We start from the raw sequence: 54,034 nt of genomic DNA, 5'->3' as shown, positions 1-54,034 counted from the left end.
GAGAAGATCCAGCATCTGCGCGCCTTGGGCGCCGAGGTGCGCATGACCCGCTCCGACGTCGGCAAGGGCCACCCGGAATATTACCAGGACATGGCCGAGAAGATCGCCGCCGAATTGCCCGGCGCCTTCTATGCCAACCAGTTCGCCAACCCGGCCAACCCGCTGGCGCATGAGACCACGACCGGTCCGGAGATCCTTGCCCAGCTCGACGGCGATGTCGACGCGGTGGTGGTCGGCGTCGGCTCCGGCGGCACCCTCACCGGTGTCGGCCGCTTTTTCGCAAGACATTCGCCGAAGACCGAGATGGTGCTTGCCGATCCGGTCGGCTCGGTGCTGGCGCCGCTGATCAAGACCGGCAAGATGATAGAGGCCGGTAGCTGGACGGTCGAAGGCATCGGCGAGGATTTCGTGCCGCCCAATGCCGACCTCTCGCTGGTGAAGAAAGCCTATTCCATCACCGACAAGCAGAGCATGCTGGCGGTGCGCGACCTTCTGTCGAAGGAAGGCATCCTGGCCGGCTCCTCCTCCGGCACGCTTTTGTCGGCGGCGCTCCGCTATTGCCGCGAGCAGACATCGCCGAAACGTGTCGTCACGCTGGTCTGCGACAGCGGCAACAAATATCTGTCGAAGGTGTTCGACGACATCTGGCTGGCCGAGCAGGGCCTCGACGAGCATGAGCAGCATGGCGACCTGCGCGACCTTGTCATGCGCTCGCCGCGCACCGGTGACATCGTGACCGTCGGCCCCGGGGAAACCCTGCTCAACGCCTATGGCCGCATGCGCCGCTCCGATGTCTCGCAGCTGCCGGTTCTCGATGACGGCAAGCTGGTCGGCATCGTCGACGAGAGCGACATCCTGGCCAAGGTCGACGGTCCCTATGACGGCCGCTGGGACCGTTTCAACGCGCCGGTGCGCACGGCCATGACGTCCAGCCTGCACACGCTGCAGGCCAGCCAGACGCTCGACGCGCTGCTGCCGGTCTTCGACCGCAACGAGGTTGCCATCGTCTTCGATGGCGAGGAGTTCATCGGCCTGATAACCCGTATCGACCTGATCAACCATCTGAGGCGCCGCGCAAGATGACGACGACTGGCAAGAACCGCCTGGCCTTTTCCACCCGCACCATCCATGGCGGCCAGAGCCACGACCCGACCACCGGCGCGGTGATGGTGCCGATCTACGCCACCTCCACCTACGGCCAGCAGTCGCCCGGCGTGCACAAGGGCTTTGAATACGCCCGTAGCCAGAACCCGACGCGCTTTGCCTTCGAGCGCGCCGTCGCCGATCTCGAAAGCGGCACGAAGGCCTTTGCCTTCGCCTCCGGCCTGGCGGCGATCGGAACGGTGCTGGAGCTGCTCGATGCCGGCGCCCACATCGTCGCCACCGACGACATCTATGGCGGCTCGTTCCGGTTGATGGAGCGGGTGCGCAAGCGCTCGGCGGGCTTGCAGGTCAGCTTCGCCGACTTCACCGACCTCGCCGCCGTCGAAGCCGCGATCCGCCCCGAGACGAAACTGCTCTGGGTCGAGACGCCGACCAACCCGCTGCTGCGCATCGTCGATCTCCAAGGCCTCGCTTCGCTCGCCAAAAGCAAGGGTCTGCTCACCGTCGCCGACAATACCTTCGCCAGCCCCTATAACCAGCGTCCGCTGGAGCTCGGCATCGACATCGTCGTCCATTCGACGACCAAATACTTGAACGGCCATTCCGACATGGTCGGCGGCGTCGCGGTCGTCGGCGACAACAACGACCTCGCCGACCGGCTGAAATTCCTGCAGAACGCCATCGGCGCCATCTCCGGCCCGTTCGACAGCTTTCTGGCGCTGCGCGGCATCAAGACGCTGGCGCTTCGGATGGAGCGGCATTCGGCGAACGGCCTGAAGATCGCGCAGTGGCTGGAAGGCAGGAAGGATGTCCGCCGCGTCATCTATCCGGGGCTTGCCAGCCACCCGCAGCACGAGATCGCCAAACGCCAGATGCATGCCTTCGGCGGCATGATCTCGGTCGATCTCGACCGCGACCTTGCCGGCACAAAGCGCTTCCTCGAACGTACGCAGCTCTTCACGCTGGCCGAAAGCCTCGGCGGCGTCGAAAGCCTGATCGAGCACCCGGCGCTGATGACGCACGGCTCGATCCCGGCGGAGAAGCGCGGTGAGATAGGCATCTCCGATTCGCTGGTTCGCCTGTCGGCGGGCATCGAGGATGGCGATGATTTGATCGCGGATTTGGAGCAGGCGCTGGCGACCTAGCCACCCGCCAATCACCGAGCGTGGTGATCCTTCGCGCCCCCCTCGTTCTGCCAGAGGGGGGCGCTGTCCTGCCGACATCTCGCTATGTGTGCCATTGCAGACCGCAATCCACACTCTAGACTGTGCCGGCTTGCGATCTCCGGAGGCGTCATGCGCGTGATCGTGTTGGGCGGCGGCGTGGTTGGCGTCACCACCGCCTATCAGCTGCAGAAGGATGGGCACGAGGTCGTCGTCCTCGAGCGCCGGCCTCAGGTCGCCGCCGAGACCAGCTGGGGCAATGCCGGCATGATCGCGCCCGGACATTCCTTTGTCTGGTCGTCGCCCGGGGCGCCGATGATCCTGTTGAAATCGCTGGTGCTGAAGGATCAGGCGCTGCGCTTCAGGCTCTCGGCCGATCCCAGGCTCTACAGCTGGTCGTGGCTGTTCCTGATGGAATGCACGGCCGCGAAGGCCAGGCGCAACACGCTGCTCAAGCATCGGCTCGCCGCCTATTCGCAATCGGTGCTGCACGAGGTCATCGCCGACGAGCAGATCGACTATGACCGCAACGATCGCGGCATCGTCTATTTCCACCGCAGCCAGCAGGCGCTCGACAAAGGCGTCGAGCATATGCGGCTGCTCGAATCCGACGGCCAGCTGATCAAGGTGCTCGACCGCGAGGGCGTCGTGGCACTCGATCCGTCGCTGGCCTCGGCGCGGGAAAAGATCGCCGGCGGCATCTATTGCCCGACCGACGAGACCGGCGACCCGGCGAAGTTCACCCGGGCGCTGGCGGAGAAGGTGGTCGAGCGCGGCGGCGAGATCCGCACCCAAACCACCATCACCGGCATCGAGGCATCCAGCGACGGCGTGACCCAGGTGCTGACCGACAAGGGCGCGGTCAAGGGCGACGCCTATGTGCTGGCGCTCGGCTCCTACAGCCCGTTGATTGCAGAAAAGATCGGCATCGGCCTGCCGATCTATCCGATCAAGGGCTATTCGCTGACCATTCCGATCGGCAACCGGCCGCATCCGCCGACCATCGCCTCGGTCGACGAGCACAATCTGGTGGCCATCTCGCGCTTCGGCGACCGCATCCGCGTCACCGCCACGGCGGAATTTGCCGGCTACGACACCAGCCACAAGCCTGCCGATTTCGCCTTCATGAAGGGCGTGACGCAGGAGCTTTATCCCGAGGGCGCCGACTACGACCGCGCCGAGATGTGGGCGGGTCTCAGGCCGATGACGCCGAACAACCTGCCCGAATTCGGCCGGCGGCGCCTCGGCAACCTCTATCTCAACACCGGGCACGGCCATATCGGCTGGACCATGTCGCATGGCTCGGCCCGCATCACCGCCGATCTGATCGCCGGCCGCCGGCCGGCCATATCCATGGATGGACTTTTGAACTGAGAACATGATCCCAAAAAGTGGAACCCGATTTTTGGAAAAGATCATGTTCAACTGAGAGGGAATGCCATGTCTGTCGGCGCAGCTGCTACCCGCCTTGAAACTTCGGGACCGGTCGACCTCGGCGTCCTGCCGTCCGAGCTCGATGGCGGCCTCGCCTCGCGCGCGGCGATCGGGCTTGCGATCCTCGCCACCGACCAGACGCTGGAGCATGAATTCCGCGCGCTGGTGCGCATTCCGGGCGTCGCCTTCTACGAGGCGCGTCTCTTCAACGACAACGACATCACGCCGGACACGCTGCGCGCCATCGGCCCGCGGATCGCGCCGACCGTCGACCTGATCCTGCCCAGCATTCCACTCGACGTCGTCGGCTTCGGCTGCACCTCGGCGACCATGACGCTCGGCGAGGAGGCCGTCTTCGCCGAGATCAGGAAGGCGCGGCCGGGTGTCGCCTGCACCACGCCGGTCACCGGCGCGCTTGCCGCCTTCAGGGCGCTCGGCGCCAGGGGCATCGGGCTGTTGACACCCTATGCCCCCGAGATCAACCAGGGCCTTGTCCGCTATTTCACCGGGCGCGGCCTCGGCATCGCCGCCGTCGCCACCTTCGACCGGCGCGACGACCGCGAGGCGGCGCGCATCTCGCTGGATTCGATCGAAGCCGCGGCCGAGCGCATGGCGGCGGCGCCGGGTGTGGACGCGATCTTCATCTCCTGCACCAGCCTGCGCGTCGCCGAGGCGGTGGCCGGGCTGGAACGCAGGATCGGCATTCCCGTCACCTCCTCCAACCACGCCATGGCCTGGCACTGCCTGCGGCTCGCCGGCATCGACGACGTCGTGCCGGCCGGCGGCAGATTGTTTGCGGTGCCGGCCGCCGGTTAACGGTTCTGGAAAAGGTTGCTTAACGCTTGGCTACTATCTCCCGTCCCGGGAGGCAGGACAGAGTGAGCGCGATGAACGACAGCCCCGAAAAGCGCAATGAATGGCGCGCCATCTTTTACGTGCAGGCGCGTGTCGCCATTCTGTTCGTCCCGATCATCGTCAGCCTGCTGATCATCGGCGCGCTTGCCGGCAACGATCGCGATCCCGCCGCCATCGACCGGACCGTTACCAGCTCGGTGCGATGACCGCCAGGCGGCCGCCAGTTGGCCACTTCCCAAGATGCCTGTCGCCGGGATCGCAGAGCGCGTCGACGTCCAGAAAACTATTCGGCTGCCTCCGGCACAGGCCTACGGGCCTGTTCCAGCAAGTCAATACCGTCGCGCAGGGACACGTATTGGTGGACCGCATTAGTCTCATTGACTAGGACAGGAAGCGCGTCGGCCAAAATAGGCAGCGCCTGCAGTCCCCGGTCAGCCAAAAGCTTCTCTAGCGAGGTTTTCAAAACGGGGGAGTGCCAAGGCGTTCGCACATCTTCCCAGAGATGAGTCTCCCCATGGACTTTGATCCAGAGCCAAGGCTCTAGGCGCTCAACATCGCCATCGGTGCGAATGCGCCACATAGGCTTATAGTCTCGAGAGAAGAACACCTCGGCGCCGTCTTGTTCGGTCCAATAGCCGTAGGGAAGATAGAGGCGCATTGGCAGGAACAAGGGTAATGCAGCGCGGGGAGTCACGTATTCAAAATCTGCAATTGTCGTAACTTCTTGATGTGTGACGACCTGCGTGGGCCGTCCGTAGTTAAGCAGGATAACAGGTTCGCCATTGCGGCCTCGGGTCTTCAACTTACCCATCGCCCCACGCGTGCGTGCATCAGCTAGTGGCAGAACTGACATTTGCCAACATTTCAGGCGTATAGCGATTTGATCACCCAAAAGTGGCTGCCTGTCACCGGTTAGTCGTGCAACCGAGAGAGCATATTGGGCGTCTCCGTCCGGCACGGCCAACTCGTGCGCGAGTGCTAAGCTAAGATAGCTTTGCCGTTCGATAAACTCGGAGTGACTTAGTTCTTGGTCCAGTGGGCTCGGCGCGCTGGCACTCAAGTTACGGTTGAATTCGTACCAGTCCGTATATCCACATGCACGGGCGATACCGTGGTGTACGGAAGAGAGGCGCAGGCCAAGTTTGTCCGCAATTAGCTTGGCTGCTTTCTTGGGTCGCGTGGGATTCGGAAAAAAAAGTCTCATGCTCATCTCTCTCAATAGCGCCTGATGCGAGTTGGTCCACTCAACTCCGCGGCGCACTTCGAAAGAGTGCCGAGGTTCTCGAAATGTACTTGCCCCGAAGGCTTCACCATTGTGGACGGTGCGGGAGACTCCTCCGCTCTCACAAGCATGGCCACGCTAACTGACTTTGTCAACGGAGCATCGAGCCTGGTGTAGCGACCAACAGGCCCCAAAACTCCTTCTTTGCAGAGCATTTTCTCGGGCTGACGTAACTTTGTTCACGCCATTCCGCAGCACACCGCCTTCAAACAAAGCGCGGGATCGGGCCGTTCTGCGGCGTCGTGCGCTCGCCGAGGTCGATGAACACCTCGTCGATAAAGCACCAGCCCCAGCCCTCCGGCGGATCGTAGCCCTCGATGACCGGGTGGCTTGTGGCGTGGAAATGCTTGGTGGCGTGGCGGTTGGGCGAGTCGTCGCAGCAGCCGACATGGCCGCAGGTGCGGCAGAGCCTGAGATGCACCCACCACGATCCGCTCTTCAGGCATTCCTCGCAGCCGAGCGCGCTCGGCGTCACGTCCTTGATGCCGTCCGTATGCCTGCATTCGTCCATCACGATCTCCTCGCCGGTTCGGCACGGTCAGTCGATTCAAGCCGCGCGGCCGTTCCGCGCAAGATAGGCATGCAATGCCGCCACCACCTGGGCGCCTTCGCCGACGGCGGCGGCGACGCGCTTGGTCGAGCCGCAGCGCACGTCGCCGATGGCGAACACGCCGGCGCGGCTCGTTTCCATCAGGCCGTGTCCCGGCGCCACGTCCGGTCCGGTGCGGATGAAACCCTTGGCGTCGAGCGCCACATTGCATTTCGCCAGCCAGTCGGTGTTCGGATCGGCGCCGATGAACAGGAAGAGGTGGCGGATGGGGCGCGTCGTCTCGACGCCGGCTGCCCGGTTGCGCCAGCGTACATGGTCGAGATTGCCGTCGTGGCCGTCGAGCGCCACGATCTCGGTCTCGGGCTGCACCTCGATGTTCGGCTGCGCCTCGATGCGCTCGACCAGGTAGCGCGACATGGTGGCATTGAGGCTGTCGCGGCGCGCCAGAAGCGTCACCTTGCGCACCTGGCTCGCCAGATAGACCGCCGCCTGGCCGGCCGAATTGCCGGCGCCGACAAGCGCCACTTCCTGGTCCCGGCAAAGCCGCGCTTCGATGGGCGAGGCCCAATAATGCACGGACGTGCCCTCGAACTCTGCAAGGTTGGCGACATCGAGGCGGCGGTAGCGCGCCCCGCTGGCGATCACCACCGTGCGCGTGCGCACCGTCTCGCCGTCGCCGACATAGAGCCTGTAGCCGGACATGTCGTCGGCGGCGCCGAGCAGCTTCACCTCGTCGGGGATCACCATCTCGACACCGAACTTCTGCGCCTGGTTGTAGGCGCGCGCCATCAGCGCCATGCCCGTGATGCCGGTCGGGAAGCCGAGATAGTTCTCGATACGTGCGGAAGCGCCCGCCTGCCCGCCGAAGGCGCGGCAGTCGAGCACGATCGTCGACAGCCCTTCGGAGGCGGCATAGACCGCGGCCGCAAGCCCCGCGGGGCCGGCGCCGACAATCGCCACGTCGTAGATCTTGCTGGCATCGACCGGCCTCAGCAGCCCGACGCAGCGGGCGAGATCGCTTTCGCCCGGATTGTGCAGCAGCTTGCCGTTCGGGCAGAGCACGATCGGCAGATGGTGCGGATCGACACGGAAACGCTCGATCAGCGTCTTGGCGCAGGGGTCGGTGTCGGAATCGAGCGCCCGGTGCGGTAATCCGCTGCGCCGCAGAAAACCCTCAAGCCGCAGCACGTCGCCATTGCCGGGCGGGCCGATGATCACCGGCCCGCTGACGCCGCTTTCAAGCAGGCCGACGCGGCGCAGGATCAGCGCGCGCATGACGCGCTCGCCGAGGTTCGCCTCCTGCACCATCAGGTCGCGCAGCCGCTGCGAGGGGATGACGATGGCCTCGACCGGCGAGGCTGCTTCGGCATTGACCAGCGACGGGCGGCTCGAAAGCTGCGCCAGCTCGCCGATGAAGTTGCCCGGTCCGTGGGTGACGATCGCTTCGCGCGGGCCGAGCCCGGCCTGTGTGATCTCGACCTTGCCCGACAGGATGACGATCAGCCCGGGCGACACCGTGCCGGCGGTGACGATATGCTCGCCGGCGGCATAGGTTCGCGCTTCGCCGAAGCGGCGCATGTGTTCGATATCCGCGTCGGCGAGGGCGGGAAACATCTGGTCGCGACGGGCGGCGATGGTCGGGCTGACGGCAGGGGCCATGCGGCGACCGTAGCGTCATGGTCGCCGGGATTGAAGCGGTTTGTTCGGAGACTGGCCGGAAGGGGAGGTTGGTCGCTATGCTTTCGCTATCCGAGCGACGTCGCCAGCTTGCGCAGCGCCCCTTGCGGATCATCGGCGATGACGGAGCCATGCGAGACAAGGATGCGCTTGAGCGCCGGTTGTTCCGCCCATCGTCTGAACTGCGCTGCGAGTGCCGCCTTGTCGGTGACCATCGTCAGCTTGACCGGCCAGGGTATATGCGGCTCATCACCGGCAAATCCCATCATGCGCAACGCCCAGCCTGCAAAGCCAGATGCGTCGCGGATGTTGCCGACGATATCGTTGAGAACGAGCGTCGTGCCGTTTGGTCCGTCAACTTGCAGCGCCGCCTCGCGATCGCCGGTTCCGGGGACGGCGATGAGCTTGACGTCGGGATCGCCAAAGTCGCCGCGTGTCGCATCGACATGTACCGCCTTCCCGACGCTGTTGAGCGCGCCCGGCGATGCAATCACCTCAAGGGCGGGATAACGATTCTTCCATGGCTTTGCATCGAGCCGGTGATGATCATTAGGGACGATCAGGAAGGCCGGCTGGCCAAAGGCCTCGATCGCGCGCATCTGCTGGTCGTCGAGCGCGATGGCGCTGAAGATGACGAGCCGTTGGTCGCGCAATCGCACCACGGTCATGCGCCGTGTCATGTTGCCGACTGGCATCGGTATGTCGCCGGTCACCGTCAGAATATTGTCGTCGACAGGAGTGAGCCTGCCATGCGGCAGAACCTTCCACTCCTTGAACGGCTTGGGCATCACCTAGCCTCGGTTGACCGACAAGTTAGGAACGGTTCAACTCGAGACGAGTTGCAAGGCACAAAAAAGCCCGGAAAATCCGGGCTTTTTGCTCATCGCGTCAGATCGTCTGAAGCGGGAATTTGGTGCCCAGAAGAGGACTCGAACCTCCACTCCTTGCGGAACACGGACCTGAACCGTGCGCGTCTACCAATTCCGCCATCTGGGCTGGTGGGCGCTCATGTAAGCGGGCAAACGATATGTGTCAACGCGCTTTTTTCGAGACCCGACAATGCTTGCCGGGCGGGCTTGGCGTTACAACTCGCTCCCCGCTTCGGCGGAGCGAGTTGCGAATAGCCCTCACCCTTCCAGCACTTCCTTCTTGGCCACGGTCGAATCGGCGTTGAGCTTGTAGATGACCGGCACGCCGGTGCCGAGCTCGAGCTTGACGATCTCCTCGCCCGACTTGCCGTCCAGCGCCATGATCAGCGCGCGCAGCGAATTGCCGTGCGCGGCCACCAGCACCGTCTCGCCGCGCAGCACATGCGGCTGCACGTCGTGCAGGTAATAGGGCCACACGCGCGCGCCGGTGTCCTTCAGGCTCTCGCCGCCGGGCGGCGCGACGTCATAGGAGCGGCGCCAGATATGCACCTGCTCTTCGCCCCACTTCTTGCGCGCGTCGTCCTTGTTGAGGCCGGAGAGGTCGCCATAGTCACGCTCGTTGAGCGCCTGGTCGCGGATCGTCTCGAGGTCGCTCTGGCCGACCACGTCGAGGATGTGCTGGCAGGTCGTCTGCGCCCGCTTCAGCGCCGAGGTGAAGGCGACATCGAACTTCAGGCCGCGCGCCTTGAGTTTTTCGCCTGCGGCAAGCGCTTCCGCGGTGCCCTGCTCGGTCAGCCCGACATCGCGCCAGCCGGTGAACAGGTTCTTCAGGTTCCATTCGCTCTGGCCGTGGCGCACGAGCACGAGAGTTCCCGACATGTTTGCTCCTTCGTTGAAGCAATTCCGGGAAAAGCGTGTTGCGGTTTTCCGTCCGGAATTGCGTAAAGACAGATTTTGGGGTGCTCAGCTCAGGCCGAGCACGTCCCGCATGGAATAAAGTCCGGGTTTCCTGCCGCGCGCCCAAAGCGCCGCCTTCACGGCGCCGCGGGCAAAGATCGCCCGGTCCTCGGCCTGGTGCGAGAGCGTGATGCGCTCGCCGGTGCCGGCGATGATGACGCTGTGCTCGCCGACCACCGAACCGCCGCGCAGCGTGGCGAAGCCGATTGTGCCGGGCTTGCGCACGCCGGTGTGGCCGTCGCGCACCCGCACGCTGTTATCCTTCAGCGCGATCTCCCTGCCCTTCGCCGCCGCTTCGCCGAGCAGCAGTGCCGTGCCGGAGGGGGCGTCGACCTTGTGCTTGTGATGCATCTCCAGGATCTCGATGTCGAAATCTTGCGGCTCGAGCGCGCGTGCCGCCTGTTCCACCAGCACCGCCAGAAGATTGACGCCGAGGCTCATATTGCCGGATTTGACGATTGTCGCATGGCGGGCCGCCGCCGCGATCTTCGCGTCGTCGTCGGCCGAGCAGCCGGTCGTGCCGATGACATGGACGATGCGCGCCTGCGCGGCGTAGCCGGCGAATTCAACGCTCGCCCTGGGCGCGGTGAAGTCGAGCACGCCGTCCGCCTTGGCGAAGGCCGGCAGCGGGTCGTCGACGATCGGCACGTTGATGATGCCGATGCCGGCAAGCTCGCCTGCATCCTTGCCGAGATACGGCGAACCCGGCCGCTCGACAGCACCGGCGACGCGCGCGCCGGGGATCGTGTGGATGGCGCGGATCAGCGTCTGGCCCATCCGGCCGGCAGCGCCGACCACCACCAGGCCCATATCGCCCGTTTCGCTCATGCGTTTCTCCCGACGGCCTTTTTCGCGCGGCTGCGCGGCAACGGAGTTTGGCCCGAAGTCTGGCTCGCCTTGGCGTCATCGACAAGCCCCAGCCCCTTCTTGCCCTGCACCCGGTGGAAGCGGGCATAGACGCTGTGCGGATCGGCCATTAGCGAGGCATGCGTGCCTTCCTCGACCAGCCTGCCTTCTTCCAGCACGATGATGTGGTCGGCATTGACCACCGTCGACAGCCGGTGCGCGATCACGATGGTGGTGCGCCCTTGCATGACATGGGTCAGCGCTTCCTGGACGCGCGCTTCCGCCTCGTTGTCGAGCGCCGAGGTCGCCTCGTCGAGCAGAAGGATCGGCGCCTGGCGCACGATGGCCCGGGCGATCGAGACGCGCTGGCGCTGGCCGCCGGACAGCGTCACGCCGTTCTCGCCGACCGGCGTGTCGTAGCCTTGCGGCTGCTGGCGGATGAATTCGTCGGCGGCGGCCTGGCTGGCCGCTTGCTCGATCTCGGCGTCGCTGGCCGACAGCCGGCCATAGCGGATGTTGTCGCGGATCGTGCCTTCGAACAGATAGGGCGCCTGCGAGACATAGGCGATCGAGCCGCGCAGCGACTGCTTGGTCACCTTGGCAATGTCCTGGCCGTCGACTTCGATGCTGCCGCTATCGACATCATAGAAGCGCTGCAGCAGCGCCACCAGTGTCGACTTGCCGGCGCCGGAGGCGCCGACGATCGCCGTCACCTTGCCGGCGGCGGCGGTGAAGCTCAGGCTCCTGAGCACCGGCATGTCCTCGGCGTAGCCGAAGGTGACATTGTCGAAGCGCACTTCGCCGCTGGTGATTCTGGCTTCGACCGCGCCGGGCGCGTCGCCCTGCTGCGGCTCGAGGTCGAGCAGTTCGTAGATCATGCGCGCGTTGACCAGCGACCGCTCCATGCCGACCTGCGTGCGCGCCAGGCGCCTTGCCGGATCGTAGGCAAGGATCAGCGCGGTGATGAAGGAAAAGACCGCTCCCGGCGGCTGCCCGAGCACCAGCGCCCGGTAGCCGGAATAGGCGATCACGCCAGTAACGGCGAGGCCGGCCAGCAGATCGGAAATCGGCGTCAGCCGCTCCGACACGCGCGCGATCTTGTTGCCCCGCTGCTCGGCGCTTTCGGAAAGCTTGCCGATGCGGCGCGACAGCTCCTCCTCCATCGTGAAGGCCTTCACGATGGCGATGCCCTGCGTCGCTTCCTGCATGGCGCCGATCAGCCGCGAGTTGATCTGCACGGATTCGCGCGAGATGCGGCGCACGCGGCGCTGCAGATAGACGACGGCCCAGATCAGCGGCGGTCCGATCAGCAGCGAGGAAAGCGACAGCAGCGGATCCTGATAGATCATGACGCCGATCAGGCCGACCAGCGACACCGCATCGCGCGCGATCGAGGTCAGCGTCATCGACAGCAGGTCACGGATGCCGTTGATGTTCTCGTTGACCCGCGCCGCGAGCTGCCCGGAACGCGTGTCGGTGAAGAAGCCGACGCCGAGCCTCATCAGATGGTCGAAGATGCGGCGCTGGTAGCGGGCCACCAGATTGTTGCCGATCTTGGACAGCGTCACCGCCTGGCCATAGGTGGCAAGCCCGCGCAGCACGAAGGACGCCATGATGCCGGCGCAGATCGCAAAGATCAGATCGCCGCGCCGATCGTAGAAGATCTGGTTGACCACCGGGCTCATGATCCAGGCGGCGAAGGCCGTCGTGGCCGAAACGACCAGCGAGCAGGAGATGGCGACGACATAGGACCAGCGGTATTCGCGGCCGTTCTCGGCGATGATGCGGCGCAGGATCGCCCAGGTTTCGCCCGGCGAGGGCTTCGCTTGATGTTGAAGCGACTGGTTCAAATCGGGATTTGTTCCGTGATTTTCGTTCGGCTTCGCAGCATGGCTGCAACTCGGCACCCCTCTTAGCGTCCTCGTCGCAGCTTGCCTATGGCGAAACTTCGTCGCGGTTCACGACGTGTCCCCCGGTTGCGGTCCGAAAGACGTGAAAGATCACGCCCGCCAGTGCCGTCCCGCGGTCTGGACGCCGAACAGCGACGGGGTCCTGGCATAGGCGGCCAGCCCGAGAAGCGCGGCCAGCGGGTGGGTGATCACATAGACCGGCATCGCCCGCATCAGCGCGCTGTGCGGCGCCTTGTCCTCGAAGGCGGCGCGGAAATTGCCGGCTTTCAGCGCCGGCACGATCTTCTGCGCGATGCCGCCGGTCAAGAATACGCCGCCGCGGCTCATGAACACCAGCGCCAGGTCGCCGGCGGTGCGGCCAAGGCAGGTGACGAACAGTTCCAGGGCTTCCTCAGCCACCGGATCGGATTTGGCGAGCGCGGTCGCGGTGATATCGGCCGGCGTGGTGAAGGGTGCCGCCTTGGCGTCGGCCTTGGCGACGGCGCGATAGAGGTTGACCAGCCCGCGGCCGCACAGGATCTGCTCGCCGGAGATGCGGCCTTCGAGCTTCTCGATATGCGGGAACACCTCGAAGTCGCGCGGCGTGCGCGGGCCGATGTCCATATGCCCGCCCTCGCCCGGCACCGGTATCCAGTGGCGAAGCGCGTAGATCAGCCCGGCGACACCGAGCCCGGTTCCGGGGCCGAGCACGACCCGCCCCGCGCTCGGTTCGGGCGTGCCGCCGCCGATCTTTTCCATATGCTCCTCGCCGAGCGCCACGACGGCGAGCGCCTGCGCCTCGAAATCGTTGAGCACGACGATCTCGCTCAAGCCCAGATTGGCAAACATCTGGTGCGGCTTGACCACCCAGGGGCAGTTGGTGAGCCGGATCTCGTCGCCGTCGACCGGCCCGGCCACCGCCAGCACCGCCGAATGCGGCTGGACCGACGAGCGGTCGAGCACCGCCGCCTGGATCGCCTCATCGATGGTCCTGAAATTGGCCGTCTGGACGATCTGCGGCTCGGTCGCTTCCGAATTGGCGTCGAGCACGATCGAGAAGCGTGCATTGGTGCCGCCGATGTCGCCGATCAGGACCGGAAACCGCAGCGCTGTGTCGTCTTCGCCTGCCATGCTATTTGCTCGTCCCGTTCCGGCCGCCTGTCTGTTGGTTGAACTAGCGCATGGGCTTGCAAAGGGAAAGCCGGTTGGCGCCAGTTCCAGGGCAATCGCATATGTCGGCGCCAGCCCCCTCTCCGGCCGCTTCGCGGCATCTCTCCCCCGTTTCACGGGGGCGAGGAAAGCCAATCGCCGAGGGCGCGGCCTTGAAACGCTTGGGTTCCTCGCCGCCACGAAGTGGGGGAGAGATGGCTCGGCGAAGCCGAGACGGAGAGGGGTGCGCCATATGCAATTGCCCTGCCGTTGGCGGAGAGAAATGCCGGCATGGCAATGAGGGGCGGCGCCAACTTCGACAATTGGCCGGGCCGAAGAATGCCCTGGCCTCAGTTCCCCGGTCTCGGCCGCGGCAGCGGAATGCCGATTTTCGGTGTCGGTGCGAAGGCGCTTGCCGCCGCGGGAAGCGCGGCGTCGGAAATCGTCTCGGCCGGTTCGGCCGCGGGCGGTTCGGCCACCGCGACCGCCGCCGCGCTGCCGCCATGATAGGTCACGGCCTCCAGCGAAGGCGCGTCCGCCGCGGCGAGCACCGCCTGGCATTCCCTCGGCAAATTGGCCATCGTCATCAGGTCGCGGGCCTTCGGCGCATCCGGGTTCTTGTTCGGGCGCCACGGCTCCTCGGTGAACCACCAGGCCAGCGGCTTGCCGCAGCCGTCGTCGTCCGGCGTCGCCTCCTGCGCCTTGCAGCCGGGCGAGCCCGGCTGGCAGCCGATGCGCATGTGGAAATGATAGTCGTGGCCCCAGAACGGGCGGATCTTGCGCAGCCAGGAGCGGTCGCCGGTGACGGTGTCGCAAAGCCTCTTCTTGATGCCCGGATTGACCAGGATGCGCTCGACCTCCGGATAGCTTGCCGCGCGCTTCAGCAGCCGCGTATGCGCCGGCGTCCACAGCGCCTCCTTCACCAGATGCGTCTTCTCGTCGACCATCAGCGTCGCGCTCATGGTCTCGCGCTCGGCAAACGTCAGCGGCCGCCGCGGCATCGGCGTCAGCCAGATGTCGGCGTCGAGGCCGATCTGGTGCGATGCGTGGCCGGTCATCATCGGCCCGCCGCGCGGCTGCGAGACGTCGCCGACCAGAAGCCCCGGCCAGCCGTCCGCCTGGGCATCTCTTGCGAGCTTCTCGATCAGCGCGACCATAGCCGGATGGCCCCAGCGGCGGTTGCGCGACGGGCGCATCACCTCCCAGGCCGGGCCGTCCATCGGCAGGGCGACGCCGCCGGTGAAGCAGCCCTTGGAGTAGAAGCCGAAGGATTGCGCCGGCGCCACCGCCGGCAGCTTCGTGGCGCCGAACAGGTCTTTTGCGCGCGGTTCGGCCGAGATCGCGGCCGCGGCCAGCGCGGCCAACGTCACCAGCGCAAGCGCGGCGGTCAGGAACGGCTTCCTGTCGGGCAGCGATCGCAACATCATCAGGTCGGGTCCCCTCTCCAGCGGCGCGACGCAATATCGGCGATATGCTTCAGGCGCGAATCATACCATGTCGCGCGCCTCGCTTCGATCACGAGCGTTTCATCGGGCTGCGCGGCTCCCCGTCCCGCCAGTTGCCGTCGGCCCACATCCGCTCCAGCGCCACCCGATAGGTCGGGAAGCGGAAGCTGTAGCCGGCCGTCTTGATCGCTTTGTTGGCGACGCGCTTGTTCTCGCCATAGAAGGAACGCGCCATGGGCGAAAGTTGGGCGGTCTCGAAAGGAATTTCCGGCGGCGGCTCGACGCCCATCAGTCCGGCGGCATAGGCGACGACATCCTGCGGCGGCGCCGGCTCGTCGTCGGTGATGTTGAAAATGCCGCCGAGATTTTTCCCGGCCAGCTGCCAGAGCGCGCCCGCGATGTCGTCGCAATGGATGCGGTTGAAGACCTGATCCTTCTTGACCAGCCGCCGCGCGGTGCCGTCTTCGAGATTGACCAGGGCGTTGCGGCCCGGGCCGTAAATACCGGAAAGCCGCAGGATCGCCACCGGTTTTCCGATTTCCCGGCCAAGAGCCAGCCATTCCTGTTCGGCCGCCACCCGCATCACCGAACGCTTCGACGCCGGTTTGCAGTCGGCGCCCTCGTCCACCCAGGCGCCGCCATGATCGCCATAGACGCCGACGGTGGAAAGGTAGCCGATCCATTCCAGCGCCGGCATGTTTGCCCGGATCGTCCCGCCCGCGGCGGCGAGCACCGGATCGCCCGCTTCGTCCGGCGCGACCGAGACGATGAGATGCGTGGTCTGCCGGAGCGCGTCGCTGATCTCGGGCGTCAGCGAACCGTCGAAGCGCAGCGGCTCGATGCCCGCCTGCCGCAGCGCCTCGAACTTGTCCGGCGAGCGCGTCGTGCCGAAGATCGGCGCGCCGAGCTCGTTGGCGCGCGCAAAGGCCTTGCCGGAATAGCCGGCGCCGAAGATGAAGAAGCGTCTTTCGCCCATCGATGAACTCTTTCAATGATCCTTTGTGGGATCAGACAGCACCAAGAACCATTCGTCGCGCACCGTTGCGTCGCCTTCGGTCTGCAAGGCCGATGCGGCGCGCGCCGCAAAATCGCGCGCGGGCATCAGTCGCGATAGCGCCCATACTGCCGCACCCCGCACCAGCGGCGAGCTATCGTCGAGCAGGCCGCGCACGATCCGGGTCAGCGAAGCATCGCCGGAGTTGCCGGCGGCGATGAGCACGTTGCGGACAAAGCGGTCGCGGCCGATGCGCTTGATCGGCGAGCCGGAGAAGAAGGCGCGGAACGCCGCGCCGTCGAGGAGCAAAAGCTTCGACAGCGGCGGCTCGCGCAGGTCGTCGCGCGCGGCGAGCTTGGCTTCCGCGGCAACGCTGGCGAACTTGTTCCAGGGACAGACGGCGAGGCAATCGTCGCAGCCATAGATGCGATTGCCGATCTTCTCGCGGAATTCGACTGGGATCGGTCCCTTGTTCTCGATGGTCAGGTAGGAAATGCAGCGCCGCGCATCGAGCCGGTAAGGCGCCGGGAAGGCATCGGTCGGGCAGACGTCGAGGCAGGCGCGGCAGGAGCCGCAATGGTCGATTTCCGCCTTGTCCGGCTCGAGCTCGGCCGTCGTGAAGATGGTGCCGAGGAACAGCCACGAGCCATGCACGCGGCTCACCAGATTGGTGTGCTTGCCCTGCCAGCCGAGCCCGGCGGCTTCGGCAAGCGGCTTTTCCATCACCGGCGCCGTATCGACGAAGACTTTGACGTCGCCTCCCGCCCGCGCCACGATCTTGCCGGCGATCTCCTTCAGCCGGCCCTTCATCACGTCGTGATAGTCGCGGTTTTGCGCATAGACGGAGATCGCGCCGCGATCGCGTTTTTCGAGGACATCGCGCGGCTCGCGGTCGGGACCGTAGTTCATGGCCAGGACGATGATCGAGCGCACCTCAGGCCACAGCGTCGAGGGCTGGGCGCGGCGCAGAACCGTCTCGGCGATCCAGTCCATCGAGCCATGAAAACCGTCGGCGACGAACTCCGCCAGGCGCGCCGGCGCCAGCGGGATCGCGTCCGGCCTGGTCACCGCGATCGCCTCGAAGCCGGCGCGGCGCGCCTCCGCGTCGATCAGCGCGCGCAGTCGGGTTCTATCAGAAGTCGAGGTCCGCATAGTGCGATACCGGCGACAGGCCGCGCACCCGATCGGTGAGCAGCGGCCGGAAGGACGGCCGTGATTTGACGCGCGTGTACCATTCGCGCGCGGCGGCATGCTCGCGCCAGTCGATCTCGCCGAGATAGTCGAGCACCGAAAGCGTCGCCGCCGCGGCGAGGTCGGCATAGGTCACCTTGTTGCCGGCCAGCCAATGGCGCGTGCCGGCCAGCCAGTTGGTGTATTTCATGTGCTGGCGGATGTTGGCGCGCGCGGCGCGGATCGCCGCCGAATCGGGCGAGCCGCCGCCCGCCGTCTCCGGCATGACCGGCTTCAGCACCCGCTCGCGCACCAGGTGGCGGGTGACCTCGCTTTCGGCCTTGCTGAGATACCAGTCGGTCAGCCGGCGGATCTCGGCGCGCTGCATCGGGTCTTCGGCGAACAGCCGCTTGTCGCGCTTGAGCACCCCGCGCGTCTCGTCGAGATATTCGGCGATCACCATGGCGCCGACGATCGGCACGTCGCCTTCGGCCAGCAGGATCGGCAGCGTGCCGGCCGGGTTCAGCGCCAGGAACTCCTTGCGCCGCGTCCAGGGCTTTTCTTCGATCAGCGCCAGTTCCTCGCCATACTCGCCGAAGGCGAGGCGCACGAACCGGCAGGTGGCGAACATCGGATGGTGGAAAAGCGTCAGCATGGTTCCGCGATGATAGGGCGCACTGGCGAATCGTTTCCGGCGCCGGTAAGTCTTGGCCGCCCGATTCCAGGGGATGTCATGTGTTGCGACCTATAGGGGCACTTCCGCGCCATGACAAGCAAGCCCTTCCCGTAGCCGTCACATGAAAGCAGAGGTTGCCAATGGAAAGCCAGACCATCGTCGAAGCACTGCTGCTTGGGCTGCTGGAGGGCCTGACCGAATTCATCCCGGTCTCCTCGACCGGCCATATCCTGCTCGCCGGCCACTTCCTCGGCTTCCATTCCACCGGCAAGGCTTTCGAGATCCTGATCCAGCTCGGCGCGATCCTGGCGATCCTCAGCGTCTATTTCCGCCGCCTCTGGAAAATGCTGCTCGAGCTGCCGCATGACCGGCTGACCCGGCATTTCGTCATCGGCATCCTGATCGCCTTCCTGCCGGCGGCGGTCATCGGCGCGCTGGCGCATGATTTCATCAAGACCTTCCTGTTCGAATCGCCGCGGCTGATCTGCATCATGCTGATCATCGGCGGCGTCGTGCTGCTCGCCGTCGACCGCATGAATTTGAAGCCGGTCTATCGCGACGTCGAGCGTTTCCCGACCAGGCTCTACCTGCAGATCGGGCTGTTCCAGTGCCTGTCGCTGATCCCCGGCACTTCGCGCTCCGGCTCGACCATCGTAGGCGCGCTGCTTTTGGGCGTCGACAAGCGCGCGGCGGCGGAGTTCTCCTTCTTCCTCGCCATGCCGACCATGGTCGGCGCCTTCGCCTACGACCTGTTCAAGAACCGCAACGTGCTGACCTCGGCCGACCTGCCGATCATCGCCGTCGGCTTCGTCGCCGCCTTCGTCAGCGCCCTGATCGTGGTGCGCTTCCTGCTCGATTACGTCTCGCGCAAGGGCTACTCGCTGTTTGGCTGGTGGCGGCTTGTGGTCGGCGGGCTCGGACTGGTGGCGCTGATGATCTGGGGCTGAGCCTTACCCTCCCCCTTGCGGGGAGGGTCGATCCGCAGAGCGGATCGGGGTGGGGCGGCGCCATACCCCCGCCCCGGTTCGCACCGACGCTTCGCGTCGGCTGCTCGCCGACCCTCCCCGCAAGGGGGAGGGTAAAACCCCTCAATTCCTTCCATAAAACGCATTCTCGACATGCACCGGCCAGCGCCAGGGCAGCACCGCCACCATGTCGAAACGTATTGAAAGCCGGCCGTAATCCGGCTGGCGCGACAGCCAGAGGTCGGCCGCGCCTTCGATACGTCGTTCAGAGGCGTGGGCGATCGCCTCCATCGCCTCGATCAGCGTGCGGCGCGCCTTGACCTCGACGAACAGCACCAGATCGCCGCGCCTTGCGATCAGGTCGATCTCGCCGAGCTTGGTGCGGTGACGGCGGGCAAGGATGCGGTAGCCCTTCAGCATCAGCGCCAGCGCCGCCAGCCATTCGCCGCGATGGCCGCGCCGATAGGCTTTTCGCCGGTGGCCGACAGTGCGTTCAGCCATCGCCGTCTTCTCTTTGTTTGACCATGATCTTTTCCGAACCGAAGGTCAGCGAATGCTAAAACCGGCTTCCACTTTTCGCTGACGCGGACCTGCGGTTCGGGATCATGGTCTGTCCCTGAGCTCGAGCAGCCGCCGGTAGAGCGCCTGCTTCTGGCCGCCGGTCATCTTCGCCGCTTCGGCCGCCGCCTTGGAGGCAGGCATTTCGGCGGCTAAAGACAACAGCAGCCGGTCGATATCGGCCGGCTGATCCTCCGCCGCTTCGGGCGGGCCGACGCAGATGACGATCTCGCCCTTCGGCGTGTCGGCGGCCGCGTAGTGACCGGCGAGCGTGGCGAGTGTGCCGGTCCGCATCTCCTCGAAGGCCTTGGTCAGCTCGCGCCCGATCGCGGCCTTGCGCGCGCCGCCGAGCGCCTCGACCATGGCGCCGAGCGTTTCGGCAAGGCGCCGCGGCGACTCGAAGAAGATCAGCGTCGCCGGTACCTGCTTGAAGCTTTCGAGCTTGGTCAGCCGCTGGCCAGCTTTCGCAGGTAAGAAACCGGCGAACAGGAAGGCGTCCGAAGGCAGGCCGGAGGCGGTCAGCGCCGCGAGCGCCGCCGACGGCCCCGGCACCGGCACGACGCGAATGCCGCGTTCCAGCGCCTCGCCGACCAGCCGGTAGCCGGGATCGGAAACCAGCGGCGTGCCGGCATCGGAGATCAACGCCACGCTCTGCCCGGCCGCCAACGCCTCGATCAGCTTCGGTCCGGCCTCGGCGGCATTGTGCTCGTGATAGGACGTGGTGCGCCGCCGGATGCCGTAGCGTTCGAGCAGCACGCGCGAGACGCGCGTGTCCTCGCAGGCGACGATGTCGGCGCTGGCCAGCGTCTCCAGCGCGCGCAGCGTGATATCGGCCAGATTGCCGATCGGCGTCGCCACCAGATAGAGCGCAGGCGCGAGAGGCCGGGCCGGAATCTCGGTCTGCCCGATCACGTAGCTGCGTTTGTCGCCGGTCAAGGATAACCCTCCGCCCAAGCAATTCCAGGAAAAGTGCGTAGCGGTTTTCCGGCCGGAATTGCGAAAAAACAAAATCTGTTTGGCATGGCTCACGGCCGGTTGCAAAACGTGAAGTCGAGGCAAGGAAATCGCCATGCCTTTGCCACAGTGAGGAACGAAACCGGCACCGGTCGATTTAATCCCTGATTCCCCGGAGGAGGCAGGACCGGACGATGCCCAATCGCTTCGATATTTTCATCAGCCGACTTGAAAGCAAAACCGCCCGCGAGGGCACTCCCCCACATCCGATCGCCGTCCAGGACGGCGCCCGCCGCGACAAGGCCGACAACAAGCCGGCGCGTGACGGCGAGGCGCACGGCGAAAAGACCCGCGGCAAGCACCGCCAGAAGCATGATGCGTGATTGGATAGCAGGACGCTCTCCCTCTGATGTAGCGTTCCTTCGCGCCCCCCTCTGTCCTGCCGGACATCTCCCCCACAAGGGGGGAGATTGGCAGCTCCGCCGCCCGGCTTGTCCTTCCGACGTTGGCGATTGGCGAAAGCCGGCATGACATCTGATCTCCCCCCTTGTGGGGGAGATGGCCGGTAGGCCAGAGGGGGGCGCTGTCCCGCCGACGCCATGGGTTTTGCACTCCGCAGTGGAATGCTACCGCGCCAGATCCGCCACCACTGCATCCAGCACGATCATGCCGGCCGTCGTGGCGCGCAGCCGTGCATTGCCGACCGGCGCCACCAATCCTTCCTCCTGCAGCACCGAAAGCCTTGCGCTCGAAAGGCCGCGTCCCGAAAGCGCCTCGTAGCGCGCGAGGTCGATGCCCTCTGCGAGCCTTAAGCCCATGAGCAGAAACTCGTCGGCCTCTTCCGCGCGGGTGAGAACTTCACCACCGGTGACGCCATGCCCTTTGGCCTCGACCAGGTTGAGCCAGGTTTCCGGCATCCTTTCCGCGATCGTCACCGTGCGGCGGCCGTTCTCGACGAAGCGGCCATGCGCGCCCGGCCCGACGCCGACATATTCGCCGTAGCGCCAATAGGTCAGATTGTGGCGGCTCTCCGCGCCCGGCCGCGCGTGGTTGGAGATCTCATAGGCCGGCAGCCCATGCGCCGCCGTCACTTCCTGCGTCAGCGCATAGAGATCGGCGGCCTGGTCATTGTCCGGGATGACGAACTTCCGCGCCGCGTGCAGCGCATGGAAGGGCGTGCCTTCCTCGATGGTGAGCTGGTAGAGCGACAGATGGTCGGCGGCGTGGCCGATCGCCTCTTCGAGCTCCGAAGCCCAGGCCTCGGGCGTCTGGCCCGGCCGCGCATAGATGAGATCAAAGGAGAGCCGCGGAAAGATTTCGCGCGCCAGGCCGATCGCGTGCAGCGCCTCCTCGACATTGTGCAGCCGGCCGAGGAAGCGCAGGTCCTTGTCGTTCAGCGCCTGGACGCCCAGCGACACGCGGTTGACGCCGGCGGCGCGATAGCCGCGGAAGCGCTCGGCCTCGACCGAGGAGGGGTTCGCCTCCAGCGTCACCTCGATGCCGGCCGGCACCGTCCAGTTCCTCGCCACGGCCTCCAGTACCGCGGCGACGGTTTCCGGCTTCATCAGCGACGGCGTGCCGCCGCCTAGAAAAATGCTGGTCACCTCGCGCGGCCCGGTGCGGGCGCGCATGGTCTTGAGCTCCGTCTCGAAGGCGCGCGCAAAACGCTCCTGGTCGACCGGCTGGTGGCGGACATGGCTGTTGAAGTCGCAATAAGGGCATTTGGCCGCGCAGAACGGCCAATGGATATAGACGCCGAAGCCGGGGCTGCGGTCGAGCGGCATGGTCTGGCCGGTGCCGATCATCTTGCGTCGAGCCGCGCCAGGTCCAGGCGAGCCAAATCCAATCGGGCTTGCGCGAACTTCTGGAAGGCGCGGGCGCGGTGCGAAAGCGCCGTCGCCTGGCCGGGCTTCCAGCCATGCTTCTGCTCCGCGCTCATCTCGCCGAACGTCTTGTCGAAGCCGTTGGGCAGGAACACCGGATCGTAGCCGAAGCCGAGCGTGCCGCGCGGCGGCCACACCAGCGTGCCTTCCGCCTCGCCGCGGTAATATTCGGCCTCGCCGTCAGGGAAGGCGAGGCAGATGACGGCGACGAAGCGGCCAGTGCGCTGCGCCGGCTCGGTCGCGCCGACTTCCTGAAGCGCCACCTCGGTGCGCTGCATGGCCATGCCGAAATCGCGTGCGCCGTCCGGCGTCTCGGCCCAGTTGGCGGTGTAGACGCCGGGCGCGCCATCGAGCGCGTCGACGCAGAGGCCGGAATCGTCCGACAGCGCCGGCAGGCCGGTCGCCTTGGCCGCTGCGTATGCCTTGATATAGGCGTTCTCCTCGAAGGTCGTGCCGGTCTCGTCCGGTTCCGCCAGGCCGTATTCCTTGGCCGATTTCGCTTCGAAGCCGAACGGCGCCATCAGGTCGGCGAACTCGCGCAGCTTGCCTTCATTGTGGCTGGCGACGACGATCTTTTGTCCGTTCAATGAATGCATCACAGGCCCCAGATCCTTGGCTCGGCGAACTCGATCGAATTGCCCGATGGGTCGCGGATATAGATCGAATGGCCGCCCTGCGGCCATTCGAAATCGCTTTCGATGGCGATGTTTCTTGCCGCCAGATGCTTGCGCCACCGGGCGATCTCCTCGGCGCTCGCCGTGAAGCAGAGATGGCCTTCACCGACCGTGCCGTGCGGCGGCACCTTTAGTCTGGCGTCGGGCGCTGGCGGAATTTTCGTCGCCTCGGCGTTGAAGATGAGCAGCACGCCGCTGCCGCAGCGGAAGAAGACGTGGCGGCCCTCGACCTTGCCCAACGCCTCGAGGCCGATGATGTCGCGATAAAATGCTTCCGCCGCGGTCAGATCGGTGACGTAGAGGGCCGATTCGAGGATGGCGGAAGGTTTCATGCGTCCCTATGCGACAGCCATCTGCTGCAGGCTCACCAGCCGCGAAATGCCCTTCTTGGCGAGCGCCATCAGCGCCGAAAACTGCTCTTCCGAGAAAGGCTCGCCCTCGGCGGTGCCCTGGATCTCGACGATGCCGCCCTTGCCGGTCATGACGAAATTGGCGTCGGTGCCGGCCGAGGAATCCTCCAGATAGTCGAGGTCGATGACCGGCTGGCCGTCATGGATGCCGCAGGAGATCGCGGCGACGTGGTCCCTCAGCACCTTGGAGACGCTGGCCATCTGGCGCGCTTCCATCCAGCGCAGGCAATCGTAGAGCGCCACCCACCCGCCGGTGATCGAGGCGGTGCGGGTGCCGCCGTCGGCCTGGATGACATCGCAGTCGACGGTGATCTGCTGCTCGCCCAGCGCTTGCAGGTCGACAACAGCGCGCAAGGAGCGGCCGATCAGCCGCTGGATCTCCAGCGTGCGGCCGCCCTGCTTGCCGGTCGAGGCCTCGCGCCGCATGCGCTCGCCGGTCGAGCGCGGCAGCATGCCATATTCGGCCGTCACCCAGCCCTTGCCGGAATTGCGCATCCAGGCCGGCACCTTTTCCTCCAGACTTGCCGTGCACAAGACATGCGTGTCGCCGAACTTCACCAGGCAGGAGCCTTCGGCGTGCTTGGAGACGCCGCGCTCGAAGGAGATGGCGCGCATTTCGTCGGGCTGGCGTTTGGAGGGGCGCATTCGGCCTTCTTTCCTATGGTTTTTGGAATCGTGGCCGGCTTGTAGACGCATGCGGCGCATGGCGCAAAGGAAAAGGGGGGCGCCGGGGAAAACCGGCCGGCTAACCGCAAACGGGACACCGGGTTGCGCCGGGTGGGCTTAAGTCTATATCTTTCAACAGGAGGTTCCTCGCCGGAATGAACAAGGCAGTCGATCCCGCTTCGCCCGTGCTGCAGTCGCTCGACATGCGCTCGCGCGACATTTTCCGGCGGATCGTCGATTCCTATCTGCGCGACGGCGAGCCGGTCGGCTCGCGCAGCCTGTCGCGCATCCTGCCCTCGTCGCTGTCGCCGGCCACTATCCGCAATGTGATGAGCGATCTCGAGCATCTCGGCCTGATCTACGCGCCGCACATCTCGGCCGGCCGCCTGCCGACCCAGACCGGGCTGCGCTTCTTCGTCGACGCCTTCATGGAGCTCGGCGATCTGTCCGACGACGAGCGCCGCGGCATCGAGGCGCAGGTGCGCGCCTCGGGCTCGGGCGCGACGCTGGAGCATGTGCTGACCGAGGCCAGCCAGATGCTGTCGGGCATGTCGCGCGGCGCCGGCCTGGTGCTCGCCGCCAAGAACGAGGTGGCGCTCAAGCACATCGAGTTCATCCAGCTCGAACCCACCAAGGCGCTCGCCGTCCTGGTGTCGCAAGGCGGCGATGTCGAGAACCGGGTGATCGACCTGCCGGCCGGCATCACCGTCTCGCAGCTGCACGAGGCCTCGAACTTCCTCAACGCCCATATCCGCGGCCGAACGCTCGCGGAGGCCCGCATCGAGATCGCCCGCATCAAGGACGAGACCAGGGCAGCCCTCGATACGCTGTCCCAGGATCTGGTCGAGAAGGGCCTCGCGGTCTGGGCCGGGGCCGAAAGCGGCCTGCCGGCGCGCCTCATCGTGCGCGGCCGCGCCAATCTCCTGGAGAACGTCACCGCCCAGGCCGACCTCGAATTGCTGCGCCATCTGTTCGAGGACCTGGAAACACAGGACGGGCTGCTGCAGCTTCTCGACCTTGCCGAGCAAGGGTCCGGCGTGCGCATCTTCATCGGCTCGGAGAACAAGCTGTTCTCGCTGTCCGGCTCGTCGCTCGTGGTCGCGCCCTATCGCGACAAGGACGCGCGCGTCGTCGGCGCGCTCGGCGTCATCGGCCCGACGCGGTTGAATTATGCCCGCATCGTGCCGATGGTCGACTATACTGCCCAATTGATTTCGCGCATGCTGAGCTGACGGAGCGGGCGGGATCGCCGCAAGGAGGGTGGAAATGGCGCTGGAATCGTTCAAGGCCCAGATCAGCCTGCTGCTCGAGGAGATGGTGAACCAGCCCAAGGACGAGCACGAGGTGCAGGAGCAGCTGCGCGAGAAGCTCAGGGAAATGCGCGCCATGGGCCTGCCGCTGCCGGCCGACCTGGTCGCGTTGGAAAAGCAGCTCGACGACGATCTCGACGTCGAAGACAGCTGAGCTGCGGTAATTTCCGTCAAATCTGCCTGCCTGCGCTTCTCTTTTGGGACGCCTGCCCGATATTTGCTGTCTGGTTGCGCCGATCGTGAGCTGATCGCGACTGGGCGCGTCGGCCGTTGACGGAGAACAGCATGATACGGATCGCAGGCCTGGCCGCCCTTGCCTTGCTCCTGGCCTCCGGCGCCTTGGCGCAGCAGGCCGGCCAGCCCTTGCTCACCGGCGAAAAGGCCTTCGGCGATTGGAAGGCCGACCGGCCAGGCGTCCGGCGTCTCATCAGGCCGGACGATCTCCAGCAGCCGAATGTCGCCGAATCCGCCTCGAACGGCGGCGGTGTCACCGATCGCCCCGAGGGCGCGAAGCCGGCTCTCCCGCCCGGCTTTACGGCCGGGCTCGTCGCGTCCGGCCTCGACAGTCCGCGTGTCGTGCGCGTGGCGCCGAACGGCGATCTCTTCGTCGCCGACAGCAGGGCGAACCAGATCCGCGTCTTCCGCCTGGCAGAGGGCAGCGCGAAGCCAGCCGAGAAATCGGTCTTCGCCAAGGGTCTGACGCGGCCCTATGGCATCGCCTTCTATCCGCCGGGCGACAAGCCGCAATGGGTCTATGTCGCCAACAGCAACAGCGTCGTTCGCTTTGCCTATCGCGACGGCGACCTCGAGGCTTCCGGCAGGCCCGAAACGATCGTCTCCAATATCCCGTCGAGCCACCACTGGACGCGCGACATCGCGTTCTCGCCCGACGGCAAGACGCTCTATCTGTCGGTCGGCTCCGGCTCCAACATCGCCGAGGATATGGGCGCCAGGCCGAAGGGCGGCCTTGAGGACTGGGCGAAAGCGCAGCCGCTCGGCGCCGCCTGGGGCGCGGAGGAAGGCCGCGCCGACGTGCTCGCCTTCGATCCCGACGGCAAGAACCGCAGGATGGTCGCCACCGGCCTGCGCAACTGCTCGGGCATGACCGTGCAGCCGGCGACGGGCGCGCTTTGGTGCGTCGTCAACGAGCGCGACGAGCTCGGCGACGACGTGCCGTTCGAATATGCCACCACCGTCAAGGACGGCGCCTTCTACGGCTGGCCCTGGTACTATATCGGCGGCAACGAGGATCCGCGCCACAAGGGCGCGCGGCCCGATCTCGCCCGCAAGGTCACGGTTCCGGACGTGCTGATCCAGGCCCATTCAGCGCCGCTCAACATCGCCTTCTACGAAGGCGGCAGCTTGCCGGCCGACTACAAGGGCGATGCCTTCGTCACCTTGCACGGCTCCTGGAACCGCAATATCCGCACCGGCTACAAGGTGGTGCGGCTGAAGTTCAAGGACGGCAGGCCGACCGGCGAATATGAGGATTTCGCCACCGGCTTCGTCATCGCGGACGACGCCGTCTGGGGCCGGCCGGTTGGCGTGGCGGTGGCTAAGGACGGCGCGCTGATCCTGACCGAGGACGGCAACGGCACCATCTGGCGCGTGACATACGGCGACGGCCGGTCCTGATCGGCCCGCTGGTGTAATCGAATCCTGCCGCAAGGGAATTAACCGGGCGCGAGGTTTGTGATATTGAGCCGCCGCTTCAGGATCGATCCCGGCGGAGGGATCGCGCGCTTAGGTCTCGAAACATGACGCTGACTGGATTTCTCGCTTACAGCGCCGCCCTCGGCGTCGCCGCCGCCATTCCGGGCCCCGGCGTGACGGCGCTTGTCGCCCGCGCGCTCGGCTCCGGCTTCCGCTCCTCGCTGGCGATGTCCTTCGGCCTCATGCTCGGCGATATCACCTACCTCACCGCCGTGGTGCTCGGGCTCGCCTTCGTCGCGCAGACCTTCGGCATGGTGTTCCTTGCGATCAAATGGGCGGGCGTCGCCTATCTCGCTTTCCTCGCCTGGCGCTTCTGGACCAGCGGCATCTCGCCCGAAACGATCGAGGCGCGGAACGGCAAGGGCGGCTTCGTGGCGAGCTTCATCGCCGGGCTGACGGTGACGCTCGGCAATCCGAAGACGATGATCTTCTATCTTGCGATCACGCCGACCATCGTCGACCTGAAGACGATCACCCCGGCCGATTACGGCATCCTGGTGGCGCTCACCGTCGTCGTGCTTTTCGTGGTGCTGGTGCCCTATCTGGCGCTGGCCGCCAAGGCGCGCTGGTTCCTGAAATCGCCGCGCGCGCTGAAGATTCTCAACCGCACCGCCGCCGGCTTCATGATGGGGGCCGCGGCGGCGATCGCTGCTCGTCAGTAAGCCGAGGCTTCGGCTATATCGCGACCTTCGGGACCCGGTGAGAGTTTTCCATCGTGGGGTGGTTTTCAGCAACCGCCCCACTCGGTTATTTTCGGCTGGCAGCCTATCTTGCGCGGCTGAAAGCCCTATTCTGTCTTGCCTATGCCACTGCCTTGGGAGCGAAACCAATGAACAAGCCCGTCACCTCCGCGCGCGTCCCCGGCCGCGGCCGCATCTTCAACTCGATCACCGAGACGATCGGAGACACGCCGCTGGTGCGGCTGGACAAGTTCGCCAGGGAGAAGGGCATCGTCGCCAATGTGCTGGCCAAGCTCGAATTCTTCAATCCGATCGCTTCGGTCAAGGACCGCATCGGCGTCGCCATGATCGAGGCGCTGGAGGAAGCCGGCAAGATCGCGCCCGGCAAGACCACGCTGATCGAGCCGACCTCGGGCAACACCGGCATCGCGCTGGCCTTCGCCGCCGCCGCCAAGGGCTACAAGCTGATCCTCACCATGCCGGAGACCATGTCGGTCGAGCGCCGCAAGATGCTGGCGCTGCTCGGCGCCGAATTGGTGCTGACCGAAGGGCCGAAGGGCATGAAGGGCGCCATCGCCAAGGCCGACGAGCTTGCCGCCACGCTCCCCAACGCCATCATCCCGCAGCAGTTCGAGAACCCGGCCAATCCGGAGATCCACCGCCGCACCACGGCGGAGGAGATCTGGAACGACACCAATGGCGAGGTCGACATCTTCGTCGCCGGCATCGGCACCGGTGGCACAATCACCGGCGTCGGCCAGGTGCTGAAGAAGCGCAAGCCCTCGCTGCATGTCGTGGCGGTCGAGCCGGAAGCCTCGCCGGTGCTTTCCGGCGGCCAGCCCGGTCCGCACAAGATTCAAGGAATCGGCGCCGGCTTCGCGCCCAAGATCCTCGACACCTCGATCTATGACGAGATCGTGCGAGTCTCGAACGAAGATTCGGTCGCCAATGCCCGCCTCGTCGCCCGCCTCGAAGGCGTGCCGGTCGGCATCTCGTCGGGCGCCGCGCTGCAGGCGGCGATCGTCGTCGGCTCGCGGCCGGAAAACAAGGGCAAGAACCTCGTCGTGGTGATCCCGTCCTTCGCCGAACGCTATCTCTCGACGATCCTGTTCGACGGGCTGGGCGCTTAGAGCAATTCCAGGAAAAGTGTGTAACGGTTTTCCGTCCGGAATTTCGTAAAAACAAATAGTTGGAACCGCTGTGGCCTGATTTCCCCCGAGGAACTCTCGAGGGGAGATTCGCCCTCAGTGCTGAACGAGCTTTCCCCGTTCGGCCTGCAGGAAACGCCGCAGCGCCGGGTCGCGCTCGAGGCCGATCGCCCGGTCGTAGGACTGGGCCGCGTGCTTCGTGTTGCCGAGCCTGGCCAGGAGTCCGGCGCGCGCGGCCCAATAGGGCTGGTAGTCCTGCAGCCGCTTGTCGTCGCCCAGCACATAAAGCGCCGCCAGTCCGGCCGCGGCGCCCTCGGTTTCGGCGATCGCCACCGCGCGGTTGATCGCCACCACCGGCGAGCCGGCGACGGAGAGCAGCGCGTCATAAAGCTGGCGGATCGCCGCCCAGTCGGTGCCGTGGCCGCGCCGGCGCGCCGTATGGGCGGACTGCACGGCGGCCTCCAGCTGGTAGCGGCCGATGATTGCCCTTTGCGCGGCGTGCCTGAGCAGGGCTTCCGCCTCGTCGATCAGCATGTCGTCCCAAAGCGCGATGTCCTGCTCGGCCAGCGGCACGAAATCGCCTTGCGGGCCGCGCCTCGCCGAGCGGCGCGCCTCGGCGAAAAGCATCAGCGCCAGCAGCCCGAGCGCTTCCGGTTCGTCCGGGATCAGCGAGGCGACCAGCCGGCCGAGCCAGATGCCTTCGCTGGCCAGGTTGCGCCGCCGGCTGTCGGTGCCGGTCGGATCCGACCAGCCCTCGGCGAAAGTGGCGTAGATCGCTTCGAGCACGGCATCCAGCCGATCGCTCAGCTCCGCCTGCTCCGGCACCCGAAACGGAATCCCGGTCTCGCGGATGCGCGCCTTGGCCCGCACCAGACGCTGGCCCATCGTCGCCGGCGAAACCAGGAAGGCCGAGGCGATTGTCGCGGCGTCGAAACCGAGAACCGTCTGCAGGATCAGCGGCGCGCGCACGCTCGATTCGATCGCCGGATGGGCGCAGGCAAACATCAGCCGCAACCTTTCGTCCGGCAGCTCCTCGCCGTTCATGCGCGCCTCCATTTCCTCGGCGATCAGCTTCAGATGATCGCGGGCGGCCTCGCCGGTCAGCCGACGTCGCACGGCGTCCACGTCGCGCCGGCGCGCCACCGCCAGCAGCCACGCTTCCGGCTGCGCCGGCACGCCGGTTCGCGGCCAGCGTTCGAGCGCGGCGGCGAAGGCGTCGGCCAACGCGTCCTCGGCGCCGGCGACGTCGCGCGTGCGGGCCGCCAGCCATGCGACCAGCTTGCCGTAGCTTTGCCGGGCGGCCGCTTCGGCCGCCGCCCGCGCGATCTCCGAGCGATCGTCCATCACCGGACCATTACGCGGCTATGTATTCGGCCATCTCCCAGATCGGCCGTACCTCGACCGTGCCGGTGCTGGCGGCGGGGCAGCGCGCCGCCCATTCGATGGCGGTATCGATGTCGGCCGCCTCGATCATGTAGAAGCCGGCCAGCTGCTCCTTGGTATCGGCGTAGGGCCCGTCGAGCACATTGGTCTTGCCGCTGGCCAGCCGCACCTGCGTGGCCGCCTGGGTCGGCCGCAGCCGCTCGCCGGCCAGCCACGCACCCGATTTGTGCAACGCTTCCGTATAGGCGCCATAGGCCGCAAGCACCTGCTGGGTCTGCTCCTTCGGCGCTTTCGCCATCGCGGCTTCGTCGTTGTAGATCAAAAGCATGTAACGCATGGGTCTACTCCCGTTTCGCTGAAGGCCGCATCGTCGCGGCCGACCTATGTCGCGTGGGCGCGGCCGATTTCGACAGCAGCCACAAAAATCTTTTCGCGGGCGCTGCCGCACGGCTGGGACCTGCGGCTCGCCTCGCGCACTCTCAACCATTGGTCTAACGCTTGCAATTGCGGGTTGGAATTTGGCGCCTCCTGTCTAAACTCCGAGCTTCGCGCTGGGAGGCGGTGCGGCGCGACTGTTTCAGGAGGAGGAAACCATATGCGCGATTTCAGGACGAAATTCGTTGCCGTCGGCGCTCTGGCGCTGTCGCTTGGCCTCGGCGCCATGTCGGCCGGGGCGCAGGAATTCATCAACGTGCTGACCGGCGGCACGTTGGGCGTCTACTATCCGCTCGGCGTCGCGCTGTCCGAGATCTACGGCAAGGGCATCGAAGGCGCCCGCACCCAGGTGCAGGCAACCAAGGCATCGGTCGAGAACCTCAACCTGCTGCAGCAGGGCAAGGGCGAGATCGCCCTCGCGCTCGGCGATTCCGTGAAGCGTGCCGCCGAAGGCAACACCGAGGCCGGCTTTCCCGGCAAGCTCGACAAATTGCGCGGCATCGCCGCCATCTATCCCAACTACATCCAGATCGTCGCCAGCAAGGAGTCCGGCATCAAGACGCTCGCCGATCTCAAGGGCAAGAGCCTGTCGGTCGGCGCGCCCGCTTCCGGCACCGAGCTCAACGCCCGCGCCATCTTCGCCGCCGCCGGGCTGAAATACGAGGATCTCGGACGCGTCGAATATCTGCCCTTCGCCGAATCGGTCGAGCTGATCAAGAACCGCCAGCTCGACGCCACGCTGCAATCGGCGGGTCTCGGCGTCGCCTCGATCCGCGACCTTGCCACCTCGGTGCCGATCAACGTCGTCGCCGTGCCGGCCGAGGACGTCGCCAAGATCGGCTCGCCCTATCTTTCGGTCGTCATTCCCAAGGGGACCTATGAGGGCCAGGCCGAGGATGTCGCGACCGCCGCGGTCGGCAATTTCCTCGTCACCAGGGCCGATGTCTCCGACGAGACCGCCTATCAGATGACCAAGCTGATGTTCGAGCATCTCGACCAGCTCGCCGCCGCCCACGCCGCCGCCAAGGCGATCGATCCGGCCAAGGCGCTCAACGGCATGCCGGTGCCGCCGCACCCCGGCGCGGAGAAATATTACAAGGAAAAAGGGCTCATCAAGTAACCCTCCCCCTTGAGCTGGCCGCAGGCCGGGAAGGGTCCTCGGCGACGCGCTCGATCGTCTGAGGCGAAGGTCGCGGCGGTTGCGGCGACCCTCCGGCTCGCTCCGCTCGGTACCCTCCCTCCAGGGACCCTCCAGGGAGAGGGACGTCAGGAACTCGTCAATGACCGAAACCCCGACCGTCATTTCTCCAACTGTCGAAGAGCCTCTTGAAGGCCTGCCGCCGGGTTTCGGCGAAGGCATCGCCGGCAAGGCGGCCTTCCTGATCGCCGTCGCCTTTTCCGTCTTCCAGATCTACATCGCCGCCTATGGCAGCCTGCCCAGCCAGGTGGTGCGCGCCATGCATGTCGGCTTCCTGCTGCTGCTCGGCTTCGGCCTGATCGCCAATCTGCGCGCCGCCGGCATGCCGGCGAAGGCCTTGTTCTGGACGCTTGGCGCGCTGGGCTTCGCCACCGGCCTCTACAACTGGATATTCTACGCCGACCTCATCCGCCGTTCCGGCTTCCTCACCACGCCGGACCTGATCGTCGGCGCCCTGCTGGTGGTGCTGGTCTTCGAGGCGGCTCGGCGGCTGATGGGGCTGCCGCTCGCGGTCATCGCCTTCCTCTTTCTCGCCTATTGCTTCGTCGGCAATCACCTGCCGCCGCCCTTCATCCATCGCGGCTATGATTTCGCGCAGCTCGTCGACACCTTCGCCTTTGGCACCGAGGGCATATACGGCACGCCGGTCTATGTCTCGGCGGCCTATATCTTCATCTTCGTCGTCTTCGCCGCCTTTCTCGAACGCGCCGGCATGATCGCGCTGTTCAACGATTTCGCGCTCGGCCTGGTCGGCTCCTGGCGCGGCGGCCCGGCGCAGGTCTGCGTGCTCTCCTCGGCGCTGATGGGCACCATCTCCGGTTCGGGCGTCGCCAATGTCGTGGCGAGCGGCCAGTTCACCATCCCGCTGATGAAACGCTTCGGCTTCCGCTCGGCCTTTGCCGGCGCCGTCGAGGCGACCTCGTCGATGGGCGGCCAGATCATGCCGCCGGTGATGGGCGCGGTGGCCTTCATCATGGCCGAGACGCTGAACATCCCTTACGCCGAGGTCGTGAAGGCGGCGATCATCCCGGCGATGCTCTATTTCGGCGCCTGTTTCTGGCAGGTGCATCTGGAAGCCGGCAAGGCCGGCCTGCACGGCATGGCCAAGGCGGAGCTCCCCAATCCCTGGGAGGCGGTGCGGCAACACTGGCCGCTGGTGCTGCCGCTTGCCGTGCTGGTCTACCTGCTCTTTGCCGGCTACACGCCGATCTTCGCCGGCACCATGGGCCTGGCGCTGACAATCGTGCTGATCCTCGGCACGCCGCTGGCGGCCTTGATCGGGCCGTTCGCCTTCCGCGTCGTCTTCTGGCTGGCGCTCGGGCTTGCCGCCGCCTCCTTCATGCGCTTCGGCGTCAACGTCCTGAGCCTCGTCATCGCGGCGCTCATCGTCGCCTGCGTCACCTTCAAGGGCGGCCGCGAGACGCTGCGCATCTGCGTCGATTCGCTTGCCGAAGGGGCGAAGAACGCGCTGCCGGTCGGCATCGCCTGCGCCATTGTCGGCATCGTCATCGGCACGCTGACGCTGACCGGCATCGCCTCGACCTTCATCGGCTGGATCATCTCCATCGGCGAGAACAATCTGTTCCTGTCGCTGGTGCTCACCATGCTCACCTGCCTGGTGCTCGGCATGGGCATCCCGACAATCCCCAATTACATCATCACCTCCTCGCTCGCCGGCCCGGCGCTTCTGTCGCTCGGCGTGCCGCTCATCGTCAGCCACATGTTCGTCTTCTATTTCGGCATCATGGCCGACCTCACCCCGCCGGTGGCGCTTGCCGCCTTCGCCGCTGCGCCCATGGCCAGGGAAAGCGGCCTCAAGATCGGCATCCAGGCGACCAAGCTCGCCATCGCCGGCTTCGTCGTGCCGTTCATGGCCGTCTATACGCCGGCGCTGATGCTGCAGGACGCCGGCCCGATCGCCGCCTCGTTCGGCTATCCGGTCGAGGTCGCCTACATCGTCGTCAAGGCCTGCATGGGCATCGTGCTGTGGGGCGCCGCCGCCGTCGGCTTCCTCGTCCGCCGCATGGCGTGGTGGGAACGCATCGTCGCCTTCGCCGCCGGCGTGCTCCTGGTCGCGGCGCTGCCGCTCACCGACGAGAGCGGCTGGGCGCTGGCGCTTGTCTGGATCGGCTGGCACTGCTGGCGCGCGCGCCAGGCGTCCGCAAGGGACGTTGCATGAGCCTCTGCATCCTCGCCGCCGGCAAGACGGTGACGCTCGCCGTCGCCGCCTTCACTTTGTCCTGGACGCATTCGGTGGAACGGACGCGCTGGCAGGAGGACTGGAAAGTCACGCCTGCCGGGCTGCAGGTCGTCGCGGCGCGGGTCAAGGGCTCCGGCGCCGGCATGGAACCGCCCGAGGGCTCGGTGCTGCGCGACGGCTGGTGGATCTATTCGCCCCGGATCGGACCCCAGCCGAGCCTGGTGCTCGCGGCATCCGGCGCCACCGGGGAAGGATGGACGCTCTGCACCGCCAAAGGCTGCCGTGTGCTGGGCAAGGCAGCGGGAGAGACGACGGTGCTCGAACCTTGCAACGGCACGAGCCAGCCGCGATAGTGCCCGGCAACCGGTCCGGAGCGTCGCCGAACCGCTCTAAGTATTTGCTTTTACGCAATTCCTGACGGAAAACCGATTCGCGTTTTCCCGAAATTGCCCTAGCCGATCAGCCGTTGCCGCAGTTCGGCGGACGGGATTTCGCAATTGTCCTTCCTGCCGAACAGCGCGTAGCGGTTCTTGGCGACGCGGTCATAGAGCCAGTCGCGCAGCGGCCGCGGCAGGACGAGCAGCAGCCTTGCGGCGCGCCACGGCCAGCCGAGCGCGGCCATGATGGCGACGAAACTGTCGAGCTTCGTGAAGGCCGCGCCGTCGATGATGGCGAGATTGGTTTCGTAATTGTCGGTTGCCAGGCCGTATTTGCGAAACAGCGCCTCGCCGAACGGCGATTGCGCCGTGGCGAAGCGGAAGCGCTTGTCGCGGTCGAGCTTGACGATCGTCTGGACGAAGCCCGAGCAGAACACGCAGACGCCGTCGAAGACGATCAACGGCTGGTCGGCGGCATAGGCCTGGCCTGGGATAAGGGGACGCTTCGGTTCGGCCAGGTCGGTCATGTCGGCCCCGGCTGCTTGTGCCTTCAGACACTAAGCCAGCCGGCGGCGGCGTCAAAGTCGCGGCGTTGTCGCACGTCTGCCGTCGGCGACGGCGGGGCGCTCGTCACGATAGGTCGTGGCGCGGGTGTCGGCGGCCGGCTTGCAGATCCGGCTATTGTGGCGGCTGTCGAGCATGACGATCAGTTCGTGCCGATGCCGAGCGAGTTGCCGCGCCGCGCGCAGGCCGGACCGGGACCGCGCATGTAGTAGCGCTCGGGCCGATAGGTCGGCGCGACGAATTCGCGGATGGCGGCGGCATAGCCGGCGATGTGGTTCCAGAAGTTCATTTTACCTGTCCCTGTCCCGTTTTCGGATGTCCCTTCCGAATTGTCCGAGAACATAGCGTCGAGGCGTGAATAGTCGGTGAACGCGATGTTAATTTCTGGTCCGAAACACGTTGCTTCGTGGCTGGAATGCGGCTGATTCGCGGTCTTTCCACGCCTTTTGTCGTGATTCCGGCTTGTGTGACTTTTGCATCACATATGTTTCGTCTCGATGTCGCTTCGACGCGGTTCTGTTTCACGTCCGGCCGCCACCCGGAAATTTCCTTGCGCATCCGGAAAGGTTCAGGAACCGGTCAGGAAGGGACACGTTGATTCCTTCGAGCCCGCGCGGCGAGGGCGGCCGCGCCGCCGATTGAATTTCCCGATCCGGACCAAGCTATGGAAGGCAAAGCCATGGGTTTCTTTTCGAAAGACATCAAGACGCTGGACGATCTCTTCATCCATATGCTGCGCGACATCTACTATGCCGAGAAGCAGATCGAGCGGGCCCTGCCGAAGATGATCGGCGCGGCGACCGATCCGCAGCTGAAGGCCGGCTTCGAAAAACACCTCGAGCAGACCAGGGGCCATGTCGACCGGGTCGAGCAGGTGTTCGAGCTGCACGGCGTCAAGGCCAAGGCGGTCAGCTGCCCCGCCATCGACGGCATCCTCGAGGAGGCCGATGAGGTGAGCGGCGATATCGACGACAAGGAGGTTCTCGACGCCGCGCTGATCGCATCCGCGCAGGCGGTCGAGCATTACGAGATGACGCGCTACGGCACGCTGATCGCCTGGGCCAAGCAGCTCGGCCGCAGCGACTGCGCCAACGTGCTGGCCAAGAACCTCAAGGAAGAGCAGGCGACCGACCGCAAGCTCACCGAGATAGCGCAAAACAGGATCAACCTGCTGGCGGCCTGATCGGCGATGCCGCAGCGACAGGCGCGGGCCTGCCGGAACCCAAGCGAGCCCCATCCGTTGCGATTGAGATCGCACCGCGCAGGAGTTCGCAGCAGGAGCTCGCAATGGCACCGCGCCCCGCCTGGAAGGGTTATCTGAAACTGTCGCTGGTCACTTGCGCCATCGAGCTGACCAACGTCGTCACCCATGCCGAGAAGGTTTCGTTCCGCATCCTCAACCGCAAGACCGGCAACACCGTCAAACGCATCTATGTCGATGCCGAGACCGGCAAGCCGCTGGAGGAAGGCGACGAGATCAAGGGCTATGAGGTCAGCGACGGCGACTTCGTCCATATCGAGGAGGACGAGATCGAGGCGGTGCAGATCGAGTCCTCGCATACGATGAGCCTCGACGGCTTCGTCGAGAAATCCTCGATCGAGCAGATTTATCTCGACACGCCCTACTATGTCTCGCCGGCGGACGAGGTGTCGGAAGAGGCGTTCGCCGTCATCCGCGACGCCATGGCGGCGAAGAAGATGGCCGGCCTCGCGCGCATCGTGCTCTATCAACGCGAGCGCCCTGTCGTCTTGGAACCGCTCGGCAAGGGCATGGTGCTGACGACGCTGCGCTACGACGACACCGTGCGCCAGCCCGAGACGGTCTTCGACGACATCAAGGCAACCAGGACCGATGACGAGATGATCGATCTCGCCCGGCACATCATCGACAGCAAGAAGACGAAGTTCGACGCCTCGAAGTTCGAAGACCGCTATGAGGACGCGCTGCTCGAATTGATCCGCGCCAAGAAGGCCGGCAAGAAGGCTCCCAAGGCCAAGGCGCCGCCGAAGCCGTCCAATGTCGTCAACCTGTTCGACGCTCTGAAGAAGAGCCTCAACGCGGAAGGCGGCGGCAAGGCCGGCAAATCTTCATCGAAAGCGTCGGCGCGGACGAAGGCCAAGGCCGCCGCGGCCGGTCATAACAAGCATAGAAGGCGCAAATCCGCATAGGAGCAGGATGCCATGGCCGGCCTCGAGCAGTATCAAGCCAAGCGCGACTTCCGCAAAACCGCCGAGCCGGCCGGCAAGGTGCCGCGGCATAAGACAGGCGAGGCCGGCGGCATCTACGTCATCCAGAAGCACGCCGCCACGCGCCTCCACTACGATTTCCGGCTCGAGCATGACGGCGTGCTGTGGAGCTGGGCGGTGACGCGCGGCCCGAGCCTCGATCCGCACGAGAAGCGGCTGGCCGTGCATGTCGAGGACCACCCGATCGACTACGCGTCTTTCGAGGGCATCATTCCGAAGGGCGAGTATGGCGGCGGCTCGGTCATCGTCTGGGATGACGGCAGATGGATCCCGGAAGGCGATCCGGCGCAAGGGATGAAGAAGGGCCATATCAGCTTCGAGCTTGAAGGCTACAAGCTGCACGGGCGCTGGCATCTGGTCAGGCTGAAACCGCGCCGCGGCGAAAAGCGCGACAACTGGCTGCTGATCAAGTCCGACGACGCGGCCGCCCGTCCCGGCGAGGACATCCTCAAGGACGAGCCGCAATCGGTGAAGTCCGGCCTCACCGTCGAGGAGGTCGGCGCGGGCAAGGCCGCCAGGGGCGCGAAGCCGAAGGTCTGGCACTCCAACAAACCGGCCGCCCGCAAGGCAAAGGCCGGCCGCGCCAAGCGCCTGGAGTTCATCGAGCCGCAGCTCGCAACGCTGGAAAAGAACGCGCCCTCCGGCCACGACTGGCTGCACGAAGTGAAATTCGACGGCTATCGCATGCAGGCGCAGATCGCCGGCAGCGACGTCAGGCTGCTGACCAGAGCCGGCCTCGACTGGACGGAGAAATTCGAAGGCCCGGTCACCGCGGCGCTTGCCGGCCTCAAATGCCGCGACGCCGTCATCGACGGCGAGATCGTCGTGCTGGCCGACAGCGGCGTGTCGTCCTTTCCGCTGCTGCAGGCCGATCTCTCCGCCCGTCGCACCGACCGCTTCATCTACTACGTCTTCGACCTGATGCGGCTCGACGGCAAGGATCTGCGCCGCGAGCCGCTGGTCGAGCGCAAGCACGCGCTGGCCGAGCTGCTCGGCGAGCAGCCGCAGAATTCGGCGCTGCGTTTCAGCGACCATTTTTCCGAGCCGGGCAAGGTGATACTGCAGCATGTCTGCCGCATGGGCCTCGAAGGCGTGGTGTCGAAGCGCGCCGACGCGCCTTACCGCAGCGGACGCGGCCTCAGCTGGATCAAGTCGAAATGCACGCTGCGCCAGGAATTCGTCATCGGCGGCTACCTGCCTTCGGACAAGACCGGGCGCGGCCTGCGCTCGCTGCTTGTCGGCTATTATGAAGGCGGCAAGCTCAACTATGCCGGCCGCGTCGGCACCGGCTTTTCCGGCAAGGTGTTGACCGATTTGAAGAAGAAGCTCGACCGCCTGGAGGCGAAAGACTCGTCCTTCTCCGGCGCCGTGCCCAAGGGCAAGGGCCTGACCTTCGTCAAGCCTGAGCTTGTCGGCGAAGTGGAGTTCCGCAGCTGGACATCCGACCGTATAATCCGCCACGCCTCGTTCCAGGGGTTGCGTGAGGACAAGCCGCCGGAGGAAGTCGTGCAGGAAAAGCCGAAGAAGACCGGCGGCAAGGCCGAAGCAGGATCGGGCGGCGACAGGGCCGCGCCGAAGGCCTCGGCTGGAACGGCGATGACCTCGATAAAGCTCTCGCATCCCGACAAGCTGCTGTGGCCCGACGAAAAGGTCTCCAAGCAGGACCTGCTCGACCACTATGCGCTGGTCTGGCCGCGCATGGAGCCGTTTGTCGTCAACCGTCCGCTGAGCCTGGTGCGGGCGCCCGACGGCATCCACGGCCAGCGCTTCTTCCAGAAGCATGCCTCGCCCGGCATGAGCGACAGGATCGCCAGGATGAAGGATCCGACCGATGGCGAGGAGATCCTGTTCATCAAGGATTTCGACGGGCTTGCGGCGCTCGTCCAGTATGGCGTGGTCGAGGTCCATATCTGGGGCTCCACCATCGACCAACTGGAAAAGCCGGACCAGGTGATCTTCGACCTCGACCCGGATGAAGGCGTCGATGTGAAGATGGTGCGCCAGGCGGCGCTCGACATTCACAAGCAGCTTGACGAGCTGTCGCTGCCGAACCTGGTCAAGACGTCCGGCGGCAAGGGCTATCACGTGCTGGTGCCGCTCAAGGCGTCGGCGGACTGGGACGAGGTCAAGGACTTCGCCCATGACTTCGCCCGCGCCTTGGAGCAGGCAGCGCCGGACCGCTACACGGCGACGCTGTCGAAGAAGGCGCGCACAGGAAAAATCTTCGTCGACTATCTGCGCAACGGCAGGGGCTCGACCACGGTGGCGCCCTACTCGTCGCGCGCCAAGAAGGGCGCGACGGTGTCCATGCCCGTGACCTGGCCGGAGCTTGAAAAGGGTCTCGCGCCCAACGCCTTCCCGCTCGGCGACGAGACGACGCTGGGCGAGCTGAAGAAAGCGGACCCGTGGAAGGATTTCTTCACGCTGGGGAAGGTGCTGAAGCGGGGGTGAGCCTAGGCGCCGGCAGGCCAGAGGGGGGCGCTGTCCCGCCAGCATCGCGAGATTGTCCGCCTAAGCCAGAAACACCCTCTCGAAGTCCTGCTTGCCCTTCGGCGAAAACACCACGGCGCGGCTGTCCTTGTCGCGCCGCGCCCATTTCTCGGCGATGACCTTGTCGAGGATGGCGGCGCCCAGCGCGCCGGCGAGATGCGAACGCCGCACGCTCCAGTCGAGGCAGGCGCGGCACACCGGCCGCCTGGCTTTGCTGTCGATCGCGATACCCAGCGCGGCGAAATGCGAAAAAGCCGACGGTGAGAGCCTGATCTCGTTCCCCTCGCGCAGCAGCAGCTTCCTGTCGACGAGGCGGTCGAGCATGGTCACCGCCTGCTCGCCGGCGAGGTGATCGTAGCAAACGCGGGCCACGCGCATGGCCGCGTCGCGCGGGCCGGGCCGCACACGCCTGGGGCCGACCGCCTCCGCGACGCCGATGATCGCCTCGATCATGCCCGCGACCTGCGGGCCGGCGAGGCCGTAATAGCGATGGCGACCCTGGCTCGCGAGCGTCAGCAATCCGCCATCCATCAGCTTCGACAGATGCGAGGAAGCGGTGGGCAGCGACACGCCGGCCTCCAGGGCCAGTTCCGATGCGGTCAGCGCCGTGCCGCCCATCAGCGCATTGAGCATGTTGGCGCGGGCCGGGTCGCCGACCAGGCTGGCGATGCGCGCAATGTCGGGTCCTTCACGCATAGTTCGATCCTTATCGAAGCATTCCGGTGAGAGAAGCACTATTCTCGGGTCGGCTCAAGGAGCGCGGCGAACGCTCCTGACAGGAGAATGCCTAGCACACCGAGTGAAGCGATGTTTCGACCGCGGTCGAACCGTCGTCGCCGCAAAGCCAACCGACCCAGGAAGCCAACCGACGGGGAGACCGAAATGACCATCACCTGCTTCATCCGCTATGAGATCGATCCGTTCGGCAAGGCGGCTTTCGAGCAGTATGCGCGGGCCTGGGGGCAGGCGATCCCGCGCTGCGGCGCCGAGCTGATCGGCTATTTCGCGCCGCATGAGGGTTCGGCCACGATCGCCTACGCCGCCTACAACATCGAAAGCCTCGCCGCCTACGAGGCCTATCGCGCGCGCCTTGCCGCCGACCCCGCCGGCAAGGCAAACTACGAGTTCGCGCGGCGCGAGAAGTTCATCCACAAGGAAGACCGGATCTTCCTCAGGCTGGCGTCGGGGCCGCATGGCCCCCGGAAGGTTTTCGATACCAGCGTAACGGTCAAGGAAGGGATAGAGGCATGATCGCTGTCATCTTCGAGGTCGAGCCGGCGGAAGGAAAGCGCGATGCCTATCTCGGCATCGCCGCGGAGCTCAAGCCGCTGCTCGAGGGCATCGACGGCTTCCTCTCGGTCGAGCGCTTCCAGAGCCTCACCGATCCGAAGCGCGTGCTCTCGCTGTCCTTCTGGCGCGACGAGGAAGCGGTCAAGGCCTGGCGCAACACCGAGGAGCACCGGCAGGCGCAGCAGGCGGGTCGCGGCGGAATCTTTGCCGGCTATCGTCTGCGCATCGCCCATGTCGTGCGCGACTACGGGATGACGGAAAGGGACGAGGCGCCGCAGGACAGTCGGGCCGTGAACGGCTGAGCACAGTTTCTCCTTCTCCCCTTGTGGGAGGTGGATCGGCGCGTTAGCGCCGAGACGGATGAGGGGTGTTCCAGCGGAGTGAGACGCTGGCGTTTCCTGGAGCACTTCTCATCCGTCGCCTTCGGCGACACCTTCTCCCACAAGGGGAGAAGGGAAAGTCGGCGCTCACGCATTCCCGATCAGCACACCCGCCCCGAACACCAGCGCGCCGCCCAGCACCACCTGGAAGGCGGCGCGCCAGAACGGCGTCTGCATGTAGCGGTTCTGGATGAAGGCGATCGCCCAGAGCTCGAAGAACACCACGATCGCGGCGACGATCGTCGCCGTCCAGAAATAGGGGATGAGGTAGGGCAGCGCGTGGCCGAGCCCGCCCAGCGTCGTCATGACGCCGACCGTCAAGCCGCGCTTCACCGGCGAGCCGCGGCCCGACAGCTTGCCGTCGTCGGAAGCCACCTCGGTGAAGCCCATCGAGATGCCGGCGCCGATCGAGGCGGCCAGGCCGACAAGGAATGTCTGGAACGTGGCGTGCGTGGCGAAGGCGGCGGCGAAGATCGGCGCCAGCGTCGACACCGAGCCATCCATCAGCCCGGCCAGTCCCGGCTGCACATAGGTGAGGATGAACTGGCGCTGCTCGGCGCTCGCTTCCTCCTCCTTGACCTCGCCCGGGACATGTTCCTGTTCGAGCTCATGCGCGGAATTCTCGTGGCCGAGCTCGGCCGCGGCCAGCTCGTCGAGCAGCTTCCGCGTCGAGGCATCGGTCGTGCGCTTGGCCGCCTCGACATAGAAGCGATAGGCCTGCCGCTCCATGTCCTCGGCCTGGCGGCGCACATGCTCGATGCCGAGCGGCCGCACCAGCCAGTCGGGCTTGCGCTCGTAATAGCCCCTCACATGCTCGCGCCGGATCAGCGGGATGCGCTCGCCGAAGCGCTTGCGGTGCAACTCGATGAGGGAATCGCGATGGCCGTCTTCCTCCTCCGCCATCGCCTCGAACACCTTGGCCGATTGCGGAAAGTCCTGCGCCAGCCCGTCGGCATAGGCGCGGTAGATGCGCCCGTCGTCCTCTTCGGAAGAAATCGCCAGCGCCAGGATCTCCTGCTCCGACAGCGAATCGAAGGAGCGGCGGCCGAAGCCGAAAACACGGGAAAGCATGAGGAAATCACCCTAGATTAGAATGGTTCTAAACTAGGCACTCGCGGGCGGAGGGTCAATCGCGGACGTCGTGTGGCGAGCGGAATTTGCCGATCCGGTGTTCCCGCTCTTCATTATTGCCGAATGTCCACCTATATGGGGTGGCCAGCCGAAATTTAAGGAAACAAGGCATGACGGACAAGAAGCCCCCGCACGCATTCGACCCGAAACCTGTTCTCGATCTCATCGCCGGCATCGAGGCCGACCTGCAGCGCCTGAAGGGCCTGGTCGAGCAGCAGGCCGAAAAATTCGATCCCGCCAATCCGCATAACAAGACGCCGGAAGGCAAGCTGACCGAGGAAGGCGTCGAATGCTGCTACCGCATGTTCGACGAGGGCAAGTCGCGCTACACGGTCGCCCAGCAGATGAAGATCTCGTTTGCCGCCGCCAGCCACCGCTTCAACGGCTGGCGCAAGCTCGGCGGCAAGAAAAGGACGCCGACGCTGCTGGGGTGAGGGGGCGCCGACAGGGCGCAATGTCGGCGCGAAGGAACGCCAACTTCCAAAGCTGCCGAACCAACCTTGTCCCCGTCACATTTTTTCGATGGCGCGCAGGGATAATTTCCGTGCACCATGGGCAGTCCCGTTCTTCGCGAGGCCACGCCATGACCACCATCCCCGGCATCTTCGACATCCACGCCGCCGCGGCGCGGCTTTCCGGCCTTGTCGTCGAGACTCCGCTCATCGAATCGCCTGAGCTCAACAAGCGCCATGGCGGCCGCATCCTGTTCAAGCCGGAGACGCTGCAGCGCACCGGCTCCTTCAAGATCCGCGGCGCCTACAACAAACTGTCGTCGCTCACCGAAGAGGAGCGCAGCCGCGGTGTCGTCGCCTTTTCCTCCGGCAACCACGCGCAAGGCGTCGCCGCTTCGGCCGCCATGTTCGGCATCCGGGCGGTGATCGCCATGCCCGTCGACGCGCCGGCGCTCAAGGTGGGCAATGTCCGCAGGATGGGCGCCGAGGTGGTGCCGTTCGACCGTTACAAGGACGATCGCATGGCTGTCGTGCGCCCCTATATCGAGAAGGGCATGGTGCTGGTGCCGCCCTTCGACGACCCGGCCATCATCGCCGGCCAGGGCACGATCGGGCTGGAGCTGATGCGGCAGGCGAAGGCGCTCGACGTCAGCCTCGACGCTGTGGTCGTGCCTTGCGGCGGCGGCGGGCTGTCGAGCGGCATTTCCGTCGCGGTCAAGTACGCCTCGCCGCAGACCGCCGTTTGGGCGGTCGAGCCGGAGCATTTCGACGACACGCGCCGCTCGCTCGCCAAGGGCGAAAGGGTCTCGAACGAGCCTGGCCACACCTCGATCTGCGATGCGCTGCTCACCGCCGAACCGGGCGCCATCACTTTCGAGATCAACCGCAAAAATCTCGCCGGCGCCATCGCCGTCTCCGACAAGGCCGCCGCGCAGGCGATGCGCGACGCCATGGCGTATCTGAAGCTGGTGGTCGAGCCCGGCGGCTGCGTCGCGCTGGCGGCGCTCGCATCCGGCCAGATCGACCTTGCCGGCAAATGCGTGGCGGTTGTGCTTTCCGGCGGCAACGTCGATTTCAGCACTTATGCGGAGATCATGGCGGCGGCCTAGAGCAATTCCAGGAAAAGTGTGTAACGGTTTTCCGTCCGGAATTGCGCAAAAACAAATACTTAGAGCGGCTCGGCGATTCTATGAATCGCTGAAACGCTCTAGGCCACGGCCCGCAGGCAGGAATCGCCGCGTTCCTCCGCGCCCCCTGTCTCGCCGACAAGAAAGGGTGTGGACTGTAGAAACGCTCAGTCCAGCGTCCGCCGGAAGCGCAGCAGGGCGGCGCCGGCGAAGGCCATCACGAACACCGCCAGCCAGCCGATCTCGGCGGCGACCGCGCTGAAGTCGGCGCCCTTCAGCATGACGGCGCGTGTGATGCGCAGGAAATGCGTCAGCGGGAAGATCTCGCCCAGGATCTGCGCCCAGCCCGGCATGCCCCGATAAGGGAACATGAAGCCGGAAAGCAGCAGCGACGGCAGGAAGAAGAAGAAGGTGAGCTGCATGGCCTGCATCTGCGAGCGAGCCAGGGTCGAGATCGTGTAGCCGAGCAGCACCAGCGAAAGCACGAAGACGAGCACCGATGAAAGCAGCAGCGTCAGACTGCCGACGAAGGGGACGCCGAACAAGAGCTTCGCCGCCGCCAGCACCACCGTCACCTGCACGGCGCCGACGACGAGGAAGGGCAGCACCTTGCCCAGCATGATCTCGGTCGGACTTGACGGCATGGCAAGCAGGTTCTCCATCGTCCCGCGCTCGGTCTCGCGGGTCAGCGCCATCGCCGTCATCATCACCATGGTCATCTGCAGGATGACGCCGAGCAGGCCGGGCACGATGTTGTATTGCGAGATGCCTTCGGGGTTGTAGCGCTGGTGCACCACCACCTGCAGCTGCTGCTTGGCGGTTTCGGCGGCGGTCGCCTGCATGCCCTGAGCGCGCAGCAGCGCCTGGCTCGCCACCTTGCTCAGTGTCGAAATGGCGCCGCTTGCCGCCGACGGATCCGTCGCGTCGGCTTCGATCAGGATCTGCGGGCTGTCGCCGCGCTCGACGCGCCGGGCAAAGTCGGCCGGGATGGTGACGACGAACAAGACGGCGCCCTTGGCCATCAGCATTTCGGCTTCGGCCGCGCTTTCGGACACATGGTCGAAGCGGTAGTAGCCGGTCATCTGCAGCGCGGAGACCATGGCCCGCGTATACTGGTCGTTGCTCATCGCCACCAGCGCCGTCGGCAGGCTCTTGGGATCGTTGTTGATGGCAAAGCCGAACAGCACCAGCTGCAGCAGAGGCACGCCCAGCATCATGGCGAAGGTGATGCGGTCGCGCCGCATCTGGATGAACTCCTTGATCAACAGCGCGCCGAGTCTCGCGAAGGAAAAGACCGCTCTCAAGCCATCCTTCATGTCATGTTGTCCTTCGAGCCGGCCATGAACTGGATGAACACGTCTTCGAGGCTGGTTTCGCCGGGCGTCACCGTCACCCCCTTGTGCTCCTTCTCGACATCTCCAAGCGCCTTTTCCAGCGCCGCCTTGTCGGAGCCGACGACATGCAGCGTGGCGCCGAACGGCGCCACCTGGTCGACGCCCGGCCGGCCCTCCAGCGCTTCGGCCACGCGGTCGAGCCGCGGTCCCTGCACCACGAAGGTGGTCAGCCCGGCATTCCTCACCACCTCGTCCACCGTGCCGGTGGCCAGCAGCTTGCCGTAGGAGATGTAGCTGATGCGGTGGCAGCGCTCGGCTTCGTCCATGTAATGGGTGGAGACCAGCACGGTCAGCCCGCCGGTCGCCAGCCTATGGATCTCGTCCCAGAACTCGCGGCGGGCCTTCGGGTCGACGCCCGCCGTCGGCTCGTCGAGCAAAAGCAGCCTCGGCTTGTGCATGATGCAGGCAGCGAGTGCCAGCCGCTGCTTCCAGCCGCCGGAAAGCGTGCCGGCGAGCTGGTTGCGGCGCGTCGCCAGGCCGAGGTCCTGCAGCGTCCGCGAGACATAGTCCTCGACCGGCTTCAGCTGGTAGAGCCGTGCCACGAATTCGAGATTCTCGCCGATCGTCAGATCCTCGTAGAACGAGAATTTCTGCGTCATGTAGCCGACTTCGCGCTTGATGCTGAGCGAGTCGGAGCGGATGTCGAAACCGAGCACCGTGCCCTCGCCCTCGTCCGGTGTCAGCAGCCCGCACATGATGCGGATGGTCGTCGTCTTGCCCGAGCCGTTCGGCCCGAGGAAACCGACGATCTCGCCCTCGGCCACAGTCATCGTCACATGGTCGACGACCGTCCTGCCGCCGAAGCGCTTGACCAGCCCGCGGACGTCGATGACGCTCATTTTCCGAGGTCCGCCCCGATGTCCGCGAGATCGGCGTCGACGATCTGGCCGGGCTGCAGCTGACCGGTATCGCCTTCCGGCCGTGCCTCGACGAGATAGACGAGCTTCTGCCGGTTCTGAAGCGAGTAGATCACCGGCGGGGTGAACTCCGGATCGGGCGAAACGTAGCTGATGCGCGCCTTGAGATCCGGCCCGCAGCCGTCGCAATGCACGCTGAGCAGCGTGCCGACCTTCACCGAGGAGAAAGCGGTCTCCGGCACATAGACGCTGAGCTTCACCGCGCCGTCGGGCAGCATCGAGATCACCGGCGCGGTCGGTCCGGCCGTGTCGCCGGGATTGCGTATCACGTCGTCGATGCGGCCGGCCGAAGGCGCCGCCAGAACGCGCTTGGACAGCCGCCATCGCGCCTGCCCCAGCTCCGATTGCGCCTGCTGGACCTGGTTCTCCGCGGCCTTGATCGTCTCCGGCCGCGCCGGCAGGCCGCCGACGGCGAGGTTGGCCTCGGCCTGGCCGACCTGCGCGGTGGCCGTCTCCAGCGAAGCCGAAGCCGTGTCGTAGTCGGCCTGCGTGCCGGTGCCGCGCCTGTAGAGGTCGCTGGCGCGATCGTATTTGCGCTTGGCGTCCGCGGCCTGCGCCTTCGCCATGTCCACTTGCGCCTTCAGCACGGCGATCTCGTCCGGCCGCTTGCCCACCTGCAGGTCCGCAAGCTGCGCCTGCGCCTGGGCGAGCGCGGCTTGAGCCTGCACCACGGCAATCTCGGCGTCGGCGTCTTCCAGTGTCGCCACCGGCATGCCTGGCGTCACCCGATCTCCGCGCTTGACGCCGACCGTCGTCACCTGCGCGACCTCGATCGGCGCGAGCAGCACATATTCGCCCTCGACATAGCCGACGGCGAGCGGCGCGGACGGCGCGCAGGCGCTGAACAACTGGGCCGCGAGCGGCAGCGAACAGAAAAAGCTCATGACTTTCCCTTCCTGCCAGCAGCCGGATCGCGCGCCGCCAGCATTGCCCTGAGGTTGTCGGTCGCGACCGCCACGACCTTGGCGGCCTCCTTGTCGCCGATCTCGCGCCAGCCCATCCGGCGCAGCACCGCCTCGCGTCCGATGCGGAAATAGATGACCTGGCCGATCATGGTGAACACGGTGAGCCTGGTGGCCTCGCTCTCGGCCGGCTCGCCGGTGGCCTGCTCCCAGATCTGGCAGAGCCGTCGATGCGTCGGTTCGAACACGCCGGCATAGATGCGGTCGAGCGCCGCCGTCGGGTGCGACAGCTCGCGGAGTACGAATTGTACGATCTCGCCGGCCTGTGGGCTTGCCACGACAAAGCCGACCATCCGCTCCAGCGCGGCAAAGAGCTGTGCCCGCGCGGCTTCCCGGTTTGCGGGAGCGGCCGCCTGGGGTGCGCCGAGCGCCTGGCCGGCGATCCCCTGGATGGTCTCGACGATGAAATCGGCGGCGGCGGCGCGCAGGCCTTCCTTGCCGCCGAAATGATAGGCGATGGAGCCGATATTGGCCTTGGCCTCGGCCGCGATCTCGCGCGTCGAGGTGCCGTCGAAGCCCTGCCGGCCGAACAGCTTGAGCGCGGCGTGGACAAGTGCCGCGCGTGTCTGATCGGCCGGAGAGGCTTCGCGTTGCGGCCTTCTGGTGTTCGGCTGCTTGCTCATGGCACTGATTTAATCAATCGATTGATTAAAGTCAAATTGAATCGCGACTCGGCTTGCCATCTCCGCCCACGCGGGCTTTAGTGCGCGGCCATGGGCAAGGAAGTCGAACGCAAGTTCCTGGTCACCGGTTCCGCCTGGCGAGACAGGGCCGAGGCGCATATTCGCATCCGCCAGTTTTACCTCGCCGCGCAGCCCGGCCGCACGGTGCGCGTGCGCATCAGCGACGGTGCTTCGGCGCAGCTGACACTCAAGTTCGGCGACAGGGCGCGCGAGCGCGACGAGTTCGAGTATCCGATCCCGCTTCCCGAGGCCGAGGAGATGGCGGCCTTCGCCATCGGGCGTGTCATCGAGAAGACACGCCACCATGTTAGACACCACGGCTATCTCTATGAAGTCGATGTATTCGGCGGCGTGCTCTCGGGACTGGTGGTCGCGGAGCTGGAGACGCCGGAGGACGTGCCTGACGAAATGCTGCCCGATTGGCTCGGTCGCGAGGTCACCGGCGAGTCGAGGTTCTACAACGCGTCGCTGGCCCTCGGGGGGATTCCGGAGATCGCCGCATGAGCTTTCGCATCGATCCGCGCTTGCCGCTGACCGGCGAGGTCAGGCGCATATTGACCGACGAGATCGGCAGGGCGCTCGCCCATCTTGAGACGGCGCGCGACAAGCCGGAGCAGGGGCTGCACAAGTGCCGCAAGCGGCTGAAGAGCGTGCGGGCCTTGCTGCGCCTGGTTCGTTCCGGAGACGAACCGTTCTGCCAGACTGAGAACGAATGTTACAAGCAGGTCTCGGCGCTGCTTGCCGGCCCACGCGAGGCGACCGCTCTCGTCGAGACCGTCGATCGCCTGGCGAATGCCTTTCCGGAGCAGAGCGCCGGCGGTGGCCTTGACGCCGTCCGCGACCGGCTGGTGCTGCGCCAGCATGAGCTGCACGCCGGCCCCGGTCTCGACGCGGCCATAAATGCCGCCGTCACCGCGTGCCGGGAAGGGCTGGAGCGTATCGACAGGCTGTCGCTGCCCGATCAGCCGGAGCAGGCGGCCGACATCCTGGCCGAAGGCGCCCGCGCCACCTTGCGGCGGGCGAAGAAGGCGCTGGACAAGGCGGGCTCGCGCGGCGAGGCCGACGACTTTCACGATCTGCGCAAGGCGGCCAAGACCCACTCGATGCATCTGTCGCTGCTCGGCCGCCTGTGGCCGACGCCGATCAAGGCGCGCCGCAAGGCGGTCGATAAGCTCGGCGAGTTGCTGGGCGACCTGCATGACGTCTTCGTCATGCGCGGCCTGCTCGCCGCCGACGGCGAGCCGCTCGGCCCGCCCGAAGACACCAAGCTTCTGCGCAAGCTCCTGAAGCGTTCGGAAAAGAGCCTCAGCAAGGCCTGCCTCACCGAGGCCGCCGAACTGTTCGGCGACAGTCCCAAGCGCTCGGCCAGGAAGCTCGCGCGCAAGGCCCGCGACGACCTCGCGGAGCCGCATGAGGAAGCGAAGGCCGCCTGATCATGGCCCTGATCATGGCCTAAGTGGCCGGCCTGTGCTAATCGGCGTCTGGATGACTGCGCCGGCCGACACCCTGCTGGACCGACTTGGCCGCTGGCTCGCCGGCCGGCTGCAGGATGAGTCTTCGGGCTACGAGCCCTATACGCCGTCCGATGCCGATACGCTGCGCCGCACGCTGCAGCCCGGCGATATCCTGCTCGTCGAAGGCAACCAGAAGATCTCGGCGGTGATCAAGTATCTCACCCAGTCGACATGGTCGCATTCGGCCTTCTATGTCGGCGATGCCTTGCCGCTGCCCGAGGACGGTTCGGAGCGGTCGCGTCTGATCGAAGTGACCCTCGGCGAAGGCTGCGTTGCCGTGCCGCTCTCGCGCTACCGCACCTACAATACCCGTATCTGCCGGGCGAGCGGGCTGACGCCGGAGGATCGCGACAAGGTCGTTGCCTTCATGATCGGCAAGCTCGGCCTGAGATACGATCTCAAGAACATTTTCGACATGCTGCGCTTTTTCCTGCCGACACCGCCTGTGCCGGTGCGCTGGCGCCGCCGCATGCTGGCGTTCGGCTCCGGCGATCCGACGCGGGCGATCTGTTCGACGCTGATCGCCGAAGCCTATGGCCAGGTCCGCTATCCGATCCTGCCCGAGATCACCCGCGCGCCCGGCCGCGCCTCGGCGCAGTCGAGCTATATGCGGCGCGAGATCCTGCACATCCGTCATCACTCGCTTTACACGCCGCGCGATTTCGACCTGTCGCCCTATTTCCGTATCGTCAAGCCGACGCTGGAATATGGCTTCGACTATCGGGCGGTCGCGTGGGGGGACACGGCAAGCGCAGACGCCGCAGCCGCAAAGGCTGGAGCAATCGCCTCAGACACGTGATGGCTTTCGGCCTGGGTCAGGACATGCCCTTGTGGTGCGGCCTTACCGCTATCCGGCCGAGGTGAAGGCGTTTCGCATGGCGGCCTGTATCACGCCGAAACCGCATTAGCGCCTTGGTCTTCGGCTCTGTGCTCGACCCAGACATGGACCGGTTCGTCCCGGCCGCGGATACTCACCGACCCATGATCGCGCGCATTCAACTGTGTCGTGGGCGATTCCGCCTTTGCGGCCTCAATCAGTCGTGACCCAAAGCAAATATTCGCCTGAAGCTCGCGGCAGAGCGACTGCAAACGGCTGGCGACATTGACGGTGTCGCCCACCACCGCGAAGGACAGATTGCGCTCGCTGCCGACCGCGCCGATGACGACTGCGCCATATTGTGCACCGATCCGAACGTCCAGCGGCGGGTATCCCCTGGACACACGCTGCACATTCCATGCTTCGAGAGCGGCGATCATCGCTTCAGCGCACTGGATGGCCCGAGTCGCGTCGTCATGGCTGGTTTGCGGAACCCCGAATGTCGCCATGATGCAATCGCCGATATAGTTATCGACGGTGCCACGGTGGTCGAAAACGACCTGCTCCATGCGACGGTGGAACTGACGCAGAAGTTCGAACACTGCTTCGGCCGGGTGATCCTCGGAATAGTGTGTGAAGCCGACGATGTCGGCGAACAACACCGCGATATCCTGCCGGCGGACCGGGCCGAAGGGCTCGTCATCCGTGGCGAGCTGGTCGACCACATTGGGCGAAAAATGCCGGGCGAGATTGGCGCGGGCGCGCTCTGCCTTGACATAGTCTTCCGACAGATGTCGGGAACGATAGACGACCAGCGCCATGATCGCGCCGATAATCAACACAACCAACACGTTGGTCGCCTGCGCGAATGTATCGACGAAGTTGGGGTTGAGATAGAGGTTCAGTCGCTCTGTCATCGGCAGCGAATAGAGGTTCGTCGCCGGAATGACGGTTCCCGGATGAAAAATCACCCATCCCACCCCGATCGCCCACGTCAAGGCCGCGAGCGCGCCGAGATAGAGCGCCAATCGTGTCGAAAGGGTCAGCGCGCCAAGGCATACGAAAATCAGCAGGAATTTGAAGCTGCCCTCGCGCAGTTGCATCGCGGCCGGCGCGACCTCCACGGAAAACGGGTTGGGCGTCACCAGCAGAACGGTCAACAGAATAATGTCCAGCGTACCGGCGAGGTAACCGGTCCACCATGGCGCCGTGCGACGGCGCGCAAAGAGAAACTGGATCAGGCCGACGAGCTGGAACAGCACGAGGCCCGCCAGCACGAAGAGCAGCGAGGCATCCCAGCGACTGATCAAAGAAAAGAAGCAGAAGATCGCGGCGAGCGATGCGGTGCGCGCCCAGAACTGCAATCCAGCACCCTGGCGTTCTGCGCGCTCCCGCAATTTTTTCAGGCGCGAATAGCGGCGAAGTTCAAGTGTTGGCGCGGTCGGCATAGGGTCACTTCGATTTGACGGGGACGTGTCACGCATTCGGCAAACCCCCCTCTACAATCTGGCAAATCAGTGCGCGAACTCTATCATGACTCAGCGCCGTCGGAGTGGTGCGCGACAAGCTCAGCCACCAGATGCAATCCTGCTCGGGATGATTTGGCCGTGTCAGGCCGGCAAAGGACGACGTCCCTTTGCAGGAGCGGCGCGCCGGTCGGCCGCCCCGGCATCGCGCGGATGCGGCCCGATCGGCATGATCGCCGGAAACGGCGTCGCGCCGAAGGCAAAGGTCCATTTGTAGCCGATGAGCTGGTCTTCCGGCGTGGTGTGCTGGTCGTGATGGGCAAGCAGCCTTGCGCGCTCCGCCAGGTCCTCCGCCTCCCGCCGCACCATCTCCGCCGTTTCCGGCCGCATGCGCCGCGAGAAGCTGATGAAAGTAGCCTGCCGTTCCATATGGCCGATCGCCCAGCCGACAAAATTCTTGTTGGTCGTCTCGAAATGCGGCTTCAGCGGGCCCTCGAAATCCCACTGGATCGGCGTCTCGACCAGCAATCTTGCCGACAGGCCGCGCCCGAGCGCGACCAGGCCGAGTTCCTCCAGATCGCGCAGATAGAGGAACATCGAGGCTTCGCTGAGGCCCTGCGAGCGCATGATGCCCTCGGGCGTGAATTTCTCCGACAGCATGATGAAGACGAAGAGCAGTGCCGGCCGCGCGGCGAGCTTGCGCTCGATCTCCGGCGCGACGTGGTTGGCCGGTCCCGGCCCCCGGTTCATCGAGCCCAGCACGTTTTCCAGTTCCACTTCCGCCGCGGCGCAAATCTCCATCAGCCGGTCGAGCTTGCAGTTGCGCTCATGGAAGATGCGCTTCACCGTCGGTTCGGAAACGCCCATGCGCTCGGCCAGCGCCCGGTAGGTCAGGCCCTTGGCTTTGAGCGTCCGTTTCAGCGCCTCGAAGATCGGACCGTTCATGGAATGCGCCCCATTTGCATGAATTCGTATCGATCTTCGATACTACGCTCGAACCGTCTTCCGGGAAAGTATCGAAAAACCTAGCTCTCCGCCGTCATCACAGGAGAGCACCATGAAAACCCTCATCGCTTCCACCGTTCTCGCCATGGCCGGCATCGCAGCCGCTCCTGCTGCCCAGGCCGGCGAGATCTGGCGCGCATCCGGTTTCGAGCAGCCGGAATCGACGCTCGTCGATGCCGCCGGCAAACGCATCGTCGTCTCCAACATCGTCGGCAATCCAGGCGATGCGGACGGCAACGGCTACCTGTCGCTGCTGTCCATGGACGGCAAGGTGATCACCCGCCACTGGGTGGACGGCATGGACGCGCCCAAGGGCATGGCGATCTCGGGCGGCAGGCTTTACGCCGCCGACATCACCAAGGTCCGTGTCGTCGACCTCGCCAGCGGCAGGCTGGTCTCCAGCATCGATGTGCCCGGCGCCGTCTTCCTCAACGACATGACCGCCGACGCCTCGGGCAAGGTCTATGTCAGCGATATGCTGGCCGACACGATCTACCGCATCGACGGCGACAAGCCGGAGCTGTTCGTGAAGGATGCGCTGCTTGCCTCGCCCAACGGCGTCTTCGCCGATGGCGACCGGCTCATCGTCGCCTCCTGGGGCAAGGGCATCAAGCCCGATTTCAGCACTGCGGAGCCGGGCGGCCTGCTGGCGGTCGATCTCAAGAGCAGGAAGGTGACGCCGCTGCCCGGCGCTCAGGAATTCGCCAACCTCGACGGCGTCGTCGCCATCGGCGGCGATATCTATGCCACCGCCTACATGACCGGCGCGCTCTACCGCTACCATGCCGGCGGCAAGCCCGAGGTCGTCGCCACCTTCAAGCCTGGCAGCGCCGACATCGGCACCGACGGCGAGAAGATCCTGGTGCCGCTGATGAACGAAGGCGAGGTCGCGGCGCTGAAGATCGACTGAGAGCCGCCGCGGCGGGAACGACGTCAATAAGGATTGGATCTCATATCCAGGATTGGCCTCCCATATCCAGG

At 65.6% G+C, this 54,034-nt stretch carries 56 protein-coding genes and 1 tRNA gene (1 of these 57 only partly in view); 26 read left to right on the top strand and 31 right to left on the bottom strand.

The window, feature by feature from the left end; all coding sequences use genetic code 11:
- The 5 genes from EN874_RS12555 to EN874_RS12535 form a co-directional block, all read left to right on the top strand.
- Positions 1–1,083: the 3' portion of a pyridoxal-phosphate dependent enzyme gene (locus EN874_RS12555; RefSeq protein ID WP_127425014.1), read on the top strand. Its footprint begins 348 nt before the window's first position; 1,083 of the gene's 1,431 nt are visible here — the last part of the coding sequence; its start codon lies beyond the left edge, outside the window; its stop codon occupies positions 1,081–1,083.
- A complete protein-coding gene (locus EN874_RS12550; protein ID WP_127425013.1) occupies positions 1,080–2,249 on the top strand; it encodes a cystathionine gamma-synthase in 1,170 nt (389 codons plus the stop codon). The genes EN874_RS12555 and EN874_RS12550 overlap by 4 nt, the downstream gene beginning before the upstream one ends.
- A 150-nt stretch (positions 2,250–2,399) precedes the next feature.
- Positions 2,400–3,641, top strand: a complete 1,242-nt coding sequence (locus tag EN874_RS12545) for a D-amino acid dehydrogenase (RefSeq protein ID WP_127425012.1) — start codon at positions 2,400–2,402, stop codon at positions 3,639–3,641.
- 66 nt (positions 3,642–3,707) lie between these two features.
- Positions 3,708–4,517, top strand: coding sequence for an Asp/Glu racemase (locus EN874_RS12540; protein ID WP_127425011.1), 810 nt, complete (start codon positions 3,708–3,710; stop codon positions 4,515–4,517).
- Positions 4,518–4,579: 62 nt separating this feature from the next.
- Positions 4,580–4,762 (top strand): hypothetical protein, encoded by a 183-nt coding sequence (locus EN874_RS12535; protein ID WP_168247422.1) that lies wholly within the window; start codon positions 4,580–4,582, stop codon positions 4,760–4,762.
- A gap of 77 nt (positions 4,763–4,839) precedes the next feature.
- On the opposite strand, the gene EN874_RS12530 is transcribed toward EN874_RS12535, so the two are convergent.
- The 13 genes from EN874_RS12530 to EN874_RS12470 all read right to left on the bottom strand — a co-directional run bounded on the left by EN874_RS12530 (position 4,840) and on the right by EN874_RS12470 (position 18,039).
- Positions 4,840–5,760 carry a hypothetical protein gene (locus EN874_RS12530; RefSeq protein WP_127425010.1) on the bottom strand — a complete coding sequence of 307 codons (921 nt, stop codon included), beginning with the start codon at positions 5,758–5,760 and terminating at the stop codon, positions 4,840–4,842.
- A 283-nt stretch (positions 5,761–6,043) separates the two neighbouring features.
- A complete protein-coding gene (locus EN874_RS12525; protein ID WP_126086719.1) occupies positions 6,044–6,349 on the bottom strand; it encodes a UBP-type zinc finger domain-containing protein in 306 nt (101 codons plus the stop codon).
- Positions 6,350–6,385: 36 nt separating this feature from the next.
- Positions 6,386–8,047 carry a cyclic nucleotide-binding domain-containing thioredoxin-disulfide reductase gene (locus EN874_RS12520; protein WP_127425009.1) on the bottom strand — a complete coding sequence of 554 codons (1,662 nt, stop codon included), beginning with the start codon at positions 8,045–8,047 and terminating at the stop codon, positions 6,386–6,388.
- Positions 8,048–8,133: 86 nt separating this feature from the next.
- Complete coding sequence (locus EN874_RS12515; RefSeq protein ID WP_127425008.1) at positions 8,134–8,853, bottom strand: hypothetical protein; 720 nt, start codon at positions 8,851–8,853, stop codon at positions 8,134–8,136.
- 123 nt (positions 8,854–8,976) lie between these two features.
- Positions 8,977–9,061 (bottom strand) — tRNA-Leu (locus EN874_RS12510).
- A 131-nt stretch (positions 9,062–9,192) separates the two neighbouring features.
- Positions 9,193–9,813, bottom strand: coding sequence for a 2,3-bisphosphoglycerate-dependent phosphoglycerate mutase (locus EN874_RS12505; protein ID WP_127425007.1), 621 nt, complete (start codon positions 9,811–9,813; stop codon positions 9,193–9,195).
- A gap of 84 nt (positions 9,814–9,897) precedes the next feature.
- On the bottom strand, positions 9,898–10,719 hold the full coding sequence (gene dapB / locus EN874_RS12500) for a 4-hydroxy-tetrahydrodipicolinate reductase (RefSeq protein WP_127425006.1): 822 nt from the start codon (positions 10,717–10,719) through the stop codon (positions 9,898–9,900).
- Positions 10,716–12,587, bottom strand: coding sequence for an ABC transporter ATP-binding protein (locus tag EN874_RS12495; RefSeq protein WP_127425005.1), 1,872 nt, complete (start codon positions 12,585–12,587; stop codon positions 10,716–10,718). Before EN874_RS12495 ends, dapB begins: the two co-directional genes overlap by 4 nt.
- Before the next feature lie 150 nt (positions 12,588–12,737).
- Complete coding sequence (locus EN874_RS12490) at positions 12,738–13,757, bottom strand: glucokinase (protein WP_127425004.1); 1,020 nt, start codon at positions 13,755–13,757, stop codon at positions 12,738–12,740.
- Positions 13,758–14,125: 368 nt separating this feature from the next.
- Positions 14,126–15,202: a penicillin-insensitive murein endopeptidase gene (gene mepA, locus EN874_RS12485; protein WP_127425003.1), complete on the bottom strand. Its 1,077-nt coding sequence runs from the start codon at positions 15,200–15,202 to the stop codon at positions 14,126–14,128.
- Between the two features lie 88 nt (positions 15,203–15,290).
- Positions 15,291–16,196: an SDR family oxidoreductase gene (locus tag EN874_RS12480; RefSeq protein ID WP_127425002.1), complete on the bottom strand. Its 906-nt coding sequence runs from the start codon at positions 16,194–16,196 to the stop codon at positions 15,291–15,293.
- A gap of 12 nt (positions 16,197–16,208) precedes the next feature.
- Positions 16,209–17,366 carry a tRNA epoxyqueuosine(34) reductase QueG gene (gene queG / locus EN874_RS12475; protein ID WP_127425001.1) on the bottom strand — a complete coding sequence of 386 codons (1,158 nt, stop codon included), beginning with the start codon at positions 17,364–17,366 and terminating at the stop codon, positions 16,209–16,211.
- Positions 17,347–18,039, bottom strand: coding sequence for a glutathione S-transferase family protein (locus EN874_RS12470; protein ID WP_126086709.1), 693 nt, complete (start codon positions 18,037–18,039; stop codon positions 17,347–17,349). Before EN874_RS12470 ends, queG begins: the two co-directional genes overlap by 20 nt.
- A gap of 161 nt (positions 18,040–18,200) precedes the next feature.
- On the opposite strand from EN874_RS12470, the gene EN874_RS12465 reads away from it, so the two are divergent.
- A complete protein-coding gene (locus EN874_RS12465) occupies positions 18,201–19,007 on the top strand; it encodes an undecaprenyl-diphosphate phosphatase (protein WP_126086708.1) in 807 nt (268 codons plus the stop codon).
- A 141-nt stretch (positions 19,008–19,148) separates the two neighbouring features.
- Here the strand turns inward: EN874_RS12465 and EN874_RS12460 are convergent, their stop codons facing one another.
- On the bottom strand, positions 19,149–19,526 hold the full coding sequence (locus EN874_RS12460) for a YraN family protein (protein WP_127425000.1): 378 nt from the start codon (positions 19,524–19,526) through the stop codon (positions 19,149–19,151).
- Positions 19,527–19,628: 102 nt separating this feature from the next.
- Positions 19,629–20,519 (bottom strand): 16S rRNA (cytidine(1402)-2'-O)-methyltransferase, encoded by an 891-nt coding sequence (gene rsmI, locus EN874_RS12455; protein ID WP_168247424.1) that lies wholly within the window; start codon positions 20,517–20,519, stop codon positions 19,629–19,631.
- A 212-nt stretch (positions 20,520–20,731) separates the two neighbouring features.
- Between rsmI and EN874_RS12450 the strand changes: the two genes are divergently transcribed.
- Positions 20,732–20,920: a hypothetical protein gene (locus EN874_RS12450; protein ID WP_127424998.1), complete on the top strand. Its 189-nt coding sequence runs from the start codon at positions 20,732–20,734 to the stop codon at positions 20,918–20,920.
- Between the two features lie 243 nt (positions 20,921–21,163).
- Here EN874_RS12450 and hemW read toward each other — a convergent pair whose 3' ends face one another.
- From hemW to rph, 4 genes are read right to left on the bottom strand one after another with little or no spacing between them, the layout of a single operon-like run.
- Complete coding sequence (gene hemW, locus EN874_RS12440) at positions 21,164–22,342, bottom strand: radical SAM family heme chaperone HemW (protein ID WP_127424997.1); 1,179 nt, start codon at positions 22,340–22,342, stop codon at positions 21,164–21,166.
- Positions 22,339–23,016 (bottom strand): RdgB/HAM1 family non-canonical purine NTP pyrophosphatase, encoded by a 678-nt coding sequence (gene rdgB / locus EN874_RS12435; protein ID WP_127424996.1) that lies wholly within the window; start codon positions 23,014–23,016, stop codon positions 22,339–22,341. Before rdgB ends, hemW begins: the two co-directional genes overlap by 4 nt.
- Positions 23,016–23,426 (bottom strand): VOC family protein, encoded by a 411-nt coding sequence (locus tag EN874_RS12430; protein WP_127424995.1) that lies wholly within the window; start codon positions 23,424–23,426, stop codon positions 23,016–23,018. The genes rdgB and EN874_RS12430 overlap by 1 nt, the downstream gene beginning before the upstream one ends.
- A 6-nt stretch (positions 23,427–23,432) precedes the next feature.
- A complete protein-coding gene (gene rph / locus EN874_RS12425) occupies positions 23,433–24,149 on the bottom strand; it encodes a ribonuclease PH (protein WP_126086699.1) in 717 nt (238 codons plus the stop codon).
- 176 nt (positions 24,150–24,325) lie between these two features.
- Here rph and hrcA point away from each other — a divergent pair, with 176 nt between their 5' ends.
- The 5 genes from hrcA (at position 24,326) to cysK (ending at position 29,003) form a co-directional block, all read left to right on the top strand.
- Positions 24,326–25,402: a heat-inducible transcriptional repressor HrcA gene (gene hrcA, locus EN874_RS12420; protein ID WP_126086698.1), complete on the top strand. Its 1,077-nt coding sequence runs from the start codon at positions 24,326–24,328 to the stop codon at positions 25,400–25,402.
- 34 nt (positions 25,403–25,436) lie between these two features.
- A complete protein-coding gene (locus EN874_RS12415; protein ID WP_126086697.1) occupies positions 25,437–25,634 on the top strand; it encodes a hypothetical protein in 198 nt (65 codons plus the stop codon).
- Between the two features lie 131 nt (positions 25,635–25,765).
- Positions 25,766–27,115: a sorbosone dehydrogenase family protein gene (locus EN874_RS12410; RefSeq protein WP_127424994.1), complete on the top strand. Its 1,350-nt coding sequence runs from the start codon at positions 25,766–25,768 to the stop codon at positions 27,113–27,115.
- A 122-nt stretch (positions 27,116–27,237) separates the two neighbouring features.
- Positions 27,238–27,855, top strand: coding sequence for a LysE family translocator (locus EN874_RS12405; RefSeq protein ID WP_127424993.1), 618 nt, complete (start codon positions 27,238–27,240; stop codon positions 27,853–27,855).
- A gap of 167 nt (positions 27,856–28,022) precedes the next feature.
- Complete coding sequence (gene cysK / locus EN874_RS12400; protein WP_126086694.1) at positions 28,023–29,003, top strand: cysteine synthase A; 981 nt, start codon at positions 28,023–28,025, stop codon at positions 29,001–29,003.
- A gap of 114 nt (positions 29,004–29,117) precedes the next feature.
- On the opposite strand, the gene EN874_RS12395 is transcribed toward cysK, so the two are convergent.
- Positions 29,118–30,365 carry a DUF6596 domain-containing protein gene (locus tag EN874_RS12395; RefSeq protein WP_127424992.1) on the bottom strand — a complete coding sequence of 416 codons (1,248 nt, stop codon included), beginning with the start codon at positions 30,363–30,365 and terminating at the stop codon, positions 29,118–29,120.
- Between the two features lie 10 nt (positions 30,366–30,375).
- Positions 30,376–30,741 carry a YciI family protein gene (locus EN874_RS12390; protein WP_126086692.1) on the bottom strand — a complete coding sequence of 122 codons (366 nt, stop codon included), beginning with the start codon at positions 30,739–30,741 and terminating at the stop codon, positions 30,376–30,378.
- A 258-nt stretch (positions 30,742–30,999) separates the two neighbouring features.
- Between EN874_RS12390 and EN874_RS12385 the strand changes: the two genes are divergently transcribed.
- The 3 genes from EN874_RS12385 to EN874_RS12375 all read left to right on the top strand — a co-directional run bounded on the left by EN874_RS12385 (position 31,000) and on the right by EN874_RS12375 (position 34,590).
- The gene (locus EN874_RS12385; protein ID WP_127424991.1) at positions 31,000–31,959 is read left to right on the top strand and encodes a TAXI family TRAP transporter solute-binding subunit; all 960 of its coding nucleotides are present in this window, start codon (positions 31,000–31,002) and stop codon (positions 31,957–31,959) included.
- A 160-nt stretch (positions 31,960–32,119) separates the two neighbouring features.
- On the top strand, positions 32,120–34,216 hold the full coding sequence (locus tag EN874_RS12380; RefSeq protein WP_127424990.1) for a TRAP transporter permease: 2,097 nt from the start codon (positions 32,120–32,122) through the stop codon (positions 34,214–34,216).
- Complete coding sequence (locus EN874_RS12375) at positions 34,213–34,590, top strand: DUF1850 domain-containing protein (RefSeq protein ID WP_127424989.1); 378 nt, start codon at positions 34,213–34,215, stop codon at positions 34,588–34,590. The genes EN874_RS12380 and EN874_RS12375 overlap by 4 nt, the downstream gene beginning before the upstream one ends.
- Positions 34,591–34,688: 98 nt before the next feature.
- Here EN874_RS12375 and EN874_RS12370 read toward each other — a convergent pair whose 3' ends face one another.
- Together EN874_RS12370 and EN874_RS12365 are read right to left on the bottom strand one after the other, a co-directional pair.
- The gene (locus EN874_RS12370) at positions 34,689–35,141 is read right to left on the bottom strand and encodes a DCC1-like thiol-disulfide oxidoreductase family protein (protein WP_127424988.1); all 453 of its coding nucleotides are present in this window, start codon (positions 35,139–35,141) and stop codon (positions 34,689–34,691) included.
- Positions 35,142–35,320: 179 nt separating this feature from the next.
- Entirely contained in the window at positions 35,321–35,467 is a 147-nt protein-coding gene (locus EN874_RS12365) for a hypothetical protein (RefSeq protein WP_127424987.1), read from the bottom strand.
- A 390-nt stretch (positions 35,468–35,857) separates the two neighbouring features.
- Between EN874_RS12365 and EN874_RS12360 the strand changes: the two genes are divergently transcribed.
- The 3 genes from EN874_RS12360 (at position 35,858) to ligD (ending at position 39,876) form a co-directional block, all read left to right on the top strand.
- Positions 35,858–36,361, top strand: coding sequence for a ferritin-like domain-containing protein (locus EN874_RS12360; RefSeq protein ID WP_126086686.1), 504 nt, complete (start codon positions 35,858–35,860; stop codon positions 36,359–36,361).
- Positions 36,362–36,465: 104 nt separating this feature from the next.
- The gene (locus EN874_RS12355; protein ID WP_127424986.1) at positions 36,466–37,347 is read left to right on the top strand and encodes a Ku protein; all 882 of its coding nucleotides are present in this window, start codon (positions 36,466–36,468) and stop codon (positions 37,345–37,347) included.
- Between the two features lie 12 nt (positions 37,348–37,359).
- The gene (ligD, locus tag EN874_RS12350) at positions 37,360–39,876 is read left to right on the top strand and encodes a DNA ligase D (protein ID WP_127424985.1); all 2,517 of its coding nucleotides are present in this window, start codon (positions 37,360–37,362) and stop codon (positions 39,874–39,876) included.
- 60 nt (positions 39,877–39,936) lie between these two features.
- Here ligD and EN874_RS12345 read toward each other — a convergent pair whose 3' ends face one another.
- Complete coding sequence (locus tag EN874_RS12345) at positions 39,937–40,611, bottom strand: winged helix-turn-helix domain-containing protein (RefSeq protein WP_127424984.1); 675 nt, start codon at positions 40,609–40,611, stop codon at positions 39,937–39,939.
- Between the two features lie 186 nt (positions 40,612–40,797).
- Here EN874_RS12345 and EN874_RS12340 point away from each other — a divergent pair, with 186 nt between their 5' ends.
- The gene (locus EN874_RS12340) at positions 40,798–41,166 is read left to right on the top strand and encodes an NIPSNAP family protein (protein ID WP_127424983.1); all 369 of its coding nucleotides are present in this window, start codon (positions 40,798–40,800) and stop codon (positions 41,164–41,166) included.
- Positions 41,163–41,507, top strand: coding sequence for an antibiotic biosynthesis monooxygenase (locus tag EN874_RS12335; RefSeq protein WP_127424982.1), 345 nt, complete (start codon positions 41,163–41,165; stop codon positions 41,505–41,507). Before EN874_RS12340 ends, EN874_RS12335 begins: the two co-directional genes overlap by 4 nt.
- A gap of 165 nt (positions 41,508–41,672) precedes the next feature.
- On the opposite strand, the gene mbfA is transcribed toward EN874_RS12335, so the two are convergent.
- On the bottom strand, positions 41,673–42,656 hold the full coding sequence (mbfA, locus tag EN874_RS12330) for an iron exporter MbfA (RefSeq protein ID WP_126086680.1): 984 nt from the start codon (positions 42,654–42,656) through the stop codon (positions 41,673–41,675).
- A gap of 170 nt (positions 42,657–42,826) precedes the next feature.
- Here mbfA and EN874_RS12325 point away from each other — a divergent pair, with 170 nt between their 5' ends.
- Entirely contained in the window at positions 42,827–43,150 is a 324-nt protein-coding gene (locus EN874_RS12325) for a hypothetical protein (RefSeq protein WP_127424981.1), read from the top strand.
- Positions 43,151–43,299: 149 nt separating this feature from the next.
- Entirely contained in the window at positions 43,300–44,277 is a 978-nt protein-coding gene (locus tag EN874_RS12320; RefSeq protein WP_127424980.1) for a threonine/serine dehydratase, read from the top strand.
- Between the two features lie 185 nt (positions 44,278–44,462).
- On the opposite strand, the gene EN874_RS12310 is transcribed toward EN874_RS12320, so the two are convergent.
- The 4 genes from EN874_RS12310 to EN874_RS12295 are packed head-to-tail and all read right to left on the bottom strand — an operon-like array spanning position 44,463 to position 48,191.
- The gene (locus tag EN874_RS12310; RefSeq protein WP_348631721.1) at positions 44,463–45,611 is read right to left on the bottom strand and encodes an ABC transporter permease; all 1,149 of its coding nucleotides are present in this window, start codon (positions 45,609–45,611) and stop codon (positions 44,463–44,465) included.
- Positions 45,608–46,528 (bottom strand): ABC transporter ATP-binding protein, encoded by a 921-nt coding sequence (locus tag EN874_RS12305; protein WP_127424978.1) that lies wholly within the window; start codon positions 46,526–46,528, stop codon positions 45,608–45,610. The genes EN874_RS12310 and EN874_RS12305 overlap by 4 nt, the downstream gene beginning before the upstream one ends.
- Positions 46,525–47,490, bottom strand: coding sequence for an HlyD family efflux transporter periplasmic adaptor subunit (locus EN874_RS12300; RefSeq protein ID WP_127424977.1), 966 nt, complete (start codon positions 47,488–47,490; stop codon positions 46,525–46,527). Before EN874_RS12300 ends, EN874_RS12305 begins: the two co-directional genes overlap by 4 nt.
- The gene (locus EN874_RS12295) at positions 47,487–48,191 is read right to left on the bottom strand and encodes a DUF1956 domain-containing protein (protein ID WP_127424976.1); all 705 of its coding nucleotides are present in this window, start codon (positions 48,189–48,191) and stop codon (positions 47,487–47,489) included. The genes EN874_RS12300 and EN874_RS12295 overlap by 4 nt, the downstream gene beginning before the upstream one ends.
- Positions 48,192–48,281: 90 nt before the next feature.
- Between EN874_RS12295 and EN874_RS12290 the strand changes: the two genes are divergently transcribed.
- Genes EN874_RS12290 through EN874_RS12280 form a run of 3 tightly spaced genes read left to right on the top strand, consistent with a single transcriptional unit; the run spans position 48,282 to position 50,564 of the window.
- Positions 48,282–48,755, top strand: a complete 474-nt coding sequence (locus tag EN874_RS12290; protein WP_127424975.1) for a CYTH domain-containing protein — start codon at positions 48,282–48,284, stop codon at positions 48,753–48,755.
- On the top strand, positions 48,752–49,684 hold the full coding sequence (locus tag EN874_RS12285; RefSeq protein WP_127424974.1) for a CHAD domain-containing protein: 933 nt from the start codon (positions 48,752–48,754) through the stop codon (positions 49,682–49,684). Before EN874_RS12290 ends, EN874_RS12285 begins: the two co-directional genes overlap by 4 nt.
- Positions 49,685–49,736: 52 nt before the next feature.
- The gene (locus EN874_RS12280) at positions 49,737–50,564 is read left to right on the top strand and encodes a lipo-like protein (protein ID WP_127424973.1); all 828 of its coding nucleotides are present in this window, start codon (positions 49,737–49,739) and stop codon (positions 50,562–50,564) included.
- Positions 50,565–50,653: 89 nt separating this feature from the next.
- On the opposite strand, the gene EN874_RS12275 is transcribed toward EN874_RS12280, so the two are convergent.
- The gene (locus EN874_RS12275; RefSeq protein WP_127424972.1) at positions 50,654–52,030 is read right to left on the bottom strand and encodes an adenylate/guanylate cyclase domain-containing protein; all 1,377 of its coding nucleotides are present in this window, start codon (positions 52,028–52,030) and stop codon (positions 50,654–50,656) included.
- 162 nt (positions 52,031–52,192) lie between these two features.
- Positions 52,193–52,993: a helix-turn-helix transcriptional regulator gene (locus EN874_RS12270; protein ID WP_127424971.1), complete on the bottom strand. Its 801-nt coding sequence runs from the start codon at positions 52,991–52,993 to the stop codon at positions 52,193–52,195.
- 112 nt (positions 52,994–53,105) lie between these two features.
- Between EN874_RS12270 and EN874_RS12265 the strand changes: the two genes are divergently transcribed.
- Positions 53,106–53,963 (top strand): ATP/GTP-binding protein, encoded by an 858-nt coding sequence (locus EN874_RS12265; RefSeq protein ID WP_127424970.1) that lies wholly within the window; start codon positions 53,106–53,108, stop codon positions 53,961–53,963.
- Positions 53,964–54,034: the final 71 nt, after the last annotated feature.

It is taken from the genome of Mesorhizobium sp. M1D.F.Ca.ET.231.01.1.1 (assembly GCF_003999155.2).
GTDB lineage: Bacteria > Pseudomonadota > Alphaproteobacteria > Rhizobiales > Rhizobiaceae > Mesorhizobium.
This window is presented reverse-complemented; position numbering and strand designations above follow the sequence as displayed.

Bases quoted from the DNA above. Each gene is read 5' to 3' on its own strand.
- EN874_RS12550 (WP_127425013.1), top strand. From the start codon at position 1,080: ATGACGACGACTGGCAAGAACCGCCTGGCCTTTTCCACCCGCACCATC.
- EN874_RS12545 (WP_127425012.1), top strand. From the start codon at position 2,400: ATGCGCGTGATCGTGTTGGGCGGCGGCGTGGTTGGCGTCACCACCGCC.
- EN874_RS12540 (WP_127425011.1), top strand. From the start codon at position 3,708: ATGTCTGTCGGCGCAGCTGCTACCCGCCTTGAAACTTCGGGACCGGTC.
- EN874_RS12530 (WP_127425010.1), bottom strand. From the start codon at position 5,760: ATGAGACTTTTTTTTCCGAATCCCACGCGACCCAAGAAAGCAGCCAAG.
- EN874_RS12525 (WP_126086719.1), bottom strand. From the start codon at position 6,349: ATGGACGAATGCAGGCATACGGACGGCATCAAGGACGTGACGCCGAGC.
- EN874_RS12520 (WP_127425009.1), bottom strand. From the start codon at position 8,047: ATGGCCCCTGCCGTCAGCCCGACCATCGCCGCCCGTCGCGACCAGATG.
- EN874_RS12515 (WP_127425008.1), bottom strand. From the start codon at position 8,853: ATGCCCAAGCCGTTCAAGGAGTGGAAGGTTCTGCCGCATGGCAGGCTC.
- EN874_RS12505 (WP_127425007.1), bottom strand. From the start codon at position 9,813: ATGTCGGGAACTCTCGTGCTCGTGCGCCACGGCCAGAGCGAATGGAAC.
- dapB (WP_127425006.1), bottom strand. From the start codon at position 10,719: ATGAGCGAAACGGGCGATATGGGCCTGGTGGTGGTCGGCGCTGCCGGC.
- EN874_RS12490 (WP_127425004.1), bottom strand. From the start codon at position 13,757: ATGGCAGGCGAAGACGACACAGCGCTGCGGTTTCCGGTCCTGATCGGC.
- mepA (WP_127425003.1), bottom strand. From the start codon at position 15,202: ATGATGTTGCGATCGCTGCCCGACAGGAAGCCGTTCCTGACCGCCGCG.
- EN874_RS12480 (WP_127425002.1), bottom strand. From the start codon at position 16,196: ATGGGCGAAAGACGCTTCTTCATCTTCGGCGCCGGCTATTCCGGCAAG.
- queG (WP_127425001.1), bottom strand. From the start codon at position 17,366: ATGCGGACCTCGACTTCTGATAGAACCCGACTGCGCGCGCTGATCGAC.
- EN874_RS12470 (WP_126086709.1), bottom strand. From the start codon at position 18,039: ATGCTGACGCTTTTCCACCATCCGATGTTCGCCACCTGCCGGTTCGTG.
- EN874_RS12465 (WP_126086708.1), top strand. From the start codon at position 18,201: ATGGAAAGCCAGACCATCGTCGAAGCACTGCTGCTTGGGCTGCTGGAG.
- EN874_RS12460 (WP_127425000.1), bottom strand. From the start codon at position 19,526: ATGGCTGAACGCACTGTCGGCCACCGGCGAAAAGCCTATCGGCGCGGC.
- EN874_RS12450 (WP_127424998.1), top strand. From the start codon at position 20,732: ATGCCCAATCGCTTCGATATTTTCATCAGCCGACTTGAAAGCAAAACC.
- hemW (WP_127424997.1), bottom strand. From the start codon at position 22,342: ATGATCGGCACCGGCCAGACCATGCCGCTCGACCGCAGCCCCGGCTTC.
- rdgB (WP_127424996.1), bottom strand. From the start codon at position 23,016: ATGCATTCATTGAACGGACAAAAGATCGTCGTCGCCAGCCACAATGAA.
- EN874_RS12430 (WP_127424995.1), bottom strand. From the start codon at position 23,426: ATGAAACCTTCCGCCATCCTCGAATCGGCCCTCTACGTCACCGATCTG.
- rph (WP_126086699.1), bottom strand. From the start codon at position 24,149: ATGCGCCCCTCCAAACGCCAGCCCGACGAAATGCGCGCCATCTCCTTC.
- hrcA (WP_126086698.1), top strand. From the start codon at position 24,326: ATGAACAAGGCAGTCGATCCCGCTTCGCCCGTGCTGCAGTCGCTCGAC.
- EN874_RS12415 (WP_126086697.1), top strand. From the start codon at position 25,437: ATGGCGCTGGAATCGTTCAAGGCCCAGATCAGCCTGCTGCTCGAGGAG.
- EN874_RS12410 (WP_127424994.1), top strand. From the start codon at position 25,766: ATGATACGGATCGCAGGCCTGGCCGCCCTTGCCTTGCTCCTGGCCTCC.
- EN874_RS12405 (WP_127424993.1), top strand. From the start codon at position 27,238: ATGACGCTGACTGGATTTCTCGCTTACAGCGCCGCCCTCGGCGTCGCC.
- cysK (WP_126086694.1), top strand. From the start codon at position 28,023: ATGAACAAGCCCGTCACCTCCGCGCGCGTCCCCGGCCGCGGCCGCATC.
- EN874_RS12395 (WP_127424992.1), bottom strand. From the start codon at position 30,365: ATGGACGATCGCTCGGAGATCGCGCGGGCGGCGGCCGAAGCGGCCGCC.
- EN874_RS12390 (WP_126086692.1), bottom strand. From the start codon at position 30,741: ATGCGTTACATGCTTTTGATCTACAACGACGAAGCCGCGATGGCGAAA.
- EN874_RS12385 (WP_127424991.1), top strand. From the start codon at position 31,000: ATGCGCGATTTCAGGACGAAATTCGTTGCCGTCGGCGCTCTGGCGCTG.
- EN874_RS12380 (WP_127424990.1), top strand. From the start codon at position 32,120: ATGACCGAAACCCCGACCGTCATTTCTCCAACTGTCGAAGAGCCTCTT.
- EN874_RS12375 (WP_127424989.1), top strand. From the start codon at position 34,213: ATGAGCCTCTGCATCCTCGCCGCCGGCAAGACGGTGACGCTCGCCGTC.
- EN874_RS12370 (WP_127424988.1), bottom strand. From the start codon at position 35,141: ATGACCGACCTGGCCGAACCGAAGCGTCCCCTTATCCCAGGCCAGGCC.
- EN874_RS12365 (WP_127424987.1), bottom strand. From the start codon at position 35,467: ATGAACTTCTGGAACCACATCGCCGGCTATGCCGCCGCCATCCGCGAA.
- EN874_RS12360 (WP_126086686.1), top strand. From the start codon at position 35,858: ATGGGTTTCTTTTCGAAAGACATCAAGACGCTGGACGATCTCTTCATC.
- EN874_RS12355 (WP_127424986.1), top strand. From the start codon at position 36,466: ATGGCACCGCGCCCCGCCTGGAAGGGTTATCTGAAACTGTCGCTGGTC.
- ligD (WP_127424985.1), top strand. From the start codon at position 37,360: ATGGCCGGCCTCGAGCAGTATCAAGCCAAGCGCGACTTCCGCAAAACC.
- EN874_RS12345 (WP_127424984.1), bottom strand. From the start codon at position 40,611: ATGCGTGAAGGACCCGACATTGCGCGCATCGCCAGCCTGGTCGGCGAC.
- EN874_RS12340 (WP_127424983.1), top strand. From the start codon at position 40,798: ATGACCATCACCTGCTTCATCCGCTATGAGATCGATCCGTTCGGCAAG.
- EN874_RS12335 (WP_127424982.1), top strand. From the start codon at position 41,163: ATGATCGCTGTCATCTTCGAGGTCGAGCCGGCGGAAGGAAAGCGCGAT.
- mbfA (WP_126086680.1), bottom strand. From the start codon at position 42,656: ATGCTTTCCCGTGTTTTCGGCTTCGGCCGCCGCTCCTTCGATTCGCTG.
- EN874_RS12325 (WP_127424981.1), top strand. From the start codon at position 42,827: ATGACGGACAAGAAGCCCCCGCACGCATTCGACCCGAAACCTGTTCTC.
- EN874_RS12320 (WP_127424980.1), top strand. From the start codon at position 43,300: ATGACCACCATCCCCGGCATCTTCGACATCCACGCCGCCGCGGCGCGG.
- EN874_RS12310 (WP_348631721.1), bottom strand. From the start codon at position 45,611: ATGAAGGATGGCTTGAGAGCGGTCTTTTCCTTCGCGAGACTCGGCGCG.
- EN874_RS12305 (WP_127424978.1), bottom strand. From the start codon at position 46,528: ATGAGCGTCATCGACGTCCGCGGGCTGGTCAAGCGCTTCGGCGGCAGG.
- EN874_RS12300 (WP_127424977.1), bottom strand. From the start codon at position 47,490: ATGAGCTTTTTCTGTTCGCTGCCGCTCGCGGCCCAGTTGTTCAGCGCC.
- EN874_RS12295 (WP_127424976.1), bottom strand. From the start codon at position 48,191: ATGAGCAAGCAGCCGAACACCAGAAGGCCGCAACGCGAAGCCTCTCCG.
- EN874_RS12290 (WP_127424975.1), top strand. From the start codon at position 48,282: ATGGGCAAGGAAGTCGAACGCAAGTTCCTGGTCACCGGTTCCGCCTGG.
- EN874_RS12285 (WP_127424974.1), top strand. From the start codon at position 48,752: ATGAGCTTTCGCATCGATCCGCGCTTGCCGCTGACCGGCGAGGTCAGG.
- EN874_RS12280 (WP_127424973.1), top strand. From the start codon at position 49,737: ATGACTGCGCCGGCCGACACCCTGCTGGACCGACTTGGCCGCTGGCTC.
- EN874_RS12275 (WP_127424972.1), bottom strand. From the start codon at position 52,030: ATGCCGACCGCGCCAACACTTGAACTTCGCCGCTATTCGCGCCTGAAA.
- EN874_RS12270 (WP_127424971.1), bottom strand. From the start codon at position 52,993: ATGAACGGTCCGATCTTCGAGGCGCTGAAACGGACGCTCAAAGCCAAG.
- EN874_RS12265 (WP_127424970.1), top strand. From the start codon at position 53,106: ATGAAAACCCTCATCGCTTCCACCGTTCTCGCCATGGCCGGCATCGCA.